This window comes from Actinospica acidithermotolerans (assembly GCF_018139625.1).
GTDB classification, from domain to species: domain Bacteria; phylum Actinomycetota; class Actinomycetes; order Streptomycetales; family Catenulisporaceae; genus Actinospica; species Actinospica acidithermotolerans.
Window position 1 is genome coordinate 1 of record NZ_JAGSOH010000056.1, and the last position, 45,786, is coordinate 45,786.

The 45,786-nt window shown below is 72.4% G+C and carries 41 protein-coding genes, 1 rRNA gene and 2 pseudogenes; 34 read left to right on the forward strand and 10 right to left on the reverse strand.

The features are described from left to right. Positions 1–132: pseudogene (locus tag KDK95_RS19020) on the forward strand (integrase core domain-containing protein); the annotation flags it as partial. A gap of 155 nt (positions 133–287) precedes the next feature. Here KDK95_RS19020 and KDK95_RS19025 read toward each other — a convergent pair. Both KDK95_RS19025 and KDK95_RS37765 read right to left on the reverse strand, forming a co-directional pair. Further along, positions 288–1,676 carry an alkaline phosphatase family protein gene (locus KDK95_RS19025; protein WP_212519552.1) on the reverse strand — a complete coding sequence of 463 codons (1,389 nt, stop codon included), beginning with the start codon at positions 1,674–1,676 and terminating at the stop codon, positions 288–290. Between the two features lie 326 nt (positions 1,677–2,002). Then, positions 2,003–2,458: an Lrp/AsnC family transcriptional regulator gene (locus KDK95_RS37765; RefSeq protein WP_212519553.1), complete on the reverse strand. Its 456-nt coding sequence runs from the start codon at positions 2,456–2,458 to the stop codon at positions 2,003–2,005. 81 nt (positions 2,459–2,539) lie between these two features. Here KDK95_RS37765 and KDK95_RS19035 point away from each other — a divergent pair, with 81 nt between their 5' ends. After that, positions 2,540–3,250, forward strand: a complete 711-nt coding sequence (locus KDK95_RS19035) for a tryptophan 2,3-dioxygenase family protein (RefSeq protein ID WP_212519554.1) — start codon at positions 2,540–2,542, stop codon at positions 3,248–3,250. After that, entirely contained in the window at positions 3,247–4,461 is a 1,215-nt protein-coding gene (kynU, locus tag KDK95_RS19040; protein WP_212519555.1) for a kynureninase, read from the forward strand. The genes KDK95_RS19035 and kynU overlap by 4 nt, the downstream gene beginning before the upstream one ends. Before the next feature lie 11 nt (positions 4,462–4,472). Here the strand turns inward: kynU and KDK95_RS19045 are convergent, their stop codons facing one another. Together KDK95_RS19045 and KDK95_RS19050 are read right to left on the reverse strand one after the other, a co-directional pair. Then, positions 4,473–5,153 carry a uracil-DNA glycosylase gene (locus tag KDK95_RS19045; RefSeq protein WP_212519556.1) on the reverse strand — a complete coding sequence of 227 codons (681 nt, stop codon included), beginning with the start codon at positions 5,151–5,153 and terminating at the stop codon, positions 4,473–4,475. A gap of 175 nt (positions 5,154–5,328) precedes the next feature. Next, positions 5,329–6,063, reverse strand: coding sequence for a PadR family transcriptional regulator (locus KDK95_RS19050; RefSeq protein ID WP_212519557.1), 735 nt, complete (start codon positions 6,061–6,063; stop codon positions 5,329–5,331). A 116-nt stretch (positions 6,064–6,179) separates the two neighbouring features. On the opposite strand from KDK95_RS19050, the gene trmB reads away from it, so the two are divergent. Together trmB and KDK95_RS19060 are read left to right on the forward strand one after the other, a co-directional pair. After that, positions 6,180–6,917: a tRNA (guanosine(46)-N7)-methyltransferase TrmB gene (gene trmB / locus KDK95_RS19055; RefSeq protein ID WP_212519558.1), complete on the forward strand. Its 738-nt coding sequence runs from the start codon at positions 6,180–6,182 to the stop codon at positions 6,915–6,917. 25 nt (positions 6,918–6,942) lie between these two features. After that, entirely contained in the window at positions 6,943–7,629 is a 687-nt protein-coding gene (locus KDK95_RS19060; RefSeq protein ID WP_212519559.1) for a histidine phosphatase family protein, read from the forward strand. A 7-nt stretch (positions 7,630–7,636) separates the two neighbouring features. Here the strand turns inward: KDK95_RS19060 and KDK95_RS19065 are convergent, their stop codons facing one another. Further along, the gene (locus KDK95_RS19065; protein WP_212519560.1) at positions 7,637–7,924 is read right to left on the reverse strand and encodes an antibiotic biosynthesis monooxygenase family protein; all 288 of its coding nucleotides are present in this window, start codon (positions 7,922–7,924) and stop codon (positions 7,637–7,639) included. Positions 7,925–7,971: 47 nt separating this feature from the next. On the opposite strand from KDK95_RS19065, the gene KDK95_RS19070 reads away from it, so the two are divergent. Next, on the forward strand, positions 7,972–8,700 hold the full coding sequence (locus tag KDK95_RS19070; RefSeq protein ID WP_212519561.1) for a class I SAM-dependent methyltransferase: 729 nt from the start codon (positions 7,972–7,974) through the stop codon (positions 8,698–8,700). Further along, positions 8,693–9,442, forward strand: a complete 750-nt coding sequence (locus KDK95_RS19075; RefSeq protein WP_212519562.1) for a hypothetical protein — start codon at positions 8,693–8,695, stop codon at positions 9,440–9,442. The genes KDK95_RS19070 and KDK95_RS19075 overlap by 8 nt, the downstream gene beginning before the upstream one ends. On the opposite strand, the gene KDK95_RS19080 is transcribed toward KDK95_RS19075, so the two are convergent. Then, entirely contained in the window at positions 9,372–10,463 is a 1,092-nt protein-coding gene (locus KDK95_RS19080) for a polyprenyl synthetase family protein (RefSeq protein WP_212519563.1), read from the reverse strand. The two genes, KDK95_RS19075 and KDK95_RS19080, sit on opposite strands and share 71 nt — an antisense overlap. A gap of 89 nt (positions 10,464–10,552) precedes the next feature. On the opposite strand from KDK95_RS19080, the gene KDK95_RS19085 reads away from it, so the two are divergent. Next, positions 10,553–11,134, forward strand: coding sequence for a DinB family protein (locus KDK95_RS19085; protein WP_212519564.1), 582 nt, complete (start codon positions 10,553–10,555; stop codon positions 11,132–11,134). Between the two features lie 273 nt (positions 11,135–11,407). Here the strand turns inward: KDK95_RS19085 and KDK95_RS19090 are convergent, their stop codons facing one another. Then, entirely contained in the window at positions 11,408–12,016 is a 609-nt protein-coding gene (locus KDK95_RS19090) for a carboxymuconolactone decarboxylase family protein (RefSeq protein WP_212519565.1), read from the reverse strand. Between the two features lie 107 nt (positions 12,017–12,123). Between KDK95_RS19090 and KDK95_RS19095 the strand changes: the two genes are divergently transcribed. The 3 genes from KDK95_RS19095 (at position 12,124) to KDK95_RS19105 (ending at position 17,265) form a co-directional block, all read left to right on the forward strand. Beyond that, on the forward strand, positions 12,124–13,023 hold the full coding sequence (locus KDK95_RS19095) for a sigma-70 family RNA polymerase sigma factor (RefSeq protein WP_212519566.1): 900 nt from the start codon (positions 12,124–12,126) through the stop codon (positions 13,021–13,023). Between the two features lie 98 nt (positions 13,024–13,121). Then, positions 13,122–16,556: an AfsR/SARP family transcriptional regulator gene (locus tag KDK95_RS19100; RefSeq protein WP_212519567.1), complete on the forward strand. Its 3,435-nt coding sequence runs from the start codon at positions 13,122–13,124 to the stop codon at positions 16,554–16,556. Positions 16,557–16,689: 133 nt separating this feature from the next. After that, complete coding sequence (locus tag KDK95_RS19105) at positions 16,690–17,265, forward strand: RICIN domain-containing protein (protein ID WP_212519568.1); 576 nt, start codon at positions 16,690–16,692, stop codon at positions 17,263–17,265. Positions 17,266–17,353: 88 nt separating this feature from the next. Here KDK95_RS19105 and KDK95_RS19110 read toward each other — a convergent pair whose 3' ends face one another. After that, entirely contained in the window at positions 17,354–18,295 is a 942-nt protein-coding gene (locus KDK95_RS19110; protein ID WP_212519592.1) for a 5'-3' exonuclease, read from the reverse strand. 134 nt (positions 18,296–18,429) lie between these two features. Between KDK95_RS19110 and KDK95_RS19115 the strand changes: the two genes are divergently transcribed. Beyond that, positions 18,430–19,968 (forward strand): glycosyltransferase family 39 protein, encoded by a 1,539-nt coding sequence (locus KDK95_RS19115; protein WP_212519569.1) that lies wholly within the window; start codon positions 18,430–18,432, stop codon positions 19,966–19,968. 46 nt (positions 19,969–20,014) lie between these two features. Here the strand turns inward: KDK95_RS19115 and KDK95_RS19120 are convergent, their stop codons facing one another. Then, complete coding sequence (locus KDK95_RS19120; RefSeq protein ID WP_307844457.1) at positions 20,015–21,208, reverse strand: amino acid deaminase/aldolase; 1,194 nt, start codon at positions 21,206–21,208, stop codon at positions 20,015–20,017. A 161-nt stretch (positions 21,209–21,369) separates the two neighbouring features. Here KDK95_RS19120 and KDK95_RS19125 point away from each other — a divergent pair, with 161 nt between their 5' ends. The 3 genes from KDK95_RS19125 to KDK95_RS19135 are packed head-to-tail and all read left to right on the forward strand — an operon-like array spanning position 21,370 to position 24,235. Then, positions 21,370–22,173, forward strand: coding sequence for a hypothetical protein (locus KDK95_RS19125; protein WP_212519571.1), 804 nt, complete (start codon positions 21,370–21,372; stop codon positions 22,171–22,173). Next, positions 22,170–23,450, forward strand: coding sequence for a S8 family serine peptidase (locus KDK95_RS19130; protein WP_212519572.1), 1,281 nt, complete (start codon positions 22,170–22,172; stop codon positions 23,448–23,450). Before KDK95_RS19125 ends, KDK95_RS19130 begins: the two co-directional genes overlap by 4 nt. Continuing rightward, positions 23,447–24,235: an SseB family protein gene (locus KDK95_RS19135; RefSeq protein ID WP_212519573.1), complete on the forward strand. Its 789-nt coding sequence runs from the start codon at positions 23,447–23,449 to the stop codon at positions 24,233–24,235. The genes KDK95_RS19130 and KDK95_RS19135 overlap by 4 nt, the downstream gene beginning before the upstream one ends. A 15-nt stretch (positions 24,236–24,250) precedes the next feature. On the opposite strand, the gene KDK95_RS19140 is transcribed toward KDK95_RS19135, so the two are convergent. Continuing rightward, entirely contained in the window at positions 24,251–24,610 is a 360-nt protein-coding gene (locus KDK95_RS19140) for a DUF1844 domain-containing protein (protein WP_307844459.1), read from the reverse strand. 390 nt (positions 24,611–25,000) lie between these two features. On the opposite strand from KDK95_RS19140, the gene infC reads away from it, so the two are divergent. The 19 genes and pseudogenes from infC to KDK95_RS19235 all read left to right on the forward strand — a co-directional run. Continuing rightward, entirely contained in the window at positions 25,001–25,687 is a 687-nt protein-coding gene (infC, locus tag KDK95_RS19145; protein ID WP_212519574.1) for a translation initiation factor IF-3, read from the forward strand. 142 nt (positions 25,688–25,829) lie between these two features. Then, on the forward strand, positions 25,830–26,024 hold the full coding sequence (gene rpmI, locus KDK95_RS19150; RefSeq protein WP_212519575.1) for a 50S ribosomal protein L35: 195 nt from the start codon (positions 25,830–25,832) through the stop codon (positions 26,022–26,024). Positions 26,025–26,125: 101 nt separating this feature from the next. Next, on the forward strand, positions 26,126–26,521 hold the full coding sequence (rplT, locus tag KDK95_RS19155; RefSeq protein WP_212519576.1) for a 50S ribosomal protein L20: 396 nt from the start codon (positions 26,126–26,128) through the stop codon (positions 26,519–26,521). Between the two features lie 52 nt (positions 26,522–26,573). Continuing rightward, entirely contained in the window at positions 26,574–27,404 is an 831-nt protein-coding gene (locus tag KDK95_RS19160; RefSeq protein ID WP_212519577.1) for a TrmH family RNA methyltransferase, read from the forward strand. 245 nt (positions 27,405–27,649) lie between these two features. Beyond that, positions 27,650–28,735 carry a sensor histidine kinase gene (locus KDK95_RS19165; RefSeq protein ID WP_212519578.1) on the forward strand — a complete coding sequence of 362 codons (1,086 nt, stop codon included), beginning with the start codon at positions 27,650–27,652 and terminating at the stop codon, positions 28,733–28,735. Between the two features lie 141 nt (positions 28,736–28,876). Beyond that, complete coding sequence (gene pheS / locus KDK95_RS19170; protein ID WP_212519579.1) at positions 28,877–30,013, forward strand: phenylalanine--tRNA ligase subunit alpha; 1,137 nt, start codon at positions 28,877–28,879, stop codon at positions 30,011–30,013. Next, positions 30,013–32,487, forward strand: coding sequence for a phenylalanine--tRNA ligase subunit beta (pheT, locus tag KDK95_RS19175; protein WP_212519580.1), 2,475 nt, complete (start codon positions 30,013–30,015; stop codon positions 32,485–32,487). The genes pheS and pheT overlap by 1 nt, the downstream gene beginning before the upstream one ends. A 165-nt stretch (positions 32,488–32,652) precedes the next feature. Next, the gene (locus KDK95_RS19180; protein WP_212519581.1) at positions 32,653–34,260 is read left to right on the forward strand and encodes an ABC-F family ATP-binding cassette domain-containing protein; all 1,608 of its coding nucleotides are present in this window, start codon (positions 32,653–32,655) and stop codon (positions 34,258–34,260) included. A 97-nt stretch (positions 34,261–34,357) separates the two neighbouring features. Next, positions 34,358–35,101 carry an SDR family oxidoreductase gene (locus KDK95_RS19185; protein WP_212519582.1) on the forward strand — a complete coding sequence of 248 codons (744 nt, stop codon included), beginning with the start codon at positions 34,358–34,360 and terminating at the stop codon, positions 35,099–35,101. A 65-nt stretch (positions 35,102–35,166) separates the two neighbouring features. Next, positions 35,167–36,174 (forward strand): annotated as a pseudogene (locus KDK95_RS19190) (RNA polymerase subunit sigma-70); the annotation flags it as partial. A 120-nt stretch (positions 36,175–36,294) separates the two neighbouring features. Then, positions 36,295–37,338 (forward strand): N-acetyl-gamma-glutamyl-phosphate reductase, encoded by a 1,044-nt coding sequence (gene argC / locus KDK95_RS19195; RefSeq protein ID WP_212519584.1) that lies wholly within the window; start codon positions 36,295–36,297, stop codon positions 37,336–37,338. Positions 37,339–37,405: 67 nt separating this feature from the next. Further along, complete coding sequence (argJ, locus tag KDK95_RS19200; RefSeq protein WP_212519585.1) at positions 37,406–38,608, forward strand: bifunctional glutamate N-acetyltransferase/amino-acid acetyltransferase ArgJ; 1,203 nt, start codon at positions 37,406–37,408, stop codon at positions 38,606–38,608. Beyond that, on the forward strand, positions 38,605–39,504 hold the full coding sequence (gene argB / locus KDK95_RS19205; RefSeq protein ID WP_212519586.1) for an acetylglutamate kinase: 900 nt from the start codon (positions 38,605–38,607) through the stop codon (positions 39,502–39,504). Before argJ ends, argB begins: the two co-directional genes overlap by 4 nt. After that, positions 39,501–40,760 (forward strand): acetylornithine transaminase, encoded by a 1,260-nt coding sequence (locus tag KDK95_RS19210; RefSeq protein ID WP_212519587.1) that lies wholly within the window; start codon positions 39,501–39,503, stop codon positions 40,758–40,760. Before argB ends, KDK95_RS19210 begins: the two co-directional genes overlap by 4 nt. A 13-nt stretch (positions 40,761–40,773) precedes the next feature. Beyond that, positions 40,774–41,712, forward strand: coding sequence for an ornithine carbamoyltransferase (gene argF / locus KDK95_RS19215; RefSeq protein ID WP_212519588.1), 939 nt, complete (start codon positions 40,774–40,776; stop codon positions 41,710–41,712). A gap of 77 nt (positions 41,713–41,789) precedes the next feature. Then, complete coding sequence (locus tag KDK95_RS19220; RefSeq protein WP_212519593.1) at positions 41,790–42,311, forward strand: arginine repressor; 522 nt, start codon at positions 41,790–41,792, stop codon at positions 42,309–42,311. A 60-nt stretch (positions 42,312–42,371) separates the two neighbouring features. Then, complete coding sequence (gene argH, locus KDK95_RS19225; RefSeq protein WP_212519589.1) at positions 42,372–43,796, forward strand: argininosuccinate lyase; 1,425 nt, start codon at positions 42,372–42,374, stop codon at positions 43,794–43,796. A 44-nt stretch (positions 43,797–43,840) separates the two neighbouring features. Then, positions 43,841–45,106, forward strand: a complete 1,266-nt coding sequence (gene tyrS / locus KDK95_RS19230) for a tyrosine--tRNA ligase (protein WP_212519590.1) — start codon at positions 43,841–43,843, stop codon at positions 45,104–45,106. 573 nt (positions 45,107–45,679) lie between these two features. Beyond that, positions 45,680–45,786 (forward strand): 16S ribosomal RNA (locus tag KDK95_RS19235); the annotation flags it as partial.

The following is a 45,786-nucleotide window of genomic DNA, read 5'->3' on the forward strand; positions in this document are numbered from 1 at the left end:
GCCTCAGAATCCGAACGACGCGCCGCGCTTGACCCCTGGCTGCACATCTACAACCATCACCGAGCACACACCGCGCTCAAAGGCCAACCACCCGCCAGCCGCGTACCCAACCTCACAGGACAGAACAGCTAGCCGCCCTCCGCCACCGGCCCCCGCCCCGCCGCGCGCGAAGCGCGGCGGGGCGGTGTCGTCTCCAGCGGCGTTCAACCCTCAGAACACTCCGCGCTGACGACTCACCGCCGCGACCCGGTTGTGCCACGGTCGCGGCCGGTGTCGTCGCCGGGAGGTCAGCCGTTGTGGTGCCGGCCCACGCCTTCGCGGAGGAGGCGGGTGGCCTCGGCCTCGGTGCGCGGGGCGGGGATCTGGACGCCGGGCGGAAGCTGGCGGGCGAGGAGGTCGGCGTAGACCTCCTGCAGGTGGCTCGGCCTGCCGGCGGCCGGTGTGGCGGCGCCGGAGGTCGGCACGACGACGCCGCTGAGCGGGTCGTCGGTGCGGGCGGCGGTGAGCGTCAGGACGCCGCCGACGTCGACGGCCGCGGCGTCGCGGGCGGTGAGGGGCTGCAGGTTCCAGCGGGCCTCGATCGTCTTGAGCACGCTGGTGTGGTCGAAGGGCGTGGCCCCGGCCGGGACGCGGTAGACCGTGCCCGCCGGGATCAGCGGGGAGACCAGCACGGTCGGCACCCGCGGGCCGAAGCGGGTGAAGTCGAAGCCGAACTCGCCCACCGCGTTGTCCGGCGGGGTGGCGTTCGTGGGCGGCGCCACGTGGTCGTAGCAGCCGCCGTGCTCGTCGTAGGTCAGGATGAACAGCGTCTTGTCCCAGCCGGGTCCGTTGCGCAGCGCCGTGTACGTGTCGTGGATCAGCTGCTCGCCGAGGGCCACGTCGTAATTCGGGTGCTGGCTGTTGCCGGTCGCGCTCCAGGACGGCTCCAGGAACGTGAAGCCGGCCAGGGTGCCAGCGGCGGCGTCGCTCTGGAAGTCGGCGAACAGGCCGAAGTTCGCCGCCGGGGCCGAGGTCAGGTCAGGGAAGTTGTGCTTGGTCAGCGGTTCGGCGTCGTAGCCGTAGATCTTCCAGGAGACGCCCGCCTTGGTCAGCGACGCGCAGATCGAGGGAGAGGTGAAGGTCTTCGTCTTGTCGTCCATGTGGCCCTGGCTGGTGCCGGAGAGCACGAACGCGCGGTTCGGCAGCGTCTCCGTCGGCACCGAGCCGTACCAGTGGTCGCATACCGCGAAGCCCTTGGCCAGCGCGGAGAGCACCGGCAGGGTCTCGGGCGTGAAGCAGCCCATGATGTCCGCCGGCTGCGTCCCGCCGACGATCGACCAGCCCTCCTTGGCCTCCCAGCCGAGGGTGTACGCGTAGTCGGTGACGAAGCCCTGCATCGTCGCGGTCGCGGGGCTCGGCGCCGTGTTCGAGCCGAACAGCTGGCTGTTCGTCGCCAGGTAGCCCTCGCCCGGGTCCGCGCCGGGCATGAAGTACGCGTTGGGCGTGGACGGGGTGATCGGGAAGACCGGAACCGGCTTCCCGTCCGTCCCCGGGTTCGACTCTCCGCCGGTCAGCCCCTCGAACGGCTGGCCGGTCGGCGAGACGTTGCCCGAGTCCTGATACAGGTACCCGAGCATGTGGTCGAACGAGCGGTTCTCCAGCATCAGGACGACGATGTGCTCGATCGAGCCCAACATATAACCCTCCGTCAGATTCACTGCGCCTTCGTCGAGTGTGGCACGGTGAGGTGACGGGGAGCGTAGGTTGCGTGAAACGCCGGGTGCGGGGATGCGGTGACCTGCGGGTTCTTATGCACTTCCGGGACCACGACGGGATGGGCGCCGCTCGGTTCGTCGGCCCACGCGATGGGCGCGGCCGCCAGGAGCACCGTCGCGGCTCCGATCCACTTCAGCATCCGCGATGCGCGTGACATCATCTCGGCCTCCCATGCGAAGTCATTCCGTTATGCACAAGAGTCTGCGGTCCGGCGGACGGCGCCGCCCGGGGCGTTAGCCCTTGTGGGTCAGCGCCCGACGGGCCGCCACGGGATCGGCGAGGAGAGCACCATCGTGGACGACGGCGTGCCGTGCTCGGCCAGCCGGTCGATCAGCTCCTCGAACTCGGTCATGCTCCGCACGGCCACGCGCAGCTGGCAGCAGGAGTCCCCGGTGAGCCGGTGCAGCTCGAGGATCGCCGGGTCGCGCTCGACGGTCTCCGGGTGCCGCAGCAGGCAGTTCGGCCCGTAGCAGGACATCCGGACGAGCGCGGCCACGGTCCGGCCGACCTTCGCCGGGTCCACGTGGGCGTGGTAGCCGGTGATCACGCCCTGCTCCTCGAGGCGGCGCACCCGCTCGGCGACGGCCGGGGAGGACAGGCTCACCCGGCGGCCGAGTTCGTTGAACGACAGGCGGCCGTCGCGCTGCAGCTCGTCGATCAACCGCCAGTCGGTTACGTCCGGAAACTCGTTTCGCGTAGACACCTTTCAACCATAAAGTCTGCTGTCCCGATCGGCCGCCGACGGCCATTCATCTTTCGCCGCGACTGCGGTTCCATGATTCGCATGACGATCGACCAGGCGGGGCGATCCCGCGTTGCCGCGAGCGAGTACGCCCAGTACGCGTGCCTCGACGAGTTGCTGCAGCTCCAGTGGCCGCGAACGGAGGCGCCCGCGGAGCTGTCCTTCATCATCACCACCCAGGTGATGGAGCTGTACTTCAAGCTGCTCCACCACGAGTGGGTCGCCGCCTGCGCGAAGCTCGACGCCGGCGACGTGCGCGGCGCGATCGTCGACCTGCGCCGCGGCCACGGCGTGCAGGACGCGCTCAACGCCTCCTGGGAGGCCCTGCGCACGCTGACCCCCGCCGAGTTCGACGAGTTCCGCGACGCGTTCGGCGCGGCCTCGGGCATCCAGTCGGAGCTCTACCGCGACCTCGAGCAGTCCCTCGGCGTTCCGTACCCGAGCCGGCCCGAGGTGCCGAGCCTGGAGGCGTCGGCCGCCCGGCTGCTGGAGCGGCGCGGCCTGGCGGGCGGGTGGCGCGAGGTCTACGGGCACTCCGCCGATTACCCGGAGCTAATCGACCTCGGCGAGGCGCTGTTCGACGCCGCCGACCGCTTCACCCGCTGGAAGCAGCGTCACCTGCTGTCCGTGTGGCGGTCGATGGGCTCGAAGCAGGGCTCCGCCGGCACCTCGGGCGCCGATTGGCTGGCACGCGGCGTGCACCAGAAGTACCTGGCCGAACTCTGGGACGTGCGCTCGGAGGCGTGGGTATGACGACTGCCGTGACTGCCGACTCGCTCGTCTCCCGGGCCGCCGACCTCGACGCGGCCGACCCGCTCCGCCATTGCCGCGAACGCTTCCTCCTGCCGGAGGGCACGACCTACCTCGACGGCAACTCGCTGGGCGCGCTGCCCGCGGCGGTGCCCGACGCGATGCGGGACGCCGTCCACCGGCAGTGGGGAACCGGCCTGATCGGGTCGTGGTTCGGCGGGGACGCGGAGTGGTGGGGTCTTCCCGAGCGACTCGGCGACCGGGTCGGCGCGCTGCTCGGCGCGGCGCCCGGGCAGACCGTCGTCGGCGACTCGACGTCCGTGCAGATCTTCAACACCCTGACGGCCGCGGCCCGGCTGCGCCCGAACCGGCGGCTGCTGCTCACCGACGCCGGCCACTTCCCGACCGACGCCTACCTCGCCGACTCGGTCGGCGAGATGCTCGGCCTCGAGGTGCGCCGCGTTCCGGCGGCTCAGCTGCGCGAGGCCCTGGAGGCGGACGGCGACCGCACGGCCGTCGTCGCCTTCCCGGCCGTGGACTTCGCGACCGGCGAGCGCTGGGACATGCCGGGTCTGACGGCCGCGGCGCACGCAGCGGGCGCGCTCGTCGTCTGGGACCTGTGCCACGCGGCGGGAGCGCTGGAGCTGCAGCTCGACGCATGGGACGTCGACTTCGCCGTGGGCTGTACGTACAAGTATCTGTCCGGCGGCCCCGGAGCCCCGGCCTTCGCCTACGCGGCTCGCGCGCACCACGCGATGATGCGGCAGCCGCTCACCGGCTGGACCGGCCACGCCGATCCGTTCGCGATGCGCGGGACGTACGAGGGCGCCGCGGGAATCGGCCGGGCGCGCATCGGCACGCCGACCGTGCTCTCCATGCTCGCGCTGGAGGCGGCGATCGGCGCTTTCGACGGCGTGGACCTGGCGACGCTGCGTGCGCAGAGCCTCAGCCTGACCGGCTTCTTCATCGAGTGCTGCGACGCGCTGCTCGGCGGCCGCGGCTTCGAGATCGTCACCCCGCGCGAGCCGGAACGGCGCGGCAGCCAGGTGACGCTGCGTCACCCGGACGCGGTGAAGCTGGTCCCGGCGGCCGCCGAGCGCGGCGTCGTGGGCGACAAGCGCGAGCCCGACCTGCTGCGCTACGGGTTCAACGCGCTCTACAACACGCACGCGGACGCGGTGCGCGCCGCGACCACGCTGGCCGAGCTGACGTAGCGCCCCGATACCTAGGGCAGCCGCCAGTCGACCGGCTCCGCGCCCAGCTGCGCGAGCGCGGCGTTCGCCCGGCTGAAGGGGCGCGAGCCGAAGAACCCGTAGTCGGCCGAACGCGGGCTCGGGTGCGAGGACTCTATGCACGGGACGCCGGGGCCGAGCAGCGGGCGCAGGTTGCGCGCGTTGCGGCCCCAGAGGATCGCCACCAGCGGCGTTCCCCGGCCGGCGAGCGCCGTGATCGCCTGCGCGGTCACGGCCTCCCAGCCCTTGTCCTGGTGCGAGTTCGCGCGCCGCGGGGTCACCGTCAGGGCCCTGTTGAGCAGCAGCACGCCGCGGTCCGCCCAGGGGCTCAGGTCGCCGGTGGACGGGGCCGGCAGGCCGAGGTCCGCGGAGTACTCGCGGAAGATGTTGACCAGGCTCTCCGGCAGCGGCCGCACCTCGGGCGCGACCGAGAAGCTGAGGCCGACGGCGTGGCCCGGCGTCGGGTACGGGTCCTGGCCGACGATCAGCACCCTGACGTCCTCGAAGGGCTGCTGGAACGCGCGCAGCACCTGCGGGCCCGGCGGCAGGTAGCCGCGGCCCGCGGCCAGCTCGGCGCGCAGGAACTCGCCCATCTCGGCGACCTTTCCGGCCACCGGGTCGAGTGCCTTCGCCCAGCCCGCGTCGATGAGTTCGTGGAGGGGTCGCGCTGCCATGGACCGGAACTCTACCGCCCGGTTCCGACAGACCCGGACCACAGTCCGAGCATGCGCTCCCAATCAGTGTTCTGCGTAGGGCGGCGGTCCTTGTGGGGCGGGACGGCCGGTGCGGCGGCACCGGCCGTCCCCTTCGCCGCGGTCCGCTCGGCGGATCGCCGAGACCGGGCCGGCATCAGGCCTCGTCGACGGGCTCGGCCTCGTCGTCGGCCGGATCGGCGGCGAGGATCTTGTACAGCGCCTGGCGGGCCTTGATCAGCACCTGCTTGGCCTCCTCGCGCTGCGCAGCCGTGCCGACCTCGTTGACCTGGCGGGTCGCGGCGACCAGCTGGCCCATCAGCTCGCGGTAGCGCAGGAACTCGGTGAAGCGGGAGTCCCCGGCGCCGGCCTCCCACAGCCGGGCCAGCTGGTCGGCGTTCTCCTCGGCGTGCGCGCGGCCCGCCTCGGTGAGCGCGAACAGCTTGCGGCCGTCGCCGTCGGTCGGCTCGATCAGGCCCTCGTCCTCCAGCTGGGAGATCGCCGGGTACACCGAGCCCGAGCTGACCCGCCACAGGCCGCCGGTGCGCTCGTTGATCTCCTGGATGATCTGGTAGCCGTTGCGCGGCTGCTCGCTCAGCAGCGAGATGATCGCCGCGCGCACGTCGCCGCGTCCGGCCCGGCCGCGTCCGCGGCCTCGGCCGCGCGGGCCGCCGAAGGGGCCGGGACCGGGGCCGAAGCCGAAGTCCGGGCCGCCGAACTGCGGGCCGCCGGGCGGGATCGGCGGGAAGCCGCCGTGCATGTGGTGGCCGTGCCGGCCGCGCGGGCCGAAGCCCTCCTCGCGCTCGCCGCGGCGACGCTGCTGGTCTCCGCCGCGGCCACGGCCGCGGCGCTCGGGGTGCGGGCCCTCCAGGCCCGAATCAAACTTCCTCATGGGAGGTTCTCCTTCTACATCTTGGTTCTGTCGAAGCATCTCTTCGACGTGTTAACGATATATCGCTACCTCTCGGAACGCAAGCCCTCCCGGCGAAGCGGCTACCCTTGGAGCAAATGACCACGTCAGCTGACTCCCGCTCCTCCGTCGCGCTCGCCGGCGACGCCTCGGCGCTCCCGCCGCAGCGCCACATCCGCACCTTCAAGCCGCGCCGTGGCCGGATCACCGCCGCGCAGGCCGGCGCGCTGGACCGGCTCTGGCCGCAGTGGGGATTGGAGATACCCGCCGAGGGCGAGGAGCTGGACCTGGCCGAGCTGTTCGGCCGGGTCGCGCCGCTGCAGCTGGAGATCGGCTGCGGCATGGGGGACGCCGTCGTCGCGATGGCCGCGGCGCGTCCGGACTGCGACTTCCTGGCCGTGGACGTGCACACCCCCGGCCTGGGCAACGTGCTGCGGATGGCCGAGCGGGCCGGGCTGACGAACGTGCGCGCGGCCGCGGGGGACGCGCTGGACCTGCTGCGCTGGCAGATAGGCAGCGACGCGCTCGACGCCGTGCACGTCTACTTCCCCGACCCGTGGCCCAAGGCCCGGCACCACAAGCGGCGCATCGTCCGCGGCGACGTCGTCGCCCTGATCGCGGACCGGCTGCGCACCGGCGGCGCGCTGCACTGCGCGACCGACTGGGCCGAGTACGCCGAGGAGATGCTCGCCGTGCTGAGCGCGGAACCCTGGCTGCGCAACCGTTTCCCGTCCGGCTACGCGCCGCGGCCCACCCACCGGCCGGTCACCAAGTTCGAGGCGCGTGCGGTCCGCGACGGCAGGGAAGTGTTCGACTTGTCGTTCGTGAAGATCTGACGGTCCGATACAGGGGGATGATCACATGTCGGTGGCGACCGAGCTGGTACTGGTCCGGCACGGCCAGGCCGTGGACAACGTCGAGTACCTGGCCAACCTCACGCCGCACTGCCGCGGACTGACCGCGCGCGGCCACGAGCAGGCCGAACTCGTCGCGGCGCGGCTCGCCAAGCAGATGGCCGGCCCGCGGCCCTTCGACGTGGTCTGCCATTCCCCGGTCCGCCGCGCCGCCGAGACGACCGAGCACATCGTCGCCGCGCTCGGCCCGGGCGTGCCCGTCGAGTGCGTGGACGGGCTGCGCGTCGCGGATCACGGCGTCGAGGGCCAGCACCCGTGGGACGCGAGGACGAACCTCATCGGCACGATCCCGCCGCTCGACCCCGAGACGCCGCCCGCGCCCGGCGCCGAAAGCTGGCAGACCTACCTGGACCGCTCCGGCGGCACGCTGGTGGAGATAGCCAAGCGCTACGAGGGCAGCCGGATACTCGTCGTGGCGCACGCCGAGACCTCGGCCTCGGCGATGCAGACCTTCATGCGGCTGCCCGTGGGCGCGTCACGCTGGACGTACCCGATGATCAGCCACACCGCGCTCAGCGGCTGGCGCCACGAGCACTCGCTGTACTCGGGCGGCGATCCGGCGGGCAACTGGGCCATGCTCTACGTCAACGACGACTCGCACCTGCCCGAGACCGAGCGCACCTGGGGCAGCTGAGCCGGGCTCAGACCTCGCGGTAGTGCTCGACCTTCGGGGTCTCGGCGAAGTAGGGGCCGATCAGCGCCCGCCACTGCGGGAAGCGGTCGGACTCGCGGAAGTTGACCATGTGCGCCTCCACCGAGTCCCAGCCGACCAGCAGCAGGTAGCTCCCCGGCCGCTCGATCCCGCGGTGCATGTGCGCCCATTGAAATCCCTCGGTCTGCGCGAGGAGTTCCCTGGCCTGCGCGAACGCGGACTCAAACTTCTCCGCGTCGGCCTCGGCGATGCTGAATTCGGCGTGCTCGACGATCATGCGGACAGCGTACATTCCCCGGCCCCGCAGCGGGTAGGAGACCGCACATGCCGAATCCGGTCGAGGTAGACGCGAAAGAGCTGTTCAGCGGCCTTCCCCAGCGCTACGACCTGCTGGCGGAAATCTTATCCTTCGGTCAGAACCGGAGATGGCGGCACACGATGGTGGACGCCGCGCTGCGCATCGCGCCCGACGCGCGGCGGGTGCTCGACGTGGCCACCGGCACGGCCGGCGTCGCGCTGCGCTGGACCGACCGCGCGCCGGTCGAGGTCACCGGCGTCGACCTGACGGAGCGGATGCTGCTGCGCGGCCGGGAGAACGTGGCCAGGAACCGCAGGGGCGACCGGATCAGGCTGCTGCTGGGCCGGGCCGAGGCGCTGCCCTTCCCGGACGCCACCTTCGACGCCGTGACCTTCACGTACCTGCTGCGCTACGTCGACGACCCCGCCGCGACACTCGTGGAGCTGGCCCGCGTCCTCAAGCCGGGCGGCGCGCTGGCCAGCCTGGAGTTCGCCGTGCCGGGCAATCCCGCCTGGCACGCCGCCTGGTACGGCTACACGCGCGCCGTACTGCCCGCGGCCGGGATGCTCACCGGCGGCCGGGAGTGGGCGAACGTCGGCAGCTTCCTCGGCCCCTCGATCAGCGGCCACTACGCGGCGCACCCGGTCGAGAGCATCGTCGGCTACTGGCGCGCCGCCGGGATCGAGGGGGTGCGCGCCCGGCGGATGAGCCTCGGCGGCGGACTGGTGATGTGGGGCCGCAAGGCAGATGGCTGACGCTCCCCGGGCCGCGTTCTACGCGCACCGCGGCTCACCCGCCGCCGACTGGCTCACGATCCTGCACCCGCCCTACACCGCGTGGCATCTGTCCTACGTCGCGTTCGGCGCGTGCCTTGCTCCGCACATCGACTGGGCCGTGTGCTGGCTGAGCATCGCCGGGTTCCTCCTGGCAGTGGGCATCGCGGCGCACGCCCTCGACGAATGGAACGGCCGTCCCCTCGGCACCCGAATCAGCGCACGCGCGCTGTGGACCGCCGCCGTGCTCAGCCTCACCGGCGCCGTGGCGCTGGGCATCGCGGTCCTCCGGCACGCGGGCCTCGTCCTCATTCCGTTCATGGTCGTCGGCGTAGTCCTCGTGCTCGGCTACAACCTCGAGCTGTTCAACGGCGCCCTCCACACGGATCTCGGCTTCGCGCTCGCCTGGGGCGCGTTTCCCGCGGCGGTCGGCTATGTGGCCCAGGCGCCGCCGTGGACCGTGGCCGGCACGCTCGCTCTCGTCCTGGTCACGGTCGCCGCCACCGCGCTCTCCGCCGCGCAGCGCCGCCTCAGCACCCCCGCGCGCTCGCTGCGCCGCAAGACACGAACCGTCTCGGGATCGATCGTTCTCGCCGACGGCACGACTCAGCCCATTGATCGCGCCACGATGCTCGCCCCGCTCGACGGCGCGCTCAAGCTGCTGTCCTCGGCGGTTCCTGCACTCGCGGCGGCGCTGCTGCTGGCACGCTGGGCAGGACGCTGACCTGGCTCGTCACGATCTCGACGAGCGCGATCAGCTCCTCGCGAACCGCCTCGTCCGCCAGTGGCAGCTCCCGCACATGCCCCGCGGCCTCCCGCCCCAGCGCCCGAATCCGCTCCTCCACGGCGGCCCGCGCCCCGCTCCGCACCAGCACCGCCCGCAGCTCGTCCACCGCGTCGGCCGTCCCGAGCGCCACCAGCTCCTCCAGCGCGCGCTCATCCGAGGACCGGGCCAGCGCCTCGGCCAGCAGCACAGTCCGCTTGCCGTCGCGAAGATCGTCGCCCGACGGCTTCCCGGTGGCGGCCGGATCGCCGAATGCGCCGAGCAGGTCGTCCTGGAGCTGGAACGCGATCCCGAGGGCGTCGCCGTACGCCGCGTAGCCCGCCAGCAGTTCCTTCGACGCACCGGCCAGCGCGCCGCCGAACCGCAGCGGCCCGGTCGTCGTGCACGCCGCCGTCTTCGCCCGCGCCACCTCCATCGCCGCCGCGACGGACGGCTCACCCGAGGCCTGGGTGAGGAGGTCGAGGTACTGCCCGCGCATCGTCAGCGCGCGCATCTCGTCGTACACCGGCCGTGCCCGAGCCACGGCCGCGGCCGGCACGCCGCACGTCCGCAGCAGCTGATCGGCCCAGACCAGGCACAGATCCCCGGCCGTGATCGCCGCCGACATCCCGAATCGCGCACCCGACCCGTGCCACGAGCCGCGCCGATGCTCCTGCGCGAACGCGCGGTGCACCGCGGGCGCGCCGCGCCGGGTGGCCGAGCCGTCCATCACGTCGTCATGGATCAGCGCGCACGCGTGCAGCAACTCGACGACCGCGGCGGCGCCCACGGCGCCCGACGTCTCCGGCACCCCCGCCCCCCGCCACCCGAGCAGCACGAACCGGGCCCGCAGCCGCTTCCCGCCGCGCAGGACGAGGTCCGCGATCGGCGCGTACAGCCCCCCGACCCGCGAGGAGTCGCCGTCGGCCTCCGCCAGCCGCTCCGCGAAGAAGCCGCGCAGCACGTCGTCGATCTCGCTCACCTGAGTCTTCACCCCTGCCACTTACCCGCAATCGCCGCGTCCCGCCGGAGTAGCCGGAAATTGTCTGAGCGCGATGCGAAGCTGGGGGAATGACGCAACGGAACACGGTAGGCACCGACGAGCGCGAAGTCCTGCTCGGCTTCCTCGACGCGCAGCGAAAGGCCCTGCGCACGGCACTGCACGGCCTCACCGAGCAGGAGGCGAGGCTCGCCCCGTCGGCGAGCGCGCTCAGCGTGGCCGGCCTGGTCAAGCACGCCGCCTCCGTCGAGCGCGAGTGGACCGGCATGATCCGGGCACAGCCCAGCAGCAACGACTTCGAGAAGCACGCCGCCTCGTTCCAGCCCGGCGAGACGTCCGTGGCCGACCTGCTGAAGGACTACGAGCGGGCCGCAGAGGACACGGATGCCGCCATCCTCGCCGCCGAGGACCTCGACCAGCCCGTCCCGATCCCCAAGGGCGTGCCCTGGTTCCCCAAGGACATCGACGCGTGGAACGTCCGCTGGGTCCTCGTCCACCTGATCGAGGAGACCGCCCGCCACGCCGGCCACGCCGACATCGTCCGCGAGTCCGTCGACGGAGCCCAGGCGATCGAGCTCCAGGCGGCGGCCGAGGGCTGGCCCGAGAACGGCTTCATCAAGCCCTGGCGCCGAAAGGAGCAGGCCGAGGACTGACCGCGAGTCGCCACCGGCCGTCGTTCTCCGGTGGCGCGGCGACGTGGCTGACCGCGAGTCGCCGGCCGCCCTCGTTCCCCGGGGGCCTGGCGACGTGGCTGACCGCGAGTCGTCGGCCGCCCTCGTTCCCCGGGGGCGCGACCACGTGGCTGACCGCGAGTCGCCGGCCGCCCTCGTTCCCCGGGGGCGTGGCGACGTGGCTGACCGTGAGTCGTCGGCCGCCCTCGTTCCCCAGGGGCGCGGCGGCCTGGCGGCCCGGCGGCGCTGCGCGCGTCAGGGGCGCGGACCCGCGGCGCCGGCGGTCGCTGCCCGCTGCGTGCCGTGTTCGCGCTGGTCGCGGAGTTCGCAGAAGCCGTCGGAGCCGATGTTCAGGCCGTGGTTCGAGATGTTGTAGACGTGCTCGGTGGCGACGACCCAGGCCAGCTCGCAGATCTGGCGCTCGCTGTAGAACGGGCGCAGGCGCTCGAAGGTCTCGGGGCGCACGTGCTTGTCGGCGGCGAGTTCGCTCGCGTAGTCGAGCGCGGCGCGCTCGGCGTCGGTGAACAGCGGGCTGGTCCGGTAGGCGGCAAGGGCGTCGAGACGCTCGGCGCTGATCAGGGACTTGTCCAGGGCGTACCAGCGGGAGAAGTCCTGGCAGAACAGGCAGGCGTTCTCGCCGGCGACGCGCTCCCTGACCAGGATGACGGTCTCGGCCGGAAGCTCCAGCCTCTTGTCCAGGCGGGAGATCTTCCCCATGAAGCTGAGGAAGCTCAGCGGCATCCGGGTGCCGTAGATCGCGAACGGCGTGGGGACCTTGCCCATCTGGCGGCGGGTGAGCGCGAAGACGAGCTTGCGCAGCGCGCCGTTCGGGTTCTCGATCGGGGGCAGGTACGGCTCGGTCATGGTGGTGCGCCTTCTATCGGTGTCGGTCGCTCTTCTGGTGGAACCGCATTCACCGCTATGACCCGCGGCGGACCGCGAATGTGACACGGCGTGCGAAACTGACCCGGATGGACGACGTCGAATGGCTCGCCCGGGCCTTCGCCGAGCACCGGGCCCGGCTGCAGGCGATGGCGTACCGCATGCTCGGATCGTTCGCGGACGCCGAGGACGTGCTGCAGGACGCGTGGCTGCGCGCGAGCACGTCCGATGCGCACGCCGGGGAGATCGAGAATCCGGCCGGATGGCTGACGACGGTCGTCGGCCGGGTGTGCCTGAACCTGCTGCGTACGCGGCGGACGCGCGCCGAGGAGCCCTGGGAGCTGCACCTGCCCGACGCGGTGGTCAGTGCCGAGGGCGCGGCGCCGGCGCCGGAGGACGCGGCGCTGCTGTCGGACCGGGTCGGGCTCGCGCTGCAGATCGTGCTCGACGAGCTGGCCCCGGACGAGCGCGTCGCGTTCGTGCTGCACGACCTGTTCGCCGTGCCGTTCGCCGACATCGCCGCCGTGCTCGGCCGGTCCGACGCCTCCGCGCGGCAGCTCGCCAGCAGGGCCAGGCGACGCGTCGCCGACGCGGGTACGAGCGCGCCTGACCAGGACGTTCCCGGACAGCGTGCCGTGGTCGACGCGTTCTACGCGGCTGCCCGCAACGGCGACCTCGACGGCCTGGTCGCGGTCCTGCACCCCGACGTCGTGGCCCGCGCCGACTTCGGCGGACGACGCCTGCCCACCCCGGCGATGCTCCGTGGCGCGGACGCGGTCGCCGAGAACGCGCGCATCGGCTTCATTCCCGAAGCGGACCTGCATCCGGTGCTGATCAACGGCGCGGTCGGGACCCTGGTCGTCAAGCACGGCCGCCCCTTCGCGCTGATGGCGTTCACGGTCGTGGACGGCCGCATCGCCGCGCTCGACGTTTACGGCGACCGTGCGCGGATCGCCCGGCTGGCCTATTCGGTCCTGCGGACTCTCTGACCCCGCCCACGGCGATGCGCGCTTCGTGCGCCGACTCCCGGGGCCGCCGACGTGATGCCAGAATGCGCGTCAGAGCCCTGAGGGAATGTGGGTATGCGATGGCGGATACCGGTGCGGCGCCGAAGAGCGTCGGGAAGAGCGCCGGCCAGGACGGCGCGTGGCTGCGCAGGCTCCGGACGAGCGCGGGCCTGACCCAGGCCCAGCTTGCCGCGCAGGCCGCGGTCGGCGTCCGGACCGTCCGCGACCTGGAACGCGGCGGGGTACGGCCGCGTGCCGCATCGCTGCGCAGGCTCGCCGCAGCGCTCGGCATCGACGCCGATCAGCTGGACGAGCTCGCGCACGGAGACTTCCGCACCGGCCGTCCGCCCGCCGCGGACGACCCGGACCACCCGGACCACCCGGACGAGTCGGTCTCCACCCGGCTGCGGATCGACGTCCTCGGACCGCTCTCGGTTCGCCGAGGCCCGCGCACCGTCTCGATCCCGTCGGCCATGCAGCGCACCCTGCTCGGCCTGCTCGCGATCCAGCCCGATCAGGTGGCGGGCGTCGAGGAGATCATCGACACGCTCTGGGGCAGCGCGCCGCCTCGCACCAGCCGGGAGCTCGTGCACACGTACGTCAGCAGCCTGCGTCGTCTGCTGGCAGCCCCGGGAGCACCCGCGCCCCTGCGCCGCGAGCCGACCGGCTACCGGCTACGGATCGGTCCGGAGGAATCCGACGCGGCGCACTTCGCGGATCTCGCGGCCCGAGCGCGGCGAGCGGGCGCGGCCGGGGCCGCGCAGGCCTCCTGGCAGCTGCACGGCGAGGCCCTGGCCTGCTGGCGAGGCCCGCTGTTGGCGGGCGAGAGCGGGTGGGCGGTCCAGCATCCGGCGGCGGTCTCACTCGGGGCGCTGCGGGTCGCGGTCGCGGTGGAGTGGGCCGACTTCGGCCTCGGCCTCGGCCATTACCGGCGCACGGCGCAGGTGCTGCTGGCGCTGTGCGCGCAGGAGCCGCTGCACGAGGGACTGGCGGCTCGCCTCATGGTGGCGCTGGCGGGCGAGGGACGGCAGGCCGCGGCGCTCGATCTCTACACGGGGCTGCGGGAACGGCTGGACACGGCCCTCGGCGTGAAGCCGGGACCGGAGCTCCGGGAGGCGCATCTGCGGGTGCTGCGAGGACGGCTGCCACCGGCGACGCGGCCGGTCGGCCTCGCGCACTCGACGGGGGCGGCCGGGGGTGAACGCCTGAGCCGGGGCCAGGGCGAGACGTCGAAGCCCGCTGAGTCGGGAGCGGGAAACGCGCCGCCGGCTCGCGCCGAGGATCGACCGGGGGAGGAGCCTCGTCAGGCCGCCGCCGCGGTCGCCGCCGTGACTCCGGCGCAGATTCCCGTCGACGTCGCAGGGTTCGTCGGGCGCGAGGCCGAGTTGCGCGCCCTCGACGCGCTGCTCGCCGCCAACGACGACCACGCCTCGCGGATCGTCGTCATGACGGGCATGGGCGGTGTGGGGAAGACGGCGCTCGCCGTCCGGTGGGCGCGGGCGGCTCGCGATCGCTTCCCCGACGGTCAGCTGTACGCGGATCTGCGCGGACACGGCGTCGGCACGCCGGTCCAGCCGGTCGAGGTGATCGCCGGGTTCCTCGGCGCGTTCGGCGTCGCGGCGGCGCAGGTGCCCGGCGACGAGGATCAGGCCTCTGCGCTGCTGCGCAGCGTCCTGGACCGTCGGCGGGTCCTGATACTCCTGGACAACGCCGCCGACGTCGAGCAGGTCCGGCCGCTGCTTCCGGCGTCGGCCGGATGCGCGGCGATCGTGACCTCGCGGCGGCGGCTCGGCGGCCTCGTGGCACGGGACGGAGCCGCGGTCGTCGACGTGCGGCCGCTGAGCGCCGCCGAGTCCGCCGACCTCCTCGCCCGCGCCATAGGCCCGGCGCGCGCGCAGGCGGAAACCGAGGCCGTCGCCCAGATCGCGGACCTGTGCGCGCATCTGCCGCTCGCCCTCCGGATCACGGCGGCGAACCTCGCCACCCGGCCCGCGCACAGCGTCGCCGACCACGTCACGCGGCTGACCGCCGATGGGCGGCTCGACGCGCTCGCCGTCGAGGGCGATCCGCACACCGCCGTCCGGGCGACGTTCGAGCTGTCCTGCGCCGCGCTCCACCCCGGCGACCTGCACGTCTTCCGGCTGGCCGGGCTCGCGCCGGGACCCGACGTGACCGCCGGGCAGGTGGCGGCGCTGGCCGACGTGCCCATCGCCGCGGCGCGCGCGGTGCTCGGGCGGCTCGAGGATCGCAACCTGCTGTTCGAGTACACGAGCGGCCGGTTCAAGTTCCACGATCTGGTGCGCTTGTACGCGTTCGAACTCGCCGAGGGCGCCGAGAGCGCGCGGTCGCTCGACGACGCCCGGGACCGGTTGACCGCGTACTACCTCGCGGGCACGTCGCGTGCCGCGCGTCTGCTGTACCCGCACATCCTCCAACTGCCGGGCTACGGCAGCGGACCGGACTCCGACCGCGACGGCGTCGGTCCGGTCTTCAAGGACGGCCGTGCCGCGCTCGCCTGGCTGGATGCGGAACGTCCCGGCCTGGTCGCGGCCACCGTGCAGCTCGCGGACGCCGGCGCCGTCCTCCCGGCCCTGGAGCTCGCGGACCGGCTCACCGGCTATCTGCATCTGCGCGGCGACCGCGCCCACTGGCCCACCATCGCACGGGTCTCGCTCCAGGTGGCCTCGCAGCACGGCGGTGACACGCAGCTGGCCATGGCGTGGTTGCACTGCGGGATGGCCACGCGTGCTGCCGCGGACCAGGAGTCCTCCGCCGGCCACTTCACCCGCAGCGCCGAGGCCGCGCACCGCGCGGGCTGGGTCGCGGGTGAGGCCGTCGCGTTGAACAACCTGGCCACGGCCCTGTGGGCCCGCGGCCACAAGACCGAGGCGGTGAACCGGCTGGGCGAAGCGCTCGCGTTGCACCGCCTCAGCGGGCGCACCGCCGGCGAGGCCGTGACCCTCGCCAACCTCGGCTCGGCCCACATCGAGCTGGCCCGCGACGCCGACCGCGAACTGCGCCGCACTCAGCTCGATCAGGCTCTGGGCCTGATCAACCAGTCGTGGGAGCTGCACCGCCGGATCGGCGACCGGCGCAACGAGGCCGAGGCGATGCGGCTGCTGGCCCTCGTGCATCGGGAACTCGGCGACGACGCCCGCGCCCTCGATCTGGCGCACGCGGCGCTGCGGATGGTCGCCGAGGCGGGGGACCTGCTCTACGAGAGCTCGGCCCACAGCACCCTGGCGACGCTGCTCGCCCGGACCGGGGAGACCTCGCGCGCTTTCGAAGAACACGAACGCGCCCTGGCGATCGCCCGATCCGCGAACGCGCCGCGCGAGACCGCCGAGGCGCTCATGGACATGGCGGAGACGCACGCACTGCTCGCTCAGTACGACGAGGCCGTGCTGGCCGCGGGCGACGCGCAGGCGGTCACCGCCAGGGCCGATCTCGTCGCGCTGCGCCGCCGGGCGGACCGTCTCCGGGAACGGCTCACCGGCACCGAACCGGAGCCCTGATATTGCCGGTTTCTGCCGCTCGAATCCGCTGAGCTGGGATGATGTGACGCAGAACGACTACAGGAGCGTGCCCTGGTCCCACTCCTAGCTTGAGGACAGTCAACAGACCGTCTCCAAGCCAAGGAGCCAGAACATGTCCACCAACATCATTCGCAAGCTGATTCCCACGCGCGCCGACCACCGTGCCGCGCGGCTGCTGGCCGTGGCGGCCCTCGGCCTGGCCACGGTCGGCGGCACCGCCACCGCGGCCCACGCGGACACCGGCTACTCGCTCACGTGGAGCGGGGAGTACCTCATCACCGCCAGCTACGACTTCCAGAACGTGGCGGTGTCGAACGGCGCCCTCACCGGCGGCGCTCCGATCATCCAGTGGCCCGCCGACGGCGGCTACGAGCAGGTGTGGCGCTTCGGCTACGAGTCGTACAACGGCGTCTACCAGGGCGCGTTCATCCAGAACGCGGCCAGCGGCCTGTGCATCAACACCGACGGCGTCGCCGGCGACCAGCTCGACCAGGAGATCTGCTACGACGGGAATTCCAACGAGCTGTTCAACATCTACGGCAGCCTCGGCGGCTACGACTCGTTCCAGAACACCGGCAGCGGCCTGTACCTCGACGTGAACGGCTACAGCTGGAACGAGGGCGCCGCGATCGACCTGTGGTACGAGAACAACCAGCCCAACCAGACCTTCGCGACCGTGGCCTGGTAGCCGCACCCGGACAGAGCACTGAGAAGGGCGGCCCGTCCTCGGGGGCCGCCCTTCGCCATCGCCCGCTGCCGTCGGTACCTGCTCAGCATCAAGCCTTCGCCGCGAGCGCCTTGGTGAGCCGGGAGACCGGACCGCCGAGGCCGTAGCTCTCGGCCAGCTCCTCCAGCCGCGCCCGGTCGGCGGGCGCGCTCGGCAGCACGGAGTCCACGGGAGTGACAGGCGCGTCGGCACGCACGCGCACGACGTCCGGCGCGACCTTCAGATACGTCTCGGCCTCCGCGAGCCGCTTGCGGACCGCCGGCTTGACCGCCGACGCCGGGTCCGCGGCCGCCGCGAGCAGCCCCGGCAGCGAGCCGTACGCGGCCAGCAGCGCGGCGGCGGTCTTCTCGCCGATCCCGGCCACGCCGGGCAGTCCGTCGCTCGCGTCGCCGCGCAGGGTCGCGAAGTCAGCGTACTGAGAGCCGGTCACCCCGTACTTGGCCGCGAGCTCCGTGTCGCCGAGCACTTCCAGCTTCGCCACGCCGCGCGCGATGTTAAATACTCGTACCCTGTCCGCGTCCGAGATCAGCTGGAACATGTCCCGGTCCCCGGTCACGACGTCCACCGGGCCGCCGTCCTCCGCGCGGTGGCGGGCCGCGTACGCCGCGATCGCGTCGTCGGCCTCGAAGCCGGGCGCCCAGCCGTCCGCGATTCCGAACGCGGCGAGGACTTCCAGCAGCATCGCCACCTGAGGGGTGAGGGTGTCCGGCACCTCCTCGACGGACGCGCTGCCCTCGCCGCGCGCCTCGGGCGCCGGCTCCCCGACCACCCGGTGCGCCTTGTACGACGGCAGCAGCGCAACCCGGAACGCCGGACGCCAGTCCGCGTCGAAGCACGCGATCAGCCGGTCCGGCCGATGGTGCGTGACCAGGTGCGAGATGAAGTCGAGGGTGCCTCGGACGGCGTTCACCGGACGCCCGTCGGGCGCCGTGATCGAGTCCGGCAACGCGAAGAAAGCCCGGAAGTAGAGCGTGGGCGTATCCAGGAGCATCAGCTGAGCCACATTGCAAGGATGTCACGATCGTGTCTAGGCGGCGTGCCACCCTCGCCCGTATTGCGTATCCCTTCAGATCCGGTCCATATACTGACGTGCCCGTATACACAACAGGAAGAGGGGGGTGTCGCTTGCTTACGCAGCCGGTTACCGCCGTCCCTCTGCCCGCACCGGCGGACACGGTCACCACGAAGCGCCAGCCCGCGTGGCCGAACCGGCTCTGGCTGCTGCCGGTACTGGTCACGGCGGTCCTCGGGCTGTGGCGCGCGTCCTCGATCGATCTGTGGTGGGACGAGCTGAGCACGATCGACATCGCTCGCCGGCCCTTCAGCGGCATCATCGCGACGGCCGGCCACGTCGACGCGGTGCACACCGTCTACTACCTCTTCATGCACGTCTGGATCATCCTGTTCGGCGCCTCGCCGATCTCGGTGCGGCTGCCGAGCGTCCTCGCGATGTGCGGGGCCACGGCGTGCACGGCGGTGATCGCCGAAAAGCTCTTCGACAAGCGCATCGGGCTGACAGCGGCGATGATCTTCGCGCTCATCCCGGGCGTGGCGCGGTACGCGCAGGAGGCCCGGTCCTACGGCTTCGTGGTCCTCGGCGCCTCGGCCGCGTTCCTGCTTCTGCTGCGCGCATTGGAGCAGCCGAGCCCGCGGCGCTGGAAGATCTACGGCGCGATTCTCGCCCTCACCGGCGCGCTGAACCTGATCGCGTTGATGGCCGTGGTGGGCCACGCGGTGGCCGTGCTGGTCAAGGCGCGCGCCGAAAGCGACGACCCGGCCACGCGCCGCCGCGACTACCTCAGGCCCTTCGTGCTCGCCGTCGGCGTCGCCGTGCTCATCGACCTGCCGGTCATCGTCTTCGGCGCCTTCGAGGCCGACAGCCAGCTCGGCGACCTGTCGCGCGCGACCGTCTCCGATCTGCCGTCGATGTGGAAGGACATCGGCAACTCGGCCCCCTTCTCGCTCCTCGTGCTGCTCGCCCTGCCGCTGCTGCTCTCGCACCGCAAGCGGGGCCCCGAGCTGACGATCCTGGCCTCCGCGACGTTCCCGGTCGTCGCGCTCTGGTTCGTCTCGCTGTTCGGCGTCGGCTTCGACTCCTTCGCGCGCTACCTGCTGTTCGTGCTCCCGGTGTGGGCCATCGCGATCGCCGCCGCCGTGGACCGGCTCTGGCCCGCGCGCAAGGCCGCGCTGATCGCGGTCATCCTCGTCACCGCGGTGGCGGTGACCTACGACCAGCTGCAGATCCACGGCCACCTGAGCCACTTCAAGTACGACTACCCCGGCGCCTCGGTGCTGCCCGAGGACTACTCGGCGGCCGCCGCGATCGTCCACGCCAACTACAAGGCGGGCGACGCCGGCACCTTCGGCCAGTCCGTGCACATCGAGCTCGGCGTCAACGAGTACCTGCCGGCCGACGAGCAGCTGAGCGACATCTTCACGCAGCGCACCGACGCGCAGGAGAACAGCCTCACGCCGGCCTACTGCACGAGCACCGAGGCGTGCGTGGACAAGGCCCCGGACCGGGTCTGGATGCTGGAGACCGGCTTCGTCGCGCCCTACGCGGTCGAGCGGGCGGACTGGTCGCTGGCGCTGATGCTGCAGTACCGCACCGTGCAGGTGTGGCACGTCTGGGGAATCACGGTCACGCTGCTCGAGCGCCGCTGACCCGGCGTCAGGGGCCTGCGGCCCCTGGCGCGGACCCCGCCGGCGTCTACAGGAACGTGCGGCCCTCGCCGCGATAGGTCGGCACGGTCGCCGTCACCTTGTCGCCCTCGATCGTGTGCAGCTCGGCGAAGCGCTCGCACAGCTCGCCGGCCTTCGCGTGCCGGAACCAGACCCGGTCGCCCACGGCCAGGTCGTCCGCCGTCGGGCCGAGCAGCGGGGTCTGCACCTCGCCGGCGCCCTCCTGCGCGTCGTAGCGCAGCTTCGGCGGCAGGTACGGCTGCGGCAGCCGGTCCTTCCCGGGCACGCCGGACGCCAGGTAGCCGCCGCCGAGCACGGTGACCACGCCGAGCCCCGGGCGGCGCACCACCGGCAGCGCGAACAGCGCCGCGGGCCGTCCGCCCACGTTCCGGTAGCCGTCGAACAGGCGCGGCTTGAACAGGCCGGAGCCCGCCGCGATCTCGGTCACCGCCTCCTCGGCCGCCGTGCGCTCGACCGAGCCGGTGCCGCCGCCGTTGACGAACTCCAGCTGCCCGATCTCCTTGACCGCCGCCACGATCTCGGCCCGGCGCTCGGCCAGCTCGGCCGCGCTCAGCCCCTGCATCGCGCGCACGGCGAGACCGCGGGCCGGCCTGCCCGGCGGCCGGTCGCCGACCCCGGCGATCTGCGCCTCGTACGCCATCAGGCCGACCAGCCGCAGGCCGGTCCGGTCGGCGGCCTCGCGGGCCACCGTGCAGACGGCCTCGACGCTGTGCAGCGGGGAGCGCCGGGCGCCGACCCGCAGCTTGCCGCGCAGCGGGCGCCAGGAGGCGTCGATGTCCACGCTGATCCGCACCGGAGCGGCGTCGGGCACCTCGGCCATGACCTTCTCGATCAGGTCCAGCTGCTCGACCGAGTCCGCGGTCAGCGTGATCACGTCGGCGGCCACCGGGTCGGCGGCCAGCCGGCGGATCGCCGCGCGGTCCGCCGTCGGGTAGGCCACCAGGATGTCCGCGAAGCCGGACTCGGCCAGCCACAGCGCCTCGGGCAGGGTGAAGGCCATCACGCCCTCGAACCCGTCCATCTCCAGCACCGCCCGGAGGATCTCCCGGCAGCGCACGGACTTGGAGGCCACCCGGATGGGCTTGCCGCCGGCCCGGCGCACCAGCTCGGCCGCGTTCTCGCGCAGCGCCGCGAGGTCGACCACCGCCAGCGGCGGGTCGAGGTGCGCGGTGGCGTGGTTCAGCCGATCGAGGTCCTTCACGCTAACGACCCTGCCACGAGCCCGCGGGGCCGGGCGAGAGCGAACGTGTCCCGGAACGGTTTCGAGTTGATGACCGAGAAGAGCGCCGGAACTCCGGTATAGGGTGCGTCGTTGATACGTCTTTTCGGCGGGCGCGCGACCCGCCGGTCGGAGGGAGCGGCGTGGAATCGCAGGCATTCGGCGCGGACGGGGGCTTCCCGGACACCGCGGGGCTGCCGCCGCGACCACGTCGTTCACCCGGACGGGTGATCGCCGCGGCCCTCGTCCCGCTGGTCGCCCTCGCGGTGGCCGGCGTCGGCTTCGCGCTGTCCGGCGGCAGCCCCTCGTACGAGGCGGGAGCGAAGCCGGGATCCGGCGCCGCGGCCGCGGACGTCGCGGCGCGCGCCGTCTGGCGCAGCGCGGGCGCCGACCGGATCCTGCCCGCGAAGATCGACCGCGAGGGCACCGAGTCGTACTACCGGCTCGCCGTAGACCCGGACGAGTCCTGCGCGCACCTGCCCGCCGCGTTCATCAAGGCGCTCGGCGCCGCCGGCTGCACGCACGTCGTGCGGGCCACCTACCTCGACTCGACGGAGTCCGTCGTCGCGACCGTCGGCCTCGTCGCGGTCGGCGGCACCGGCGCGCAGCGAACGGCGCTGTTCCAGGACTGGACCGCCGACTCGTACGCCCGGCAGTACTCGATGATGCCCTCGACGTACCCGGTCCGCTCGACGCTCGCCGCGAGCTTCGGCGACGCGCAGCGGATCGCGTGGAAGTCGGCGATCTCGAACGACGGCTCCTACATCGCGTTCTCCGTCGCGGGGTTCGCCGACGGGCGCCTCGGCCCCTCGGCCGCGGCATTCGACCTGGGCAACGACTCCGAACTCCAGTCCGACTCGCCGCCGGTCCAGGTCGCCGACGACCTGTCCGCCTCGACGCTGTCCACGTTCAGCGCCCTCTACTCCCCGAACGGAGCCCACTCATGAGGGCGCGGGTGCGCGGGGCACGGACCCTCGGAGCGCTCGCGGGCGCACTGGCCTGCGTGGCCGCCTCCCTGACGATCGGCGCGTCCCCGGCCGCCGCCGACGCGATCCGGACGGCCGAGTGGCCGGTCGGCTACCTGGACCTGCCGGCCGCGCAGCGGATCAGCAGCGGCACCGGCGTGACCGTCGCGCTGCTGGACACCGGCGTCGTGCAGGGCCGCGCCGACCTGACCGGCCAGGTCACCACCGGACCAGACTACGCGGGCGGCATCGAGAAGCAGGGCGACTCCGGCTGGGGCGAGCACGGCACCTGCATGGCCTCGATCATCGCCGGCCACGGGCGCAACGGCGGCGGCGACGGCATGCTCGGCGTCGCGCCGGACGCGCACATCCTGTCCGTCCGGGTCATCCGCGACGACGACGCCCCCGACTTCGGCCAGGCCACCACCGACTCGACGCCGATCTCGGACGGCATCAGGTACGCGGTGGACCACGGCGCCCAGGTCATATCCATGTCCCTCGGCGGCGAGGAGTCGGACGCGGGCGACGACTCGTCCGCCGAGTCCGATGCGATCCGCTACGCCCTCGCGCACAACGTCGTGGTCGTCGCGGCGGCCGGAAACGGCGCGACGCAGGGCGACCCGGTCTCCTACCCCGGCGGCGAGCGCGGCGTCATCACGGTCGCGGCGGTCGACTCCGGCGGCAACCACGCGAACTTCTCCACGACCGGCTGGGACGTCGCCGTCGCGGCGCCCGGCGTGAACCTGCCGTGCGACGCGTACAACGCCGACGACGCCTACATGGAGGGCAGCGGCACCAGCCAGGCCACCGCGTACGTCTCCGGGCTCGTCGCTCTGCTCAAGGCGGAGAATCCAGCGCTCAGCACCGAGCAGATCAAGAGCGTGCTCGAGACGACGGCGAGCGACAAGCCGGGCGGCGGCCGCGACGACGAGGTCGGCTTCGGCGTGATCGACCCGGTGGCCGCGCTGCGGGCGGCGAAGTCGATGAGCGGCCTGCCGACGGTGCCGAAGGCCGGCTCGGGCGTCGCCTCCGGCCACTTCGGCTACGGCCCGACCGAGACGGTGACGCTCGGATCCTCCGGGCTGAGCGACCGGGCGCGCGCGGCGATCGGCGGCGCCGTGCTCATCGCGATCGCGCTCGTCGTCGCGCTGCTGATGCTGCGTCGGCCGAAGCCGCCGCGGTTCGAGGTCGAGATCGTGGAGTTCGTCCGGCCCCAGGCGCCGCCGTCGGACGGGCCTCGGCTAGGGTCGGACGAATGAGCGACACCCACGGTCCGGCGCACCAGCGCAATCTGCTCTCCACCGGCTTCGACGGAGACGACGGGACCGCTGATCCGGCGCTGATCGAGGTGCTGGCGGCGGCCCGGCGCGACGAGGCGGCCGTCTACCCGGCGTACGCGGCGCTCTCCGGGCGGCGCGTGCTCGTCCCGGTGGTCGCGGTGCTCGGCGAGAGCGAGACGGCCGAGACCCTCGGCCCGGACGGCAAGCCGCTGCGCCGCGACAAGGACAGCGACATGGCCGTGATCACGCTGGTCGCGGGCGACGGGGTCAAGGCGCTGCCGGCGTTCACCTCGGTGCAGGCGCTGTCCGAGTGGGGCGCGAAGGCCGGCTACCCGCAGGCGCGGCCGATCCCGGTGACGATAGAGACCGCGGCCGCGGCGACGCTCCAGGAGAACGCGGCGGTGCTGCTGCTCGACCTCGGCGGCCCCGGCCAGTTCGAGATCTCCGGCAGCGCGCTGCGGGCCTTCGCCCAGCAGCGCAAGCCGCTGCCGCCGTCCGTCGACCCGGAGGTCGTGGACGCGATCAAGCGGGCGCTCGCCGGCGTTCCCGAGATCGCCCGGGTGCTCGACGACGCCCGGCTCGGCCAGGCGGCGGAGGACGTCACGGTCCTGGCGCTCGGCTTCGTGCCCGGCACCGATCCGGCGGGACTCGCCGAGCCGCTGCAGCGGGTCGCGACGGCGATCTCCGAGGACGAGCTGCTGCGGGACCGGCTCTCCGGCGGCCTGCAGATCGTGATGGCGCCGGACCCGGCCTCGGGCAGCTGAGCCGGCCCGACCGGGTCAGCCGACCGGTCCGGTGAGCTTCTCGCCCGGGCCCTGACCCGGCGCGTCGGCCACGGCAGAGGCCTCGCGGAAGGCCAGCTGCAGCGTGCGCAGGCCGTCCCGCAGCGGCAGCGCGTGCTGCGAGCCGATCTCCGGCGCGGCGGCGGTGACCAGGCCGGCCAGCGCGGTGATCAGCTTGCGCGCCTCGTCCAGGTCCTTCTCCGGCGCGTTCCCGTGCTCGTCCGGCTCGCCGAGGCCGAGCTGCACCGCGGCGGCGGTCATCAGGTGCACGGCCAGCGTCGCGATCACCTCGACGGCGGGGACCTCGGCGAGGTCGCGCTCCGATACGTCGATCTGCTGCTCGGCCGTGGTGCTCACCCTGTACTCCTTATGCTGGTACTCCCGACACGCCAGTGTCGCACGCCCGCGTGGCCGGCCTCGAAGTGCCGGTGCAGTGCCGGGAGTCTGCTAATCTAGGGATAGCGTCACGTAAGGGACTGCCCCCGGGTGGCCCCGACGCGCAAGTGGAGGGCCCACCTCCCACCTGATCGACCGGCGGTCGATGGGTACGGTACCGGCGCGCGATTCGCATTCGCGCGCGACGGCAAGGTGGAGCTCTGCATTGCTTCCGCGAAGGCGGACATTGCGGAGCTTTTTCGTATGCCGAGGAATCGTCCCAGCCTCCCGGGCGTTTCACGGCGGTGCGGGCTCACCCCGCACCGACCAGCGGACCCGGTACGACGGCTCTCGGCGAGCCTCCGGGACCGCATGAACCTAGGAGGCCCCATCAGCGCCGAACCCCGCATCAACGACCGGATCCGCGTGCCCGAGGTGCGCCTGGTCGGCCCGGACGGCCAGCAGGTCGGGATCGTCTCGATCCAGGACGCGCTGCGCCTGGCCCAGGAGTCCGACCTCGACCTGGTCGAGATCGCGCCCACCTCGCGTCCGCCGGTGGCCAAGCTCATGGACTACGGCAAGTTCAAGTACGAGTCCGCGATGAAGGCCCGTGAGGCGCGCAAGAACCAGGCGCACACGATCATCAAGGAGATGAAGCTCCGGCCGAAGATCGACCCGCACGACTACGAGACCAAGAAGGGTCACGTCGTCCGGTTCCTCAACGCCGGGGACAAGGTCAAGATCACGATCATGTTCCGCGGCCGGGAGCAGTCCCGCCCGGAGCTCGGCCGCAGGCTGCTGGACCGGCTCGCCTCGGATGTCGAGGAGCTCGGTTTCGTCGAGTTCGCGCCCAAGCAGGACGGGCGCAACATGATCATGGTGCTCGGCCCGCGGAAGAAGAAGGTCGACGCGATGGCGGAGGCCCGGGCCGCGAAGGCCGCCCGCGCCGCGCAGTCCGGCAGGGATGCGGACGCCGAGGCGCCGGCCGAGACCGACCAGGCCGCCGAGATCGACGAGACCACCGAGAACGTCGGGTCCGCCGAGGAGACCGCGGAGTAGCCTCCGCGCGTCCCGCGAGACAACCGAATCCGGCGACGGCACAACCCGCCGCCGCCCCGAGGCACGATCGCGCCGCGCCGCCCGCCGGAGAAGGCGGGCGGCGGCGGGATCGTGACGCGAGATGAGATGGAGAACGGCAGCCATGCCGAAGAACAAGACCCACAGCGGATCCAAGAAGCGCTTCCGCGTGACCGGCTCCGGCAAGATCATGCGGGGTCAGGCGGGCAAGCGCCACCTGCTCGAGCGCAAGTCCTCGCGCTACACCCGCCGCGTCTCCGGCGAGGTCGTCCTCGCTCCGGCCGACGTGAAGCGCATCAAGCGGCTGCTCGGCAAGTAACCCCCGGTACCGCGCACCACCCCCTAGACCCCTGATATGCAAGGGGCCGCGCCGCGCCCTGCGCGCCGGCACCGGCCCCGCCCCCGAGGAGAAGATTCGACATGGCACGCGTGAAGCGGGCGGTCAACGCCCACAAGAAGCGCCGGGCGATCCTGGAGCAGGCGAGCGGCTACCGCGGCCAGCGCTCGCGCCTGTACCGCAAGGCCAAGGAGCAGGTCACCCACTCGCTGGTCTACGCGTACCGCGACCGCAAGAAGCGCAAGGGCGACTTCCGCCGGCTGTGGATCCAGCGCATCAACGCCGCGGCCCGCGCCAACGGCCTGACCTACAACCGCTTCATCCAGGGCCTCAAGGCCGCGGGTGTCGAGGTGGACCGCAAGATCCTCGCCGACCTGGCCGTCAACGACGCCGCCGCCTTCGCCGCGCTCGTCGAGGTGGCCCAGAAGGCGCTCCCGGCCGACGTGAACGCGCCGAAGGCCGAGAAGGTCGCGGCCTGAGCGGCGATCTGCGCCCCGGCCCGATAGCCCGCAGCGATAGAGCGGATTCCGGATGGCAGGCCCGCGCGACGCGGTGATCACCTCGGTCAAGTCGACCCGGGTGATCGCGGCGCGCCGGCTTGCCTCCCGTGCCTTCCGGGCCAGGCAGCGGCTCTTCCTCGCCGAGGGCCCGCAGGCCGTGCGCGAGGCGGCCGCGGAGAAGGGCCTGCTCACCGAGCTGTTCGCCACCGCCGACGCGGCCGCTCGGCACCCGGCGATCCTGGACGCCGCGCACGCCGCCGGCGCGACCGTCACGATCGCCGCGGACGAGGTCCTGGCCTCGCTCGGCGACACCGTCGCCGGCCAGGGGCTGGTCGGCGTATGCCGGTTCCTGGACCAGCCGCTCGCCGCGGTGCTGGACCGGCCGGCCAGGCTCATCGTGCTGCTCGCGCACATCCGCGACCCCGGGAACGCCGGCTCCGTGCTCCGCGCGGCCGACGCCGCCGGCGCCGACGCGGTGCTCTTCAGCGCCGAGTCCGTGGACGTCTACAACCCGAAGGTCGTGCGGACCTCCGTGGGTTCGCTCTTCCATCTCCCGGTGGTCATCGGCGTCGACCTGGCCGAGGCCACCGCCGCGCTCCGCGGCCGCGGCCTGCGCGTGCTGGCCGCCGACGGCTCCGGCCCTGCGGACCTCGACGACGAGGCGGACGGCGGCGCCCTCGCCGCGCCGACCTGCTGGATGTTCGGCAACGAGGCCTGGGGGCTGCCCGAGCCGATCCGCGCGCTGGCCGACGAGACCGTCCGCGTGCCCATCCACGGCCGGGCCGAGTCGCTGAACCTGGCCACCGCCGCGGCCGTGTGCCTCTATGCGTCGGCGCGCGCCCAGCGGCGCTGCGCCCCGTGATCCAGCTCACCCGGCACGGCCGTCCCACGGCTTCATCCCCGCACCTACCCGCGGCTTCATCCCCGCACCTAGACCCGTGAAGACTTGGGCGTATGTCCGCCAAGGCTGGCGCTACGGTGGCGGTACCGGGAATGATGGGGTGTCAGCGAGGCATGATGGGACCCGGTCCGCGGCGGTCGCCCGGAGTCCCCGGCTTCGCGGGCAAGGGACGGACATGAGCGGTCAGGGAGAGGACTCAAGTCCAGTTGGATTCGAACGTTGCACAGGGACCGGACGACGCCGCGTCCGGGCCGCGGTACGACGAACTGCCCGACGGCGTCGTCATCGCGGACGCGGGGGGCCGCGTGGCGGTGTTCAACCGCGCCGCGGAGCGCATCACCCGGCTGCGGGCCGCCGACGCGCTCGGCCGCCCGCTCGACGAGGCGCTGCCGCTGCTCGACCTCGAGGGCAGGCTGTGGTGGGCCTGCACCGATCCGTACGGGGGCCTGGCCGTGCGCACGGGCCAGCCGGAGACCAGGCTGCTGCTGCCGGACGGCCGGGACGTCCTGGTCACCGCGCGCTACGTACGGGAGCGCACCGGCCCGATCGAGCGCGTCGTCATCGGATTGCGTGACACCTCCGCCCGCGCCAGGGTCGAGCGGCGGCACGCCGACCTGATCGCGACCGTCGCGCACGAGCTGCGCTCCCCGCTCACCAGCGTCAAGGGCTTCACCGCGACGCTGCTCGCGAAGTGGGAGCGCTTCACCGACGACCAGCGCAAGCTGATGCTCGAGACGGTGGACGCCGACGCCGACCGGGTCACCCGGCTGATCGCCGAGCTGCTCGACATCGCCCGCATCGACTCCGGCCGGCTGCAGCTCGGCTGCTATCCGGTCGACCTGGTGGAGCTGGTGACGGATCAGACCGCCGGGATGATCGCGGCCGGCCTGCCCGCGGAGCGATTCGACGTACAATCGGTCGAGCTGCCCGCCGTCTGGGCCGACCCGGACAAGCTGCGGCAGGTCGTGGCGAACCTGCTGGAAAACGCGGTGCGGCACGGCGACGGACGTGTCACGATCGCCTTCGAGGAACTGCCCGAGGACGCGGACGCCGAGCGGAAGGGAGAGGGCACGCCGATGATCGCGATGACGGTCGACGACGAGGGCCCCGGCATTCCCGAGGCCATGCTCGGCCGGGTTTTCACCCGCTTCTGGCGCGGCAACCGGCGCGGCGGCACCGGCCTCGGCCTCTACATCGTCAAGGGCATCGTCGAGGCGCACGGCGGCGCCATCACGGTCGGCCGGGCCCCCGGCGGCGGCGCCCGCTTCCGATTTACCATGCCCGCTGCCTGACGGAACCCCTTCGGGTTCCGGTCCGGGGCAGCGGGCGTTCCCGCCTGCCCGTCGGCCCGCGCCCGTTAGGATTGGGGCGCCCGCCGAGAAGAGACCGCACGCCGCGATGGCGTGGAAGTAGCGGAAGTAGAGCCGAATCCCATGTCCGCACCGAACAAGAGCTACGACCCGGTAGAGGTCGAGGTGCTCAAGCCCGAGGCCGTCGAGAAGGCCAGGGACGAGGCCCTCGCGGCGATCGCCGCGGCCGCCGACCTCGACGCCCTGCACGAGGCGGAGATCGCGCACGCGAAGGACCGATCCCCGCTGGCCCTGGCCAACCGCGAGATCGGCGCGCTGCCCCCGGCCGCCAAGGCCGACGCGGGCAAGCGGGTCGGCCAGGCCCGCGCCGCCGTCTCCAGGGCCGTGGCCGAGCGGCGCGCCGAGCTCGCCGCCGAGCGCGACGCCCGGGTGCTCGTCGAGGAGTCCGTCGACGTCACGCTGCCCTGGGACCGCGCCCCGCGCGGCGGGCGGCACCCGCTGACCACGCTCACCGAGCGGATCGCCGAGGTCTTCGGCGCCCTCGGCTGGGAGGTCAACGAGGGCCCCGAGGTCGAGGCCGAGTGGATGAACTTCGACGCCCTCAACATCGGCCGGGACCACCCGGCGCGCAGCCCGCAGGACACCTTCTTCATCGACACCCCGGGCTACGACCCGGACGTGGACGACGGCCGCGACGCGCTGATCCTGCGCACCCAGACCTCGCCGCTGCAGATCCGCTCGATGCTCACCCGCAAGCCGCCGCTGCACATGGTCTCCATCGGCCGCACCTTCCGCACCGACGCGCTGGACGCCACCCACACCCCGGTCTTCAACCAGATCGAGGGCCTGGTCGTGGACGAGGGCATCGGCATGGCCGACCTCAAGGGCACCCTGGACTACTTCGTGCAGGAGATGTTCGGCGCGGGCCTCACGTCCCGGCTGCGCCCGAACTACTTCCCGTTCACCGAGCCGAGCGCCGAGCTCGACATGCAGTGCTTCGTGTGCCACGGCTCGTCGGTCGGCGACCCGGACAACCCGTGCCGCACCTGCTCCTCCGAGGGCTGGATCGAGCTCGGCGGCTGCGGCGTGGTCAACCCGCGCGTGCTCGTCTCGGTCGGCATCGACCCGGAGCGCTACAGCGGCTTCGCCTTCGGCATCGGCCTCGAGCGGACGCTGATGTTCCGGCACGGCATCGCGGACATGCACGACATCGTCGAGGGTGACGTCCGCTTCACCCTCCCGTTCGGAGTGGAAATCTGATGCGCGTCCCCCTTTCCTGGCTGCGCGAGTACGTCGACCTGCCCGCCGAGGTCTCCGGGCGCGAGCTGGCCGAGAAGCTGATCCCGATCGGCTTCGAGGTCGAGACGGTGCACAGCTCGGGCGCCGGCCTGTCCGGTCCGCTGGTCGTCGGCCACGTCCTGGAGATCGAGGAGCTCACCGGCTTCAAGAAGCCGATCCGCTTCTGCCAGGTCGACGTGGGCGCCGAGAACGGCGGCGTGCGCGGCATCGTCTGCGGCGCGCGCAACTTCAAGGCCGGCGACAAGGTCGTGGCCGCGCTGCCCGGCGCGGTGCTGCCCGGCGACTTCAAGATCGCCGCGCGCAAGACCTACGACCACGTGTCGGACGGCATGATCTGCTCGGCCCGCGAGCTCGGCCTCGGCGACGACCACAGCGGCATCATCGTGCTGCCCTCGGACGTGCCGGTCGGCGCGGACGCGATCGAGCTGCTCGGCATTCGCGACGAGGTGCTGGACATCGCCGTCACCACGGACCGCGGCTACTGCCTGTCCATGCGCGGCATGGCCCGCGAGACCGCGATCGCCTACGGCCTGACGCTCCGTGACCCGGCGCTGCTGGACACGCCCGCGCCGACCGGCAACGGCTTTCCGGTGACCCTCGCCGATCCGACCGGCTGCGACCGCTTCGTGGCCCGCGCGGTGCGCGGCATCGACCCGCTCGCCACCACCCCGCTGTGGATGCAGCGGCGGATCCAGCTGGCCGGCATGCGCCCGATCTCGCTGATCGTGGACATCACGAACTACGTGATGCTCGAGATCGGCCAGCCGCTGCACGGCTACGATCTGCACCGGCTGACCGGCGGCATCACCGTCCGGCGCGCCGCGCCGGGGGAGAAGCTGACCACGCTGGACGACGTCGAGCGCACGCTGCACCCCGAGGACCTGCTGATCACCGACGGGTCCGGCCCGATCGGCCTGGCCGGCGTGATGGGCGGCGCCTCCACCGAGGTGCACGAGGGCACCGTGGACGTGCTGATCGAGGCCGCGCACTTCGCCCCGGCGACGATCGCGCGCACCGCCCGCCGGCACAAGCTGCCGTCCGAGGCCTCCCGCCGCTTCGAGCGCGCGGTGGACCCGAACGCGGCCGCGGCGGCCGCCCAGCGCGCCGTCGACCTGCTGGTGCTGCTCGGCCACGGCGAGGCCGACCCGGAGGTCACGGTCGCCTCGACGCAGCCGCACCCGCCGGCGCCGATCGCGATCGACGCGGAGCTGCCCGGCCGGGTCGCCGGGGTCGCGTACGAGCGGGCCGCCGTGGTGCGCCGCCTTCAGGAGGTCGGCTGCTCGGTCGAGGGCACCGATGTGCTGTCGGTCACCCCGCCGACCTGGCGCCCCGACCTGACCGACCCGAACGACCTGGCCGAGGAGGTCATCCGGCTCGAGGGCTACGACCGGATCCCCTCGCGGCTGCCGACCGCCCCGCGCGGCCGCGGCCTGACGCTGCGCCAGCGGCTGCACCGCCGCGTCGGCCGCTCGCTCGCCGACGCCGGCTACGTCGAGGTGCTCAACTACCCGTTCGTCGGCAAGGCCGAGCTGGACGCGATGGGCATCCCGGAGACCGACGCCCGGCGCAGCGCCCTGACGGTGGTCAACCCGATCTCGGACGAGCAGCCACAGCTGCGCACGACGCTGCTGCCCGGCCTGTTCGCGACGCTGCGGCGCAATGTGGGCCGCGGCTTCCCGGACGTCGCGCTGTTCGAGACCGGCCTGGTCTACCAGCCGCGCCCGGGCGCCTCGGCCCCGCCGCGGCTGCCGGTGGACCGCCGGCCGACCGACGAGGAGCTGGCCGCGCTCGAGTCCGCGCTGCCCGACCAGCCGCGGCACGTCGCCGCGGTGCTGACCGGCACTTGGGAGCGGTCCGGCTGGTGGGGCGAGGGCCGCGCGGCGAACTGGGCCGACGCGGTCGAGGCCGCCCGCACGGTCGCCGCCGCCTGCGGCGCCGAGCTGACGGTGGACCAGGAGCAGTACGAGCCCTGGCACCCGGGCCGCTGCGCCGTGCTCTCGCTGGACGAGCGCATCGTCGGCTACGCCGGCGAGCTGCACCCGAAGGTCCTCGAGCAGCTCGGGCTGCCGCCGCGCACCTGCGCGATGGAGCTCAACCTCGACGCGCTGGTGCCGGAGACCGAGGTCCACGTGCGCGGTCCGCGGGTCTCCGGATTCCCGGTCGCCGCGATCGACGTCGCGCTGGTGGTCTCCCGCGAGGTCCCGGCCGCGGACGTGGAGTCGGCGCTGGTGGCCGGCGCGGGCCCGCTGCTCGAGTCGGTGCGCCTGTTCGACGTCTACGAGGGCGATCGGATCGAGGCGGGCAGCAAGTCGCTGGCCTTCTCGCTCCGCCTGCGCGCCGCGGACCGCACGCTGAAGGCCGACGAGGTCGCGGCCGTGCGGGACGCCGCCGTCGCCTCGGCCGCGCGCCACACGGACGCCGTGCTGCGCGGCTGACGCCGTCGACCGCCGGCGACGACCGCCGACGATAAATGAGTTGCCCGGGCCCCGGCGGCCCGGGCACTCTCGTCTACGTACCTGTCGCCGGCCCGAGGAGCTCCCTGGTGCTGATTCGTGAGATGCGTCGGAATCACGATCCCTCGACCTCTCACGGAGCCCCCCTTGCCTGCCACAGCACAGTTCTCGTACCTCAAGGCCACCGGCCTTTCGCTCGCCTTCCACGCTGAGCCCCTGTTCGACGGCGTATCCCTCGCCGTCGGAGCGGGCGACCGGGTCGCTCTCGTCGGCCCCAACGGCGTCGGCAAGTCCACGCTGCTGAAGATCCTCGCCGGAAGGCTCGCGCCGAGCGCCGGCCGGGTCGAACTCGGCCCGGGCACCCGCGTCGGCTACTTCGCCCAGCAGGTTCCGGACCCCGCCGCGACGGTCGGCGATTTCGTCCGCTCCGCGTTGGCCGAGGTCTTCTCGGTCGAATCCCGGCTGCGCGCACTCGAACGCCGCGTCGCCGACGGCGACCTCGACGCCCTCGACGAGTACGGCAGCGTCCTCGAACGGTTCGAAGCCCTCGACGGCTGGACCGCCCAGGCGCGCGTCGACGACGTACGCCGTCGCCTCGACGTCGCCCACCTCCCGGACGACGCGATGCTCGCGCAGGTCAGCGGCGGCGAGCAGGCGCGGCTGATGCTCGCGCGCGTGCTGCTGGCGGATCCGACCGTGCTGCTGCTCGACGAGCCGACGAACCACCTCGACGCGGGCGCGATCGACTGGCTCGGCGGCTACCTCGCGCAGTGGACCGGCGGTGTGCTGGTGATCAGCCACGACCGCGCGTTCCTCGACCGCGTCGCGAACCGAGTAGTGGAGCTAGACGGCATCCACGACGACGAGCTTCAGGAATACGAGGGCGGATACACCGCGTACAAGGCCGAGAAGCAGGCGCGCTGGCAGAAGCTGCTGCGCGACTACGAGGCGCAGGAGAAGCACCGCTCACGCCTGGCGGCCGATATCGAGGCGACCAAGGAGCACTCGCTGACGGTCGAATTCGCCACGACCGACAGCAGCGCCCGTCGCCTCGCGAAGAAGGTCGCGAAGAAGGCGAAGGCGCGGGAACGGCGGTTGGAGCGCGAGCTGCAGTCGGCGCGCTGGATCGCCGAGCCGCAGACACGTCCGACGCTGAGCCTCGCGTTCCCCACATCCAGGAAGCCGCGGCACGAGTTCGTCCTGCAGGCCGCTGACCTGGCCGTGAAAGCCGGTTCGCGCACGCTGCTCACCATCCCGGCGCTCGAGATCCGCACCGGCGACCGGATCCTGATCACCGGCCCGAACGGCGCCGGAAAGTCCTCCCTGCTCGACGCGATCGCCGCCCGGCTGCCCGATGCCGGAGTCCTCCCGCAGACGCACGACCACCTGCGGCTCGACACCCCGGTCATCGACCACTTCCGCTCGAAGGTGCCGGTCTACCCGCAGGACGCGGAGAAGATCCTGACGGGCTATCTGTTCGGCGAGGACCAGTGGCGCGCGCCGCTGCACACGCTCAGCGCGGGAGAACTGCGCAGGCTGCTGCTGGCGATCGTGGTGAACCAGGGAGCCCGCGTGCTGCTGCTCGACGAGCCGACGAACTACCTCGACTTCGACTCGCTGGACGTCATCGAGCAGGCCTTGACCGCGTTCACCGGCACGATCGTCACCGTCACGCACGACCGCTACTTCGCGGACGCCATCGGCTTCAAGACCAGCTGGCACGTAGCCGACGGCGGTTTCGGAGTGGATATGTGACCCAGATCACATCATCTCGCCCCGTTCCCGCGACGGTTTTGCGCGCCTCGGCCGGTCTGGATCCATGACGAATCCGACCACCTCCGAGGAGGATCCGATGTCAGCTTCCGTGAAGACCGCCGTCGTCACCGGTGCCGGCCGAGGCCTCGGGCGCGCGATCGCCGCCGCGCTCGTGGCCCAGGGCACGCACGTCGTCGGCATCGCCCGTACCGAGAGCGACCTGCTCGAAGTCCGCGGCGAACTGGGGGACGGATTCACCCCGCTCGCCGCCGACGCCACCGACGAGGCACTCGCCCAGCGGGTGATCCGCGAGTATCGACCGAACCTGCTCGTGCTCAACGCCGGGGCCGTCCCACCGGTCGGCCCCGTGCACGAGCAGACCTGGGAGTCCTTCAGCCGGAACTGGCACGTCGACACGCGGCACGTGTTCGGCTGGACCCGTGCCGCGCTGCTCGAACCCCTGGCGCCCGGCAGTGCGGTCGTGTCGATGTCCAGCGGCGCGGCCATCGGCGGATCGCCGCTGAGCGGGGGATACGCCAGCGCCAAGGCCGCGGTCCGCTTCCTGCGCAACTACGCGGGCGAGGAGTCGCAGCGGGCCGGCCTCGGCATCCGCTTCGTCGCACTGATTCCGATGATGACCCCCGCCACCGCGGTCGGCTCGGCCGGCGTGGACGCGTACTCCGCACGCCAGGGCGTCGACCGGGATACGTTCGTAGCGAACATGCAGCCGGTCCCGACCCCGGACCTCGTCGCCAAGGCCGTGCTGGACGTGGTCGCGAACCCCGACAGCGCGGCGGAGTACCTGATCGACGGGAACGGCTCGAACCCGATGCAGCCGTAGCCCGTGGTCCGTGGCCCGCAGCCGTAGCCCGTGGCCCCGTAGCCTGTCCGCGTTCGAGAAAGGCAGCGAGAAGAGTAGCGATGACCGCCGACGTCGAGTTCGCCGCGCTGGCCGAGCCGTTCCGGCCGGAGCTGCTCGCGCACTGCTACCGGATGCTCGGCTCGATCCACGACGCCGAGGATCTGGTGCAGGAGACGTACCTGCGGGCCTGGCGCGGCTTCGACCGCTTCGAGGGACGCTCGTCCGTCCGGCGCTGGCTCTACAAGATCGCGACGATGGCGTGCCTGACCGCGATGCAGACCCGCGCCCGCCGACCGCTTCCCTCGGGCCTCGGCGCGCCCTCCGGCGACCACGGGCCGGCCACGCCGTCCACGCCGTCCACGTCGTCGCCGGAGCCCGCGGTGGACTGGCTCCAGCCGGTCCCGGACTCGGTCCTGACCGGCGGCGACCCGGCAGGCATCGTGATCGGGCGGACCGGCGTGCGCCTTGCCTTCATCGCCGCACTCCAACTGCTGTCCGCCCGACAGCGCGCCGTTCTGACGCTGCGTGATGTGCTGGGCTTTCACACGGCCGAGGTCGCCGACATGCTCGACTCGACGCCCGCGGCCATCGACAGCGCCCTGCGCCGCGCCCGCGCCCGACTCGCCGAGGCGGGCCCGGTCGCCGAGGACCTGGCCGAGCCCGACGAGGCCTCCCGTCGCGACCTCCTCGACGCCTACGTCGACGCGTTCATCCGCGCCGACCCGGACGCGCTCGTCAACCTGCTCCGCCTCGACGTCGAGATCGAGATGCCGCCGATGCCGGCCTGGTTCACCGGCCGCGACGCCGTCATCGGCTTCCTCGCACATAACGTAATGCGCCGCGACGCGTGGCTGATGATCCCCACCAACGCGAACACCCAGCCGGCCTTCGTCGTCTACCGCCGCGAGCAGGACGGCCGCTTCCACGCGCACGGGATCCAGGTGCTGACCCTGATCGGCCGTCAGGTCAGCCGCATCACGACGTTCATCGACGCCTCCCTCGTGCCCGCCTTCGGACACCCGGCCGTGCTCGCCCCAACCGTTCGCGGTTGAGGCGCGGGCTCCGCGCCAGGACCCCGTTTGGTGGCCGTTCCACCGCGGTCCGGCACACCTGACCGCGGCTCACCGGCGCGGCCCATGGCATAGTCTTCCGTTTTTCTGTATTCTCATGCCATGACGATTCGGATCGCGGTGGCCGGGGCGACCGGCTACGCGGGCGGGGAGATCCTCCGGCTTCTGCTCGCGCACCCCGCCGTGCAAGACGGCCGGGCCGAGCTGGGCACCCTCAGCGCGGGCAGGAACGCGGGATCGCTGCTGGTCGAGCACCAGCCGCAGCTCGTGCCGCTGCACGACCGGGTGCTGGCCGAGACCGACCGGGAGACCCTCGCCGGGCACGACGTCGTGTTTCTCGCGCTGCCGCACGGCCAGTCCGGCCCGGTCGCCGAGGAGCTCGGACCCGACGTGCTGGTGGTCGACTGCGGCGCGGACTTCCGGCTCGAGCAGGCCGCGGACTGGAAGCGCTTCTACGGCACCGAGCACGCGGGCACCTGGCCGTACGGCCTGCCCGAGCTGCCCGGCGCGCGCGATCTGCTGCGGGGCGCGAAGCGGGTCGCGGTCCCCGGCTGCTTCCCGACCGTCAGCACCCTCGCGCTCTACCCGGCGCTCGCCGCCGGCCTCGCGCACCCCGAGGTCGTCATCATCGCCGCGACCGGCACCTCCGGCGCGGGCAAGAGCCTCAAGCCCAACCTCCTCGGCTCCGAGGTGATGGGCAACGCCTCGGCCTACGGCGTGGGCGGCACGCACCGGCACACGCCGGAGATCGCGCAGAACCTCGGCAAGGCGGCGTCGGAGCAGGTCAAGGTCTCCTTCACGCCGATCCTGGTGCCGATGTCCCGCGGCATCCTCGCCACCTGCACCGCGCCGGCCGAGCCCGGGGTGACGCTCACCGAGCTGCGCGCCGCGTACGAGAAGGCCTATGCCGACGAGCCCTTCGTCACGCTGCTGCCCGAGGGCCGCTGGCCGCAGACCGCCGCCGTGCTCGGCTCCAACTCCGTGCACCTGCAGATCGCGCTCGACCGCGAGGCCGACCGGATCGTCGTCGTCGGCGCGGTCGACAACCTGGCGAAGGGCACCGGCGGCGGCGCGGTGCAGTGCATGAACCTGGCGCTCGGCCTGCCCGAGACCGCCGGGCTGAGCACGGTCGGGGTCGCCCCATGAGCCCTGTCCCCGCCCTCGCGTCCAGCGTCGGTTCCAGCATCTCGTCCAGCACGATCGGAGTGGCTTCGTGAGCCAGCAGACCAACCCGTCCGAGGAGAGCGCGCCGCCCGGAGTCGGCGTGACCGCGGCGGCCGGCTTCCGCGCCTCCGGGACCGCGGTCGGCATCAAGTCCTCGGGAGCGGCCGACCTGGCGCTCGTCGTCAACGAGGGCCCGTCGCGCGCGGCCGCCGCCGTGTTCACCTCGAACCGGGTCAAGGCCGCTCCCGTGCTGTGGAGCGAGCAGGTCCTCAAGGCCGGCGAGCTCGACGCGGTCGTCCTCAACTCCGGCGGCGCCAACGCGTGCACCGGGCCCGAGGGCTTTCAGGACACGCACAAGACGGCCGAGCGCGTCGCCGAGGCGCTGGACACCTCCGCCGCCCGCGTCGCGGTCTGCTCGACCGGCCTGATCGGCGTCCGGCTGCCGATGGACAAGCTGCTCGGGGGGCTGTTCGCCTCCGTCGGCTCGCTCGCCGCGACGGCCGAGGCCGGGGCGGACGCCGCCGAGGCGATCCGCACCACCGACACACACGCGAAGACCGCCGTCGTCGAGCGCTCCGGCTATGTCGTGGGCGGCATGGCGAAGGGCGCCGGGATGCTCGCGCCCGGCCTGGCCACGATGCTCTGCGTGCTGACCACCGACGCCGAGGTCCCGCAACCCGAGCTCGACGCGGCGCTGCGCGGCGCCACCGCCCGCACCTTCGACCGGATCGACTCGGACGGTTGCATGTCGACCAACGACACGGTCATCCTGATGTCCTCCGGCTCCTCCGGCGTCGTCCCCGACCCCTGCGAGTTCGCGCAGGCGGTCGAGGCCGTGTGCGCCGACCTGGCCAGGCAGCTGATCGCCGACGCCGAGGGCGCCTCGAAGGAGATCGAGATCGAGATCGTCAACGCGGCCAGCGAGGCGGACGGCCTCGAGGTCGCCCGCTCGATCGCCCGCAACAACCTGCTCAAATGCGCCTTCTACGGCGAGGACCCGAACTGGGGCCGGGTGCTGTCCGCCGTCGGCACGACGAGGGCGAAGTTCCAGCCGGACGAGCTGTCCGTCGCCATCAACGGCGTCTGGGTCTGCCGCCGCGGCGGCGTCGGCGAGGACCGCGAACTGTGCGATCTGAGCGACCGTCACGTGCACCTCGTCGTCGACCTCGCCGCGGGCTCCGAGACGGTGACGGTCTGGACGAACGACCTGACCAAGGAGTACGTGCACGAGAACTCGGCGTACTCCTCATGAAGACGACCTCGGGCACGGCCCGATTCACCGAGGCACAGGGCAAGGCGCACGTGCTCACGCAGGCGCTGCCCTGGCTCTCCCGCTTCCACGGCGCCACGGTCGTCGTGAAGTTCGGCGGCAACGCCATGATCGACGAGGCGCTCAAGCGGGCCTTCGCGCAGGACGTCGTCTTCCTGCGCTACGCCGGCCTGCGCCCGGTGGTCGTGCACGGCGGCGGCCCGCAGATCACCCGAGCGCTCGAGACCTCCGGCATCAAGAGCGAGTTCGCCGGCGGCCTGCGCGTCACCACGGACGAGGCGATGCAGGTCGTGCGCATGGTGCTCACCGGCCAGGTGCAGCGCGAGATCGTCGGCCTGATCAACGAGCACGGTCCGTTCGCGATCGGCCTGTCCGGCGAGGACGCCAACAGCATGACGGCCCGTCAGCGGCACGCGCTGGTCGACGGCGAGCCGGTCGACATCGGCCGCGTCGGCGACGTGGTCACGGTCGACCCGCAGCTCATCGGCGCGCTGCTGGACGACGGCCGCATCCCGGTCGTCTCCAGCGTCGCCCGCGCCGAGGACGGCGGCGTTTACAACGTCAACGCCGATACCGCGGCCGCGGCGCTGGCCGTCGGCCTGAAGGCGGAGAAGCTCGTCGTGCTCACCGACGTCGAGGGCCTCTACGCCGACTGGCCCGCCTCCGACGAGGTGGTCAGCCAGCTCGACGCGGACGAGCTGGAGAAGCTGCTGCCGAGCCTGACCTCGGGCATGGTCCCGAAGATGGAGGCCTGCCTGCGCGCGGTGCGCGGCGGGGTCGGCGCGGCGCACGTCCTCGACGGCCGGGTCCAGCACTCGCTGCTGCTCGAGGTGTTCACGGATGAGGGGATCGGCACGATGGTGGTACCGGCGGTATGAGCGAGACGCAGACGAACATCGACGCCGCGCGGGCCGAGGCCCTGCCCGAGCTGCACGCGCACGGCGGCCTGTCCGCCGAGTGGACCGCGCGCTACAGCAACGTCCTGATGAACAACTTCGGTACGCCGAAGCGGGTCTTCGTGCGCGGCGAGGGCGCCCAGCTGTGGGACGCCGACGGCCGCCGCTACCTGGACATGTTCGCGGGCATCGCGGTCAACTCGCTCGGCCACGCGCACCCGCTCATCGTCAACGCCGTCACCGCGCAGCTGACCACGCTGGGCCACGTCGGCAACTTCTACGCCACCGCCCCGCAGATCGCCCTCGCCGAACGGCTCGTCGCGCTGGCCGGGGGAGACGCGCGCGTCTACTTCGCCAACTCCGGCGCCGAGGCCAACGAGGCCGCGTTCAAGCTCAGCCGGCTCACCGGCCGCACCAAGGTCGTCGCCACCGAGGGCGGCTTCCACGGCCGGACCATGGGCGCCCTCGCGCTGACCGGCAAGCCCGCGATCCGCGAGCCCTTCGAGCCGCTGCCCGGCGGGGTCGAGTTCGTGCCCTTCGGCGACGTCGCGGCGCTGGAGGCGGCGATCGACGACGAGACCGCCGCGTTCTTCGTCGAGCCGGTCCAGGGCGAGCGCGGCGTGCTGCCCGCCCCGCCGGGCTACCTCGAGGCGGCCCGCGAGATCACCGAACGGCACGGCGCGCTGCTCATCCTCGACGAGGTGCAGACCGGCATCGGCCGCACGGGCGCGTGGTTCGCCTTCCAGCAGGCCGGGATCCGCCCGGACATCGTCACCCTGGCCAAGGGCCTCGGCGGCGGCCTGCCGATCGGCGCCTGCCTCGCCTTCGGCCCGGCCAAGGACCTGTTCAACCCCGGATCGCACGGCTCCACCTTCGCGGGCAACCCCATCGCCTGCGCCGCGGGCCTCGCGGTCCTCTACGCCATCGAGCGCGACGACCTGCTGACCCGGGTGCGCGAGGTCGGCGAGCGGCTGCGCTCCGGCATCCTCGCGCTCGAGCACCCGGCGGTGCTAGACGTGCGCGGCGCCGGCCTGCTGCTCGCGATCCAGCTCAAGCAGGAGCGCTCGGCCGCCGTTGCCGACGCGGCGCTGGACGCGGGCTTCATCGTCAACGCCGTCGCCCCGGACGCGGTCCGGATCGCCCCGCCGCTCATCCTGACGGCCGACCAGGCCGAGGAGTTCCTCGCCGCGCTGCCCAAGCTCCTCGACCACGCCCTGCCCGAAGCCACCCTCGCCTAGGAAACCGAAGACGATGACGACCCGACACTTCCTCCGCGACGACGACCTCAGCCCGGCCGAGCAGGCCGAGGTGCTCGAACTCGCGGCCATACTCAAGGCGCAGCCGCTCGCGCACCAGGTGCTGGCCGGCCCCCGCGCGGTGGCCGTGCTGTTCGACAAGCCGTCCACCCGGACCCGGGTCTCCTTCTCGGTGGGCATCGCCCAGCTCGGCGGCTACCCGCTGGTCATCGACGCCGGCAGCAGCCAACTCGGCCGCGGCGAGCCGATCGAGGACACCACCCGGGTGCTCGACCGGCAGGTGGCCGCGATCGTCTGGCGCACCTTCGAGCAGAGCCGGCTCGAGCGGATGGCCGCGGTCAGCGCCGTGCCGGTCGTCAACGCCCTGACGGACGAGTTCCACCCCTGCCAGATCCTCGCGGACCTGCAGACCGTCCGCGAGCGCAAGGGCGAGCTCGCCGGGCTCACCATGACCTACCTCGGCGACGGCGCCAACAACATGGCGCACTCCTACCTCCTCGGCGGCGCCACCGCGGGCATGCACGTGCGCATCGGCACGCCGCAGTCCTACCAGCCCAACCCCGCGTTCGTCGCGGACGCCGCCCGGATCGCCGCGGAGACCGGCGGATCCGTCCAGGTCACCGCCGACCCGAAGGCCGCCGCCGAGGGAGCGGACGTCCTGGTCACCGACACCTGGGTGTCCATGGGCCAGGAGGGCGAGAAGTCCGAGCGCGCCTCCGTCTTCGAGCCCTACGCCCTCGACGAGGCCGCGCTCGCCCTCGGCGCCCCCGACGCGATCGTCCTGCACTGCCTGCCCGCGTACCGCGGAAAGGAGATCGCCGCCTCCGTGATCGACGGACCACAGTCCGCCGTCTGGGACGAGGCGGAGAACCGGCTGCACGCCCAGAAGGCGCTGCTCGCCTACCTGCTCGGCTATCGAAAGGAAAACCTGTGACGCCACCGGCAACCTCCCGACCCGCGACCCAGGACGACGGGCCCGCCGGCGCCGAGCAGAGCCCGGCCGAGGCCGCGCTGGAGAACGCCGCGGCCACCGTGGTCAACACCCGCCGCGCCCGGCACCAGCGCATCGCCGACCTGCTCGGCAAGCACCAGGTGCGCTCCCAGTCCGCGCTCGCCGAACTGCTCGCCGGCGAGGGCTTCACCGTCACCCAGGCCACGCTCTCCCGCGACCTCGACGAGCTCGGCGCGATGCGCATCCGGGACAAGGACGGCGCGCTGATCTACGCGCTGCGCAGCGAGGGCGGCGACGGCGCCCCCCGCCCGGCCACCGACTCCGGAGAGCTGGAGACCCGGCTGCGCCGCCTGCTCGGCGAACTGCTCGTCACCGCCGAGGCCTCGGCGAACCTCGTCGTGCTGCGCACCCCGCCCGGCGCCGCCCAGTTCCTCGCCTCCGCCCTCGACCACGCCGACCGGCACGGCGTGACCGCCGGCGTCATGGGCACCATCGCCGGCGACGACACGGTCCTGGTGATCTGCCGCGACCCGCAGGGCGGCCCCGAGCTCGCCCGCCGGCTCAGCGCCGCCGCGAGCTGACCGCGGCCCGCGCCGCATCCCCGTACGCCCGAACCGAAGCAGCAAGGAAGACCCGGACCCATGACCCCGCCCGACAAGCCCGCGAACAACCTGCTCTGGAGCTCCCGGTTCTCCAGCGGCCCGAGCGACGCCCTGGCCGCGCTGTCCGTGAGCGTGCACTTCGACTGGCGCCTCGCGAAGTACGACATCGCCGGCTCCCGGGCGCACGCCCGCGCCCTGCACCGCGCCGGGCTGCTCACCGACGAGGAGCTCGAGGGCATGCTCGCCGGCCTGGACAAGCTGGAGCAGGACGTCGAGTCGGGCTCCTTCCTGCCCACCGTCGCCGACGAGGACTGCCACACCGCCCTCGAGCGCGGACTGATCGAGCGGGTGGGCCCGCAGCTCGGCGGCAAGCTGCGCGCCGGACGCTCCCGCAACGACCAGATCGCCACCCTCGGCCGGATGTTCCTGCGCGAGCACGCCCGCGTCATCGGCGGCCTGATCGCCGACCTGCAGCAGGCCCTCGCCGACCAGGCCGAGGCGCACCTCGGGACCCCCATGCCGGGCCGCACCCACCTGCAGCACGCGCAGCCGGTGCTGCTCGCCCACCACCTGCTCGCCCACGTGCACGCCCTCGGCCGCGACGCCGACCGGCTGCACGACTGGGACCGGCGCACCGACGTCTCGCCCTACGGCAGCGGCGCGCTGGCCGGCTCGACCCTCGGCCTCGACCCGAGCGCCGTGGCCGCCGAGCTCGGCTTCAGCGCCAGCAGCGCGAACTCCATCGACGGCACCGCCTCGCGCGACTACGTCGCCGAGTTCGCCTTCGTGGCCGCGATGATCGGCGTGGACGTCTCCCGGATCGCCGAGGAGGTCATCCTCTGGACGACGAAGGAATTCAGCTTCGCCACCCTCGACGACGCCTATTCGACCGGCTCCTCGATCATGCCGCAGAAGAAGAACCCGGACATCGCCGAGCTCGCGCGCGGCAAGGCCGGGCGCCTGATCGGCAACGTCTCCGGCCTCCTCGCCACGCTCAAGGCGCTGCCGCTGGCCTACAACCGGGACCTGCAGGAGGACAAGGAGCCGGTCTTCGACTCCGTGGACACCCTGGAGGTGCTGCTGCCGGCCTTCACCGGCATGATCGCCACGCTCACCTTCCATTCCGAGCGGATGGCCGAGCTGGCGCCGCAGGGCTTCTCCCTCGCCACGGACGTGGCCGAGTGGCTGGTGAAGAAGGGCGTGCCGTTCAAGGTGGCGCACGAGGTGGCGGGCGCCTCGGTGCGGTACTGCGAGGCGCGCGGCATCGAGCTGTCCGACCTCACCGACGAGGACCTCGCCGCGATCGACCCGAAGCTCACCCCCGAGGTCAAGCAGGTGCTCACCGTCCCCGGCTCCGTCGCCTCGCGCGACGGCCGCGGCGGCACCGCCCCGGACCGGGTGCGCGAGCAGCTCGCGGAGGTCCGGGCGCTTATTGCGGAGCAGCGGGCCCGGCTCGGTCAGTAGGCTAGTCACCGTTACGTCGGAAATCGCAGAGAAGAGTAGAGACCGTGACCGACATCGTCGATGAGCTCAAGTGGCGGGGCCTGATCGCCCTGTCCACGGACGAGGAAGCGCTGCGCAAAGCCTTCGCCGACGGGCCGGTCACCTTCTATTGCGGATTCGACCCGACCGCGCCGAGCCTGCACATGGGCAACCTGGTCCAGCTGATCACGATGCGCCGGATCCAGGACGCCGGGAACCTGCCGCTCGGCCTGGTCGGCGGATCCACCGGCCTGATCGGCGACCCGAAGCCGACCGCCGAGCGGACGCTGAACTCCAAGGAGACGGTCGCGGAGTGGGTGGACAAGCTGCGCGGCCAGGTCAGCAACATCCTCGACTTCGAGGGTGAGTACGCCGCGCGGATCGTGAACAACCTGGACTGGACCGAGCCGATCTCCGCGATCGACTTCCTGCGCGACATCGGCAAGCACTTCCGGGTCGGCAAGATGCTCGCCAAGGACGCGGTCGCGGCGCGGCTGAACTCCGAGGCGGGCATCAGCTACACCGAGTTCTCGTACCAGATCCTGCAGGCGCTCGACTTCCTGGAGCTCTACCGGCAGTACGGCTGCATCCTGCAGACCGGCGGCAGCGACCAGTGGGGCAACCTGACCGCGGGCGCGGACCTGATCCACAAGGCGGAGAGCGCGACGGTCCACGTCATCGGCACGCCGCTGGTGACGAAGGCGGACGGCACGAAGTTCGGCAAGACCGAGACCGGAACCGTCTGGCTCGATCCCGAGATGATGTCGCCGTACGCGTTCTACCAGTTCTGGTTGAACGCGGAGGACGCGAAGGTCGTCGAGTACCTCAAGATCTTCACGTTCCGCAGCCAGGAGGAGATCGCCGAGCTCGAGGTCTCCACGGCTGAGAAGCCCTTCCTGCGCCTGGCGCAGCGGGCGCTGGCCGAGGACGTCACGAAGCTGGTGCACGGCGCGGAGAACGTCGCGCGGGTCGAGGCGGCCAGCAAGGCGCTGTTCGGCCAGGGCGACCTGGCCGGCCTCGACGAGCAGACGCTGCGCGCGGCGCTCGCCGAGCTGCCGACCGCCCGGGTGACCGAGCTGCGGCCGGTCTACGAGCTACTCGCGGACACCGGCATCGTGGCCAGCCGCGGCGCCGCGCGCAGGGCGATCCAGGAGGGCGGCGCCTACCTCAACAACGCCAAGGTCGAGGAGCTCGAGGCCGCGCCCACCGAGGCCGACCTGCTGCACGGCCGCTGGCTGCTGCTGCGCCGCGGCAAGAAGACGCTCGCGGCAGTCGAGCTGGTGCAGGGCTGACCCCCGCGCAATCGCACCGAGCGGCGCCGTACCTCGACAGGTACGGCGCCGCTCGGCTTTTCGCCGCATCTGGCCGCGCACGGCCCGATTCCCGATACCCCCGCGTACACCGCCGGGGTACGGAATCGGGCCGTTTCGGCGTCCCCGCCGGTAACCGACGGTGCGCCGCCGCGTACCCCTACGTATGCCGTCGCAGAACCCTGGCTTCCCGATTTGACTCGGCCCGCCGGGCCGCCTAATGTTCATCGAGTCGCCGGAGCGGGTTCCAAGATCCGCAACGGTGGCGGACCCCCTACGGGGCAGGCGGAAACGATCCGGTCAAACGGTCGCCGAAGATCTGCTAAAGTAGGGGACACCGCGAGGGGGCCGAACGAAACAGGTCGGCTCGGGTGCGGTAATCCGAAGCGAACGCCGATGAGGCGGGTGCCGGACAATGTCCGGTCACTGCCCCGTGAGTGTGTCTGTTTCTTGAGAACTCAACAGTGTGTCATTTGTTTACGATGCCAAATGTTTTGCTTTGGCTAGTTTGTCCCGACCCCCGTCGGGATGTTAATTAGCCAGGTTTTGAATTCTTTTTTGGAGAGTTTGATCCTGGCTCAGGACGAACGCTGGCGGCGTGCTTAACACATGCAAGTCGAACGATGAAGCCCTTCGGGGTGGATTAGTGGCGAACGGGTGAG

Excerpts from the sequence above, each read along its gene's own strand:
- KDK95_RS19025 (WP_212519552.1), bottom strand. The coding sequence starts at position 1,676 with ATGTTGGGCTCGATCGAGCACATCGTCGTCCTGATGCTGGAGAACCGC.
- KDK95_RS19035 (WP_212519554.1), top strand. The coding sequence starts at position 2,540 with ATGACGATCGACCAGGCGGGGCGATCCCGCGTTGCCGCGAGCGAGTAC.
- kynU (WP_212519555.1), top strand. The coding sequence starts at position 3,247 with ATGACGACTGCCGTGACTGCCGACTCGCTCGTCTCCCGGGCCGCCGAC.
- KDK95_RS19045 (WP_212519556.1), bottom strand. The coding sequence starts at position 5,153 with ATGGCAGCGCGACCCCTCCACGAACTCATCGACGCGGGCTGGGCGAAG.
- KDK95_RS19050 (WP_212519557.1), bottom strand. The coding sequence starts at position 6,063 with ATGAGGAAGTTTGATTCGGGCCTGGAGGGCCCGCACCCCGAGCGCCGC.
- trmB (WP_212519558.1), top strand. The coding sequence starts at position 6,180 with ATGACCACGTCAGCTGACTCCCGCTCCTCCGTCGCGCTCGCCGGCGAC.
- KDK95_RS19060 (WP_212519559.1), top strand. The coding sequence starts at position 6,943 with ATGTCGGTGGCGACCGAGCTGGTACTGGTCCGGCACGGCCAGGCCGTG.
- KDK95_RS19065 (WP_212519560.1), bottom strand. The coding sequence starts at position 7,924 with ATGATCGTCGAGCACGCCGAATTCAGCATCGCCGAGGCCGACGCGGAG.
- KDK95_RS19070 (WP_212519561.1), top strand. The coding sequence starts at position 7,972 with ATGCCGAATCCGGTCGAGGTAGACGCGAAAGAGCTGTTCAGCGGCCTT.
- KDK95_RS19075 (WP_212519562.1), top strand. The coding sequence starts at position 8,693 with ATGGCTGACGCTCCCCGGGCCGCGTTCTACGCGCACCGCGGCTCACCC.
- KDK95_RS19085 (WP_212519564.1), top strand. The coding sequence starts at position 10,553 with ATGACGCAACGGAACACGGTAGGCACCGACGAGCGCGAAGTCCTGCTC.
- KDK95_RS19090 (WP_212519565.1), bottom strand. The coding sequence starts at position 12,016 with ATGACCGAGCCGTACCTGCCCCCGATCGAGAACCCGAACGGCGCGCTG.
- KDK95_RS19095 (WP_212519566.1), top strand. The coding sequence starts at position 12,124 with ATGGACGACGTCGAATGGCTCGCCCGGGCCTTCGCCGAGCACCGGGCC.
- KDK95_RS19100 (WP_212519567.1), top strand. The coding sequence starts at position 13,122 with ATGGCGGATACCGGTGCGGCGCCGAAGAGCGTCGGGAAGAGCGCCGGC.
- KDK95_RS19105 (WP_212519568.1), top strand. The coding sequence starts at position 16,690 with ATGTCCACCAACATCATTCGCAAGCTGATTCCCACGCGCGCCGACCAC.
- KDK95_RS19110 (WP_212519592.1), bottom strand. The coding sequence starts at position 18,295 with ATGCTCCTGGATACGCCCACGCTCTACTTCCGGGCTTTCTTCGCGTTG.
- KDK95_RS19130 (WP_212519572.1), top strand. The coding sequence starts at position 22,170 with ATGAGGGCGCGGGTGCGCGGGGCACGGACCCTCGGAGCGCTCGCGGGC.
- KDK95_RS19135 (WP_212519573.1), top strand. The coding sequence starts at position 23,447 with ATGAGCGACACCCACGGTCCGGCGCACCAGCGCAATCTGCTCTCCACC.
- infC (WP_212519574.1), top strand. The coding sequence starts at position 25,001 with ATGAACCTAGGAGGCCCCATCAGCGCCGAACCCCGCATCAACGACCGG.
- rpmI (WP_212519575.1), top strand. The coding sequence starts at position 25,830 with ATGCCGAAGAACAAGACCCACAGCGGATCCAAGAAGCGCTTCCGCGTG.
- rplT (WP_212519576.1), top strand. The coding sequence starts at position 26,126 with ATGGCACGCGTGAAGCGGGCGGTCAACGCCCACAAGAAGCGCCGGGCG.
- KDK95_RS19160 (WP_212519577.1), top strand. The coding sequence starts at position 26,574 with ATGGCAGGCCCGCGCGACGCGGTGATCACCTCGGTCAAGTCGACCCGG.
- pheS (WP_212519579.1), top strand. The coding sequence starts at position 28,877 with ATGTCCGCACCGAACAAGAGCTACGACCCGGTAGAGGTCGAGGTGCTC.
- pheT (WP_212519580.1), top strand. The coding sequence starts at position 30,013 with ATGCGCGTCCCCCTTTCCTGGCTGCGCGAGTACGTCGACCTGCCCGCC.
- KDK95_RS19185 (WP_212519582.1), top strand. The coding sequence starts at position 34,358 with ATGTCAGCTTCCGTGAAGACCGCCGTCGTCACCGGTGCCGGCCGAGGC.
- argC (WP_212519584.1), top strand. The coding sequence starts at position 36,295 with ATGACGATTCGGATCGCGGTGGCCGGGGCGACCGGCTACGCGGGCGGG.
- argB (WP_212519586.1), top strand. The coding sequence starts at position 38,605 with ATGAAGACGACCTCGGGCACGGCCCGATTCACCGAGGCACAGGGCAAG.
- KDK95_RS19210 (WP_212519587.1), top strand. The coding sequence starts at position 39,501 with ATGAGCGAGACGCAGACGAACATCGACGCCGCGCGGGCCGAGGCCCTG.
- argF (WP_212519588.1), top strand. The coding sequence starts at position 40,774 with ATGACGACCCGACACTTCCTCCGCGACGACGACCTCAGCCCGGCCGAG.
- argH (WP_212519589.1), top strand. The coding sequence starts at position 42,372 with ATGACCCCGCCCGACAAGCCCGCGAACAACCTGCTCTGGAGCTCCCGG.